Here is a 57,671-nt window from a genome sequence, read left to right on the forward strand (position 1 = left end):
TAGCATCGATGACAGGCGACTTTGTGCCAATAACACCATACTCAAGTGCAGGTGCATAGACTAGAAGAGGCTTCATAGTTGATCCATTTTGTCTAGTCGTTTGTGTGGCGTGGTTAATATTTTCAAGTTCAAAATCACGTCCACCAACAAAGCTCAAAATTTTACCTGTCTTATTTTCTATAAGGAGGGCACCGGTTTGAACAGGCTGTTGTACTTGAACTTCTTCACCTGTCTCTTCATCCGTTTTAGTTCTTGTATAAGTTTCTCCGTAATTTTCATATTCATCTTTTGCAACCTGCATAGCGTCATACATTTCCTTATGGATAGTTGAATGAATCTCATATCCACTTTGACGCATATCACGATCAGCTAATGTGTAATATTTAGAATAAAGTTCAGAGCTTGCTTCTAAATCCGCTTTTGTTATACCGTCTTTCTCCGCTAGCATATACATAATAATTTCTTTTGCTCTATTTTCAAGCTCTTGAGTTAAATAAGGATATTCATCTTTAGGATCTTCCTTACTTGAAATAAAGTCATCTTTAATATTGTAATTGATCGCAGAGTTAAATTCTTCTTCTGTTAAATAACCTTCTTCAAACATTCTTGTTAAGACGGTTTTCATTCGATTCATTCCATCTGCTAGACCTTCATCCGATTTGACTACACCTTGGTTCGTAAAAGGCGTGTAGGCAAATGGTGCTTGAGGAAGTCCAGCAATAAAGGCAGCTTGTGGGATAGATAGGTCTTTTGCGTCTACACCAAAAATCCCTTGTGCTGCTGCTTGAACACCAGCTACATTATTTCCCGAGGAATTTCGGCCGAAGGTGGCTACATTTAAGTACGCTTCTAAAATTTCTTCTTTCTCAAAAAAACGCTCTAAACGAAGAGCTAATATCATTTCTTTCGCTTTTCGCTCAAAAGAGACCTCATTCGTTAAGATTTGGTTTTTAATTAATTGCTGGGTAAGCGTACTACCACCAGATTGTACTGCTGAGTTCGTGAATTCTTGGAATACAGCACGAAGTACCGCCTTAGGCACGACACCATCATGTACTTCAAAGTATTCATCCTCTGTTGCAATTAAGGCTTGCTTTAAATGTTCTGAGACATCGTTAATTGAAATCTCTTCGCGAAGGATATCTGCTTGCATTTCACCAAGAAATACATTATTAGCAAAATAAAGCTCCGATGTTTCTTCATAATTATAGATATCCTTTTTCATACTCTCATAGGATCTTACTTTCTCGTCTTTAACAAGGGAAGCAAAATATCCTGCTCCAACACCGCCAGCAAATGCTGATACTAAAACAAGTGTAATAACGGTAATTAAAGTTAAATTCCAAAATACTCCCGCTGAAATTCTTAAAGACTTATGAAGTTTTCTATTGTTGAAAAAAGAAAGTACGGGTTGAAGAAATTCTTTTTAATTGGTTCCATTTTGTATTCATTCAATCAATCCCCCTAAAATCTACTATATTATAGCATAAATTCATGTCTGCAAATAAAATTTCATAAGATTTCCATATTGTATTTGACAAAACAAGCAGTAATATGTTAAAAATCATCTATACACTTACAATAACAAAAGCGACGAATGGAATAAGTAGCGAGCATGTCCCTATTAAAGAGAGCTAGTGGCTGGTGGGAACTAGTATAAACATGAACGTGAATTACCTCCATGAGCAATGATTCTGAACCTTTTACATTAGGAATCATCGGTTAATTCCGTTATCTTAGTAAAGATGAGAATAGATCACTATTCTTAAGCTTGGGTGGTACCGCGTCTTAAAAAACGTCCCTGCATATTGCAGGGGCGTTTTATTATGTAAAGGAGGAAAAGTAAATGGATATATTAAAGGAACTTGAATGGAGAGGGATACTTTATCAACAAACAGATGAAGAAGGTCTGAGCAATGTGTTGCATACAGAAAAAATTGCGTTGTACTGTGGAGTAGATCCAACAGGTGATAGCATGCACATTGGTCATCTTCTACCTTTCTTAACGTTAAGAAGGTTTCAAAATGCCGGACATACTCCTATCGTATTAGTTGGTGGGGCTACTGGATTAATTGGAGACCCTAGTGGAAAAAAGAAGAAAGACAGTTACAAACAATTGAACAGGTACAATACAATGTTTCAAGACTTAAAGCTCAGTTAGAAAGTATTTTTGCTTTCGAAGGAGAAAATCGTGCCAAGATGGTGAACAACTATGACTGGTTGGGAACAATGGATGTTGTTACGTTCTTACGTGATTTCGGTAAATACGTTGGTGTCAACTACATGCTAGCGAAAGACACAATTGCCTCACGCCTAGACTCAGGGATTTCATTTACAGAATTCACGTACACGATTTTACAAGCCTTAGACTTTAATCACCTTTATGAACATTACAATTGTAAGCTACAGATTGGTGGAAGTGACCAGTGGGGGAACATCACGACTGGACTTGAAGTGATTCGAAAGCATCAGGAGGAGGGAGCAAAAGCATTTGGGTTAACCATTCCTCTCGTCACTAAAGCAGACGGTACAAAATTTGGTAAAACAGAGAGTGGTGCCATCTGGTTAGATCCAGAAAAAACAACACCATATGAATTTTACCAGTTCTGGATCAACACGGCGGATGCGGATGTTGTAAAGTACTTAAAATTCTTCACGTTCTTAACACAAGAGGATATTGAAAGCCTAGCAGCTGCTGTTGAAACAGAGCCACATCTACGTAAAGCTCAAAAAGCGTTAGCAGAAGAAATGACCCGACTAATTCATGGGGAAGCGGCACTCGCTCAAGCACAAAAAATTACGCAAGCACTATTTAGCGGAGATGTGAAAGAATTAACGGCGTCTGAAATTGAGCAGGGCTTTAAAGATGTACCTTCTATCGAAGTGTCTAAAGCGGAAGATGTGCAGCTAATTGAATTACTAGTTGAAACCAAGCTATCTCCTTCAAAACGTCAAGCAAGAGAAGACATTTCAAATGGAGCTGTGTATGTAAATGGGGAGCGCCAAACAGATTTAGCCTATAGTTTATCAGAAGAAGATAAAGTAGGTGGGAAATTTACGATTTACGAAGAGGAAAGAAAAATATTTCTTAGTTCGATACAACTAATAGAAAGGCGTCTGGTTTTATCAGACGCCTTTTTACGTTATCAGAAGAATTTCAAGGATTTTAAAATGAAAATGAACGAATGATGGGCTTAGCGACTCATAGTAGAAAGAGGGGTGAAAAGATGTCCATAGAGAGGTTGGTAAAAAAAGACGAAAAAAGGTGATAAACTTGCTTTGCTTGAGTTAATCTCAAATGAACAAGATAGCTATTATCGACTTTCCTATTCCTATCTAGGAAATGAAAGCGATGCAATGGACGCGCTTGAAGATATGATTGTTATACTCTATGAAAAAATTAATTCTCTCAAGAAAGAGGAATCATTTTATAGTTGGAGCAAAACAATTCTAGTAAATAGGTGTAAAGCCAATTTACGGAACCAAAAGAAAGTCATTCCACTAGATGATATGGAGAGGAGAGTGGAGAACGGGTCAACCTCGTTCCACCAATTTTTACGTGTGGAGAGTTTAATTGATTTAAACAATGCTCTTAGCCAAATAAGCGAAGAGCAAAAAGAAGCCATTCTATTAAAATACATTCATGATTTTGATACTCATACAATTGCTCGAATGACCAATGTGCCAGAAGGAACCGTAAAATCGAGAGTTCATACTGGATTAGGGAAGATGAGAAACTACCTTGAAAGGAGAGAATGGAATGAATAAGGAACAGGTATGGTTAAAAGAGGCAAAAGCAAAGCTTGCTTCAGTTAAAGCACCCTCCGATTTCGATCAGAGACTTCAAACAAGATTACATTCAGTACCTATACGTAAAAGTAAGGTTCAACCATTGAAGTACACAAGTATAGCGATTATGGCAGTAGTCTTTTTACTAGTAGCTGGTTACAACTTTCCTGTGCTTGCTTTTTACGGGAAAAGTTTGTTTGAATTTGATTCCATTACATCAGAGAATATCCAGAAATTAAATGAGCAGGGAGAAGGGCAAGAAGTTGGAAAACAAGTCAACTTAGCGGATGGTACGATATTATCCATTCATGGTGTGATGTCAGATGCTAATCAGTTCGTAGTATTTTACTCTCTAGAAAATTCTAAGAGGGTAAAAGAAAATTTAGATTACTTCCATCCAAAATACGTTTCTGGATTTCTTACCAATTCAACGGTTTCAAGTGGGGTTGCAGAATGGAAGGAAGAAGGTAATCGGTTGATAGGTACGTATACATTCGATGGAGTGAATCCTTTCGCGAAAAAGTTAACGATTCATTATTCTTCTGAGTCAGATAAAGGAACGGAGTCAAAATCCGTCACGTTTCCATATAAAATGCAAGAAGCCATGAAAGAACAAGTGAACATTCGTATAGATCAAGAAGTAGAGGTTGATAAAGGTTCTTTAACGTTTAGCTCAATGAAAGCAACGCCTATGCAAACAATAATTAAGGGCTCATTAAACGTTGAAAATGGCGACCGAGTAGATTCATTATTTTCAGATACAATCTTGATAGCTAATGGGGAAGAAGTCTTGATGACAGGATCAAGTGTATCTTCAGGATTATTAGGCGATCAATTTGAGTTACGATTTGATGCGTTACCAGAGAACTTGAATTCTCTCGAGTTAGTCATACAAAAGTTTGTAGGGTATCACTCAATTAATGAGAGCTTTCCATTGTCCAATCAAACAACTATTGAGTTAGGAAAAAGGAAAACATTAGGGATCACCTCCATTCAAGATGACAATGAAGTTGTTGAAGTACGTGTCGAAACGGAGCCTAACGTTATGCTTGATGGGGTTTTTGTGTTAGATGAAGATGGTAAGCAAGCTGAAATTCAAACCACGGTTGGTCATGAACTTTCACAAAGTGAAAATGGAGAGCCGATACAAAGTCGGACATGGCTTTTTCCGTCCTTAGATACTATTTCCTCTATCTATATTGAGGGGATGCATTTTTTGGAAGAGGTACAAGAGAAAATTATCATAGTTGATGAATCAATAAAAAAAAAACCTAGACCAAAGGCAGGTTTTTTTACTATTAACGAGAGTAGAACTCAACGATAAGAGCTTCGTTAATTTCAGCAGGTAATTCAGAACGCTCTGGTAAACGGTTGAACGTACCTTCTAATTTGTCAGCATCGAAAGTAAGGTATTCAGGAACGAAGTTATTTACTTCGATTGCTTCTTTGATGATGTCAAGGTTGCGAGACTTTTCACGAACTCCGATTACTTGACCAGGTTGTACGCGGAAAGATGGGATATCTACGCGGCTACCATTCACAAGAACGTGACCGTGGTTAACAAGTTGGCGAGCTTGACGACGAGTACGAGCAAGACCTAAACGGTATACTACGTTATCAAGACGGCACTCTAGAAGAACCATGAAGTTCTCACCGTGTTTACCTTGAATTTTTGCAGCTTTATCAAAAAGATTACGGAATTGGCGCTCATTTACACCATACATGTGACGAAGCTTTTGCTTCTCCTGTAATTGTAAACCGTATTCAGAAAGTTTCTTACGTTGGTTAGGACCGTGTGGACCTGGAGCGTAAGGACGCTTTTCTAATTCTTTTCCTGTTCCGCTTAATGAAATGCCAAGACGACGAGATAATTTCCAAGATGGACCTGTATAACGAGCCATAGTGTGACTCCTCCTTCAAATGTTTTTATTTTGTTGTAAAATAAAAACAGATATATGAACTCATTCTGTGTATTTTATTTTCATGTACCTTCGCCCTAGCAGCAGAGGGTTACGAGATACACCTCAATTATAGAGGAATAAAATACGCTCACAATGCACATATAAAGGCTGCATTATTTTACACAACGACCATTATATGATGAATTTACTCAATAGTCAAGAGGAACTCCGCATTACTTATGATCAGATAGACTCTTCCCAATGGAAGAATTCATATCTTTAAGGAGAAGTAAACAAAACTTATATATGAAATGATTTGGTCCTATGCTATAATTTTTCATATGGAACGTGAATATAGGAATGCTAATAAGTAGATTAAGATTACAATGATTATAAATAACAAAAAAAGAGTGAATCTAGTGACGGAAACATTAAAGGAAAAACGACTTAGATATATTTTAATTCTTTTGTTTATTTCAATCACGGTGATTGGATTACTCTGGGACCGAGATGATAATGAACAAATAGCGACTCAAGAAACGAAAGCATTGGTACTAGTTCAAGGGGTGGAAGAAACCGGAAAACAGCCGCTCGTCATCCTTGCCAATTCAATAGATGAGATCAATCGGTTAACACTTTTTGAGGTTCAGACAGAAGATGATTATTACTTTAAATCTATACAATCTATGCGTTATACCGGTTTAGTGAAGGAATATTCATTGGATAAACAGGATCGGTTTTTTTGGACAAACATTGAAGATACTTGGAGGCTTTTCGATTATAATTTAACTGAAATACCTACTTCAGATCTTCATAGCATGGAAGAATCTTCGACGCTCTCTTTTACATTACATGATACATATGCTCTAGTAGAAAATGGAATACGTTTACCTTTAGATAAGAAGGTGCCCGTCGAAATACATTTACTTGAGAGCCCCAACACATACTTAGTTGTATACGAAAATGAAGTTGAAGTGGGAATTTTAAAGGGAAACTAATCCAGTAAGAGATATGAAGCTTGAATGAATGTAGGTGGTAATAGAATGGATAATCTGAATAATCTTTCTCTATATAAAGCGAAGTTATTCGATAGTATTTGTATGCTTGATAAAAAAAATCTCCCACTCTCAGAATGGATAAAAGAATGGATCTCCATTTTTACATCTGTGTATGAAGTATATGAATTTGCTCTATATGAACGAAATGACTATGGCTACAGTCAGATGATGACCTCGAATAATGAAGAGGGACGACTTGATCATTTACTAACTGTAGCTGAAGTGGAAGGAATATTTAATAATAATCCGTACTATTTTGTAGAGAACATCCAGCACTATTCTTCAGGATTTTGCTTCTCACTTGATTCAGAATACCCATCCTACATATTATTCTGCAATTTTACTAACCAATATAGTGAAGGAAATCCAAAGTCTACACTTGATATCTTACAGACAACTGAATATTTCCTCCAAAAATCAATGGCTGTCCAAAGAGCCTTATCAGAGGATGATCGGTACAGAGAACTCTATAAAGTAACAGAGGTATTTCACTCCTCTATGGATATGGATGTTCTGTTAAGTGAAGTGATTCAAACGCTCAGAAAAGTATTTCCAGATTATACCTACTTCCTGTATTTAGCGAATGATCCTCATGAGTATGTAGACTTACCAATTAAAAACTTTGATTATGACCAGGCAAGTCAAGCGGCGATGGAAACTTTTGTTAGCGGGGAGATTACCATTGAACAAGGGTGTAATGAAGTATTGAAAAATCTATATGCTCCTCTTAAAGGAAAGCAAGGTGTATATGGGATTTTAAGGGTAGCAACAAACGCTACTTTTCATTTTCCTGATGGTGATAAGGAATTTATTAAGTTATTAGCTTACACGGCCGGGAGCGCATTAGAGAATGCGAAACTCTACCAGCAATCCAAACGTTTAGTTTCAGACCTTCAATTAATTAACGAAACATCTCATAAGCTCAATTCTAATTTGAGACTGTCAGAGACCCTCACATTTTTGAACAGACAAATTCAAAAATCTATGGACGCGACAGAGATTGGATTTGTGTTTTTTACCGAAGGGTTACATCCATATAGCATCCTACCTGGTAGCTCTGAATTCTTTCATACACATTTAGGAAAGAGCTATATTGAATTTGCACTAACTAGAATCAACAATGAAAAAGACGCACTTTTCATTGGGGATATGGAAGGGAAAAGAGAGGATTTACATGAGTATCGTTCTCTCATGACCGTTCCTATGGTACAAAATAGTGATGTCATTGGCTTTTGCATTGTTTTGCAATCCTTACCGTATGCCTTTTCTTTTGATATGTATAAGTTACTACAATCTTTTATCCATCATTCTACCTTAGCACTAACCAATTCTATGTTACGTGAAAAGTTAGAGGAAATGGTCATCACAGATCATTTAACTAAACTATACTCTCGGAATCATTTAGATGAATTTATCTCAAGGTCCATGTTGGAAGATGAAAAGGGATGTTTAGTATTAGTCGATATTGATAACTTTAAACGAGTGAATGATACTTATGGACATCAGGTCGGGGATGAAGTGATAGTCCAAGTAGCCAACTTAATGAGTTCTACGTCCAAAGGAAAAGGATTAGCAGCTAGGTGGGGAGGCGAAGAATTAGCGATATATTTCCCTCATTTATCTATTGGTGAAGCAGAGCCATATGTGGAATCTATTATAAATGATTGTCCACTCGCTACAAATCCCAAAGTAACGCTCTCTGCAGGGGTCTCATCGTGGAAAAAAGGCTTTATGTATACGGAAGATAGTCTTTTCCATAAAGCGGATACAGCCCTTTACGAAGCGAAAAGGACAGGTAAAAATAAATATGTGAAGGATTCCTCGTTAGAATCCGTTCTCTAAACAAATATAAAGCTACCCTTAGTAATCCTCAGGGTAGCTTTTGACGTTTATAAGTACTCAACCAATGCTTTTGTGAATTGATTCAGCATGTTTTCATCCTCTTGATCAAATCTATTTTTAATCGGGCTATCAATATCTAAAACGCCAATCACTTGCCCTTTCTTAATAAGAGGAATGACAATCTCTGATTGAGAAGCTGCATCACAGGCAATATGGCCTGGAAATTCATGAACATCGGCAACCCTTAGCGTTCTTTCCTCTTTTGCAGAAGTTCCGCAAACACCTCTCCCATAAGGAATTCTTACGCAAGCAGGTAGACCCTGAAAAGGTCCTAGGACTAATTCCTGTCCTTCCGTTAAATAAAACCCTACCCAGTTAATTTCATCTAAGAATTGATTAAGAAGTGCAGACGCGTTACTAAGATTAGCGATTGTATTGGATTCGCCTTCCAATAATGCGCGAAGCTGTTTTATTAATAACTCGTACTTCTGTTCTTTAGAACCAGAATAGTTTTCGACATGAAACATGATAACTCCTCATTTCTGTATAAAATAGTGAAAAATCTACGGATTCTTTCTAGAAACTAGCAGAAAGAGTATAGAAAATGTCGACATTTAATTAAAGGTATTTTAGAAGCATCACTAGAAAATAGCAAGTGATACGAAAAAACATTATTCTAAATTTTTAGCATAAATAATGAAAGACTTCAACTAATTCGCTAAAGGAGGAAAGACGTATGAAAAAAGAATTACCTATGAAAGAGAGACTTATGGATGCAGCAATCACCCTTTTTCATACAAAAGGATATGACGGAACATCCGTACGTGATATAAGTAAGCTGGCAAATGTGAACCCGGCGAATATTTCGTATTATTTTAAAAATAAACAAGGATTGTTAGAAAAATGCCTAACACAATTTTTTGAAGGATACATTGCAATTTTAGAACAGCATTATTCACGGTTAGATACAGAATCCGCTCACATCGTTTTACAGTCAGCTATGAAGGAACTCTTAGAATTTCAAAGAGAGCATTATTTACTAGCAAGGTTTGTATGGAGAGAGGTTTCTGTCGATTCTCAAATTGTTCGTGAAATTTTTTCTTCCTACTTGATGAAGGAGCGATATATATTAACAGCTTGTTTAAAAACAGGAATGGACCAGCATGTATTCTCTTCTGTTCAGGTTTCCTATGCGGTTATTCAACTAAAATCTATGCTAACGATGCCATTTATTAATCAGCAGTATGTTAGTGAGGTTTGGAATGTCTATCCTCAAGAATCCTTCTTTATCGACCAATATTATAAGACACTTGAAACATGGGTAAATCGTTTACTCCATGTTCAAGAAAATATGGTGAAGTTAGCATCTATTGGGTAAGTAAAGGTGCAAACGTTTCATATCCTTGTCCAATTCCCTTCGAATGGTGAGCATCAGAGCCAAAAACTAGAGGAATGTCCATATCCTTTGCGATCTTGGCTAAAGGATAGGGAGGATACGTTTCTTTGCAATATTCTTTACTTAAGCCAGCACCATTTAAGTCTAATGAAAGCCCTCTGTCTCTTATGGCTCTGAGCACATGTAGTTGCTCATCTTCAAAGGATCGAGACGGAGGAAACAAAGTTTGAAACTTTTGAACTAAGGTCATGTGACCAATCCTATTGGGTTTATTAGGACCTAAATCAGCATTGATGGATTTCAGTAACGTCTCGTAATATAAAGAATAGACTAGATCCACATGGCCTGTCAGAGAGATCAATCGATTAAATTCATCCTCACTATAATCTAAACAAACATACTCTTCTCCAACCTTTAAAAAATGCACAGACAAAATAGCATCCTCTATGTGATCAGAGTAGTTAGTTAAGAAATTCTCAGTTTCTTCTTCGAACCCTTCAATATAATCTACTTCAAACCCCTTTAAAATAGTGATCTTATTTTGATACTTCTTTTTACATTGATCAAGTACTTTAAAGTAGTCTTCAATTAACTCTTTATCCATTCCGCTATCCTGTGTTGGCGTGGGATCGACAAAACCATGTGGTAAAGGAGCATGCTCAGTAAAGCTAATATGTGAATACTGCTGCTGTATGGCCCTCTCTATATAATTCAAAAAATAGTCATCTGTTCCATGGGGGCAATAAGGGGTATGAATATGTCCATCTTTTTTTATCATTTTGCATGGCCTCCATTTTATTTAGAAAATATTCGAGTTATAATAGCTTAATGTTACAATCTTTTTATATAATAGGATTATATTATAATTAAGCATAGGCAGATTTCACAGATTAGAAATAAAATTACCCATTAAAATTCCAATACATACGTCAAAAATTGTCGGATACATGGTATTATTATTTCTATCAATAAAAATATAGTTTTGCATCATACATGAGAGTAATCTAGTATTCTTACTTAATCTCTACCTACTAAGAGAATAAATATACAAGTATAGCTTATCATATAGCGCGAGTGGATTAGAACAGGAGGCTTTTTATGGAATTCCTCATAGGTATAATAATTGTCGGTATCATTTTGCTCCTTGTCAGCATGTTTTTCAAGAAAAAATATTACCGTAAGGTAGACCAGTTAGAAAGCTGGAAGGTAGACATGATGAATAATCAATCTATCCTCCATGAGCTTTCAAAAGTGAAAAGTTTAAAAATGACAGGGCAAACTGAACAGCTTTTTGAAAAATGGAGAAGGCAATGGGAGGATATTGTAGCTGTTGAGCTTCCTGAAGTAGAAGAAATGCTATTTGATGCTGAAAATAGAATTGATCGCTTCCTGTTTCATAAAGCGAATGCAATCTTCACTTCAATTGAAGAAATTTTAAATCAAGCAGAAGATAAAGTAGAAAAAATTAAAGAAGAATTAGATGAGTTAGTCGGTTCAGAAGAACAAAACAGGAGAGAAATGGAAGAATTAAGTGTAGGATTTCATGAATGCAAAAAGAAACTTCTTACGCAACGACACCAATTTGGACCTGCTGTAGTACTTCTAGAAGAACGTTTAGCCGATATTGAGACAAATTTTCAAGCGTACGATGAGAAAACAAATAATGGAGATTATTTAGAAGCACGTGAAATTGTTCTAAATTTAATGAAAGAATATGATGAAATCTCTTCGTTAATGGAGACCATTCCAAGCTTGCTTCAAATATGCAAACAGGAGCTTCCACAACAATTAAAAGAATTAAAAGATGGATATTACTCTATGTCAGACCAAGGATTTTTCCTAGAACACTTAGAGCTAGAGGGAAAAATTATATCACTTGAGAAGAACTTGATAGAATGGCAGGAGGAAGTTGGTCAACTTCAAATTGATGCAGTACATGAGCATGTTGAAAAGGCGAAAGATGAAATAAATGAACTATATGATCTTCTTGAGGAAGAGGTTCACGGACGCCATTATTTTATTCAAAACAAAGAAAAATTAAAAAGAAAGCTTTTATTCATTAAAGGGTGAGAACGAGTCTATTAAGGTAGAAGTGGACTTTGTCAAACAAGGGTATATGCTACAAGAAGAAGAACTTCAAATGGCCAACAGTTTTGAATTATCGTTAAAGAGCCATATTCATAAATTCGATAGCATTCAAGAAATGATTGATGGAAAAGAGATTCCTTTTTCTTTAGTTAGTAAAGAGCTACAAACATTGAGAGAAGAATTAGAAAAGCTTGAAGAAAATCAACGTCTGTATAATGAAAAACTCCAAGCATTACGTCAAGATGAATTAACAGCAAGAGATAAAATTGTGGAGCTGAAAAAGAGCCTACAAGAGACTAAGCGAAAGATAGCTCAAAGCAACCTACCAGGATTACCGTCACAGTTCCAAGACCTTATTCAGCAGGCTTCAGGTTATTTAGCTAATGTAGAAGAAAGTCTACAAGAGAAACCGTTAAATATTTCTGTGGTTAATCATTATTTAGAAAATGCGATTCGTTCTGTTGAACATTTTGTCACAAGTACGAATGAAATTATTGAGCAAGTTAGATTGGCAGAAAAGGTTATCCAATATGGGAATAGATATAGAAGTCGTTATCCGTCGGTGAAAGATGGTTTAAGTGCAGCTGAAGCTGCTTTTAGAAGCTATGAGTATCAGGCTGCATTAGAGCAAGCCGCTGCAGCGGTTGAAGCAGTAGAACCAGGAGCACTAAAGAAAATTGAACAGTGGATTTATGAAGGGGCATAGCATGGAAAAAATCATTATGATAATTGCTGGTGTTTTTTCTTTGATTGTGTGGGTAGGAGTCATTAGTTTAATTCTAGTCAACAACGACAGTCAATCTATTACGAAACCAACACCTGTTACAGCTACACAACAAGTAGATACATCTACAGAATCTGTGGAAGAAGAAGTTCAATCATATGAGGAGCCTGCTGCTCAAACAAATGAGGAAGTGGTCCCATCAACGGACTATACACAAGGTCTAAACTTTGAAGAAATTTCTCATTTATTTCAAGATGGTGTTGTCAGTGTTGATGATCTGCTGCAATATGTTCAATCAAACGAGAGCCAATAGTCTACTATTGGCTCTTTTCTGTGATCAACCAAAATAGTATGATAAAATAATCCGTTAGATTGTTTAGAAAGGAAGGAACCTAGTGATTTACTTCGATAATAGCGCAACAACTAGGCCGTTCAAAGAAGTGCTGGAAACATTCCAGAAAGTGAATCAGTCGTTTTTTGCAAACCCCTCATCCTTACATGGGTTAGGGTCAAAAGTTGATAAACTAATTGGACAAGCACGGGTGCAAATTGCCAATCTTCTTCAAGTAGGTGAAGAAGAGATTTACTTTACGTCTGGTGGAACTGAATCCAACAACTTAGCCATTAAAGGTACAGCTCTTCAGTTCTCAAATCGTGGGAAGCATATTATCACGACTAGCATTGAACATCCATCTGTGAAACAAGCATGTAAGCAATTAGAAGCGTATGGTTTTACGGTTACCTACTTACCTGTGACAAGAGAAGGTCATGTAAGAGTCGAAGACGTTCAAAATGCCATTACGGACAAGACCATTTTAGTTTCAATTATGCATGTCAATAATGAGATTGGGTCGATTCAACCGATTCAACAAATTGGGGAACTATTGAAAACGTATGATAAAATTGTTTTCCACGTAGATGCTGTTCAAAGTATTGGTAAGGTTAACCTTAATTTAATGAACTGGGGCATTGATTTATGCACGTTGTCTAGTCATAAATTTCATGGATTAAAAGGAACTGGAATTTTATATAAACGAAAAAAATTAATGCTTTCTCCCATTATTTCAGGGGGCGAGCAGGAAAATTATTTAAGAAGCGGGACAGAAAATACAGGCGGCATTGTTTCAACAGCTAAAGCACTTAGAATGCATATGGAAATGGTTCAAACTAATTTGCATAGCCTCTACGCGATTTCGAATTATTTAAAAAAAGAGCTGTCAAAGCACGAAGAAATAATCAATCATTCTCCGAGTGAAAACGGAGCTCCCCATATCCTCAACTTCTCGTTAAGGGGAATAAAAGGAGAAGTATTGGTGCACGCTTTTGAAGAATATGACATCTATATCTCAACAACAAGTGCGTGTTCTTCTAAACAAAAAGCTCCAAGTGAAACGTTATTGCAAATGGGAAAAACCTCAAGTCTTGCAGAAAGTGCAGTTCGTATTAGCTTAAGCTATGAAAACACCATGGAGGAAGCTGAACGATTTAGTAAGGTACTGACAAATGTGATTGCACAATTTAGAACAGTGATAAGGAGACAAGGATGAAATTTAATCGAATTTTAGTACGTTATGGAGAAATCTCTACAAAAGGTAGAAATAGAAGTCAGTTCACTTCACGACTGAGAAGAAATGTTCTTGGAGTTGTAAGTGATATGCCAAAAATTAAGGTGGAAGCCACAAGGGATCGAATGCATGTCTATTTAAACGATGAAGACGGCGAAGAAGTAATGAAAAGGCTAAAGACTGTTTTTGGAATTCAGTCTTTTTCACCAGTCGTAAAATGCAACAAAGAAAAGGATGAAATCCAAAAAACGGCACTTGATATGATGAAAAAAGTGGCAACGAATAAAACATTTAAGGTAACGGTTAAGCGTGCAGATAAGTCTTTTCCATATGATACAAACGAATTAAATCACATGATTGGTGGATTTGTTTTAAAACATACGGAGGGATTACATGTCGATGTAAAAAACCCCGATTACACACTTCAGATTGAAATACGTGAAGAAGGTGTGTATTTGTCCAATGAGAAAATAAATGGAGCAGGTGGCATGCCTGCTGGGGCAAGTGGGAAGGCCATGCTTATGCTCTCAGGAGGGTTAGATAGTCCTGTTGCGGGGTATTTAACGATGAAACGTGGAGTGGAGATTGAAGCTGTTCATTTCCATAGCCCTCCCTATACTTCAGAAAGATCAAAAGAAAAAGTGATTGAATTAGCTAGGATTTTGTCAGGGTTTAGTGGAACAATCAAGCTGCACATTGTTCCATTCACGGAGGTTCAACAAACTATTCATCAGCAAGTTCCGGAGAACTATACGATGACCTCTACTAGAAGAATGATGTTGAAGATAACGGACCTTATTCGTGCAAAGGAAAACGGTTTAGCGATCGTGACAGGGGAAAGTCTTGGGCAGGTGGCAAGCCAGACACTTCATAGTATGAGTGCAATTAATGCCGTAACATCTACTCCAGTCTTAAGACCTTTAATTTCCAATGATAAAACGGACATTATTGATAGTGCTAAAGAAATTGGTACGTACGATACATCCATATTACCCTTTGAGGATTGTTGTACGATCTTTACACCTCCCGCTCCAAAAACAAGGCCGAAATTAGAGAAAATTGAATACTACGAGAGCTTTGTAGACTTCAATGAACTTATAGAGAAGGCAGTAAACAACGTAGAAACTATAATGTTGAATCCACAATCCAAAGGAAATCATCAAGAATTTGAGGAGTTATTATAATAGGAACATTTACCAATTGATTTGAAGCATGAACCCATGTGATTTGGCACACTCTATACTCACAAGGAGGTGACAACACATGGCAAACAGATCTTCAAATCAATTAGTGGCTCCTGGAGCACAACAAGCAATTGACCAAATGAAATACGAAATCGCTTCTGAGTTTGGAGTACAATTAGGACCAGATGCGACAGCTCGTGCTAACGGTTCAGTTGGTGGTGAGATTACAAAGCGTCTTGTACAAATGGCTGAACAACAAATTGGTGGTTCTTACCAACAATAACAAAAAAATAAAAATGGCTACAGGGAGCAGACAGATGTCTGCTCTCTTTTTTCATACAATATAGTATGAGCTGTAGGTAATGGAATTATTCGACAAAAATAGAATATTTTCTACCAACCCTTACATTTAAATATTCTGAATCATTCAATTATAATAGATGTAAGGAGGGGATCAAGGATGGTAAGGTTAATAGCTCCAAGCACCTATAATATGCTTGAAGAGGTTGAAAAATTTAATGGAAGCAATCGAGTGGCTCTAATTATTGAAGAAGCAACAGGAGAACATGAACAAGTTACATATGAGCAATTAATATCTACTGTAAATAAAATTGGAAACGTTTTCTTGGGGAGGGGTCTTCGAAAAGGAGACAAAGCATTGGTTATCGTTCCTAGAGGTAGACAAGCGTATGAAATATATTTAGCTCTCCTAAAAATTGGAGTCGTCATAATCCCCTGTTCTGAAATGCTTCGTGCAAAAGACTTAATGTACCGCATTGATCATAGTGAAGCTAAAGCGGTTATTTGTGATAAACATTTAGTCTCGTGCTTTGATGAAGTAGATCTTTCCGAACTGTTTAGATTCATTGTTTCGGGAAATATACCGGGGTTTGTTTCTTTAGAAAGTGAGATCTCAACGGCAAACAATCAATTGTCTATAACCCCAACTAGTCGAGACGACTTAGCCTTTTTATCCTATACATCCGGGACAACTGGTAATCCAAAAGGTGTATCTCATACGCATGGTTGGGCATATGCACATATTAGAACCGCAGCAAAAGACTGGTTAAGCATTGTGGAAGGGGATACTGTGTGGGCAACCGCAGGACCAGGTTGGCAAAAATGGGTGTGGAGTCCATTCTTATCTGTACTAGGATCTGGGGCAACTGGGCTTGTGTATAAAGGGAAGTTTGAACCAAAGACATTTCTATCACTACTCGATAAACATAATGTTAATGTTCTATGCTGTACTCCAACAGAATACCGTTTAATGGCTAAAGTAGAGGATCTGTCGCATTATTCATTATCCTCTCTTCATAGTGCTGTCTCTGCTGGTGAACCGTTAAATCGAGAAGTGATTGATACGTTTCATCAACATTTTTCTGTAGAAGTTAGAGATGGATATGGACAAACAGAGAATACTCTTCTTGTAGGTACATTAAAAGGTATGAAAATTAAACCAGGTTCTATGGGAAAACCGACTCCAGGAAATCATGTAGAGATCATTAACGAAGAAGGAGTGCCATGTGAAGTTGAAGAAGTAGGTGATATTGCTGTGCATCGTGATACACCAGCATTATTTAAAGAATATTATAAAGACAGAGAAAGAACGCTGATGCAATTCAGAGGAGATTATTATATAACGGGTGACAAAGCAAAAAGAGATGAGGACGGGTATTTTTGGTTTGAGGGTAGGGGGGACGATATTATCATTAGTTCTGGCTATACAATTGGACCATTTGAAGTAGAAGATGCCCTCATAAAACATCCTCTTGTAAAAGAATGTGCAGTTGTGGCAAGTCCAGATGAAATACGTGGACATATTGTAAAAGCATTTGTTGTCCTAACCCATTTACAACAAAATGAAGAGGAGACAACAATAGAATTACAAAACCACGTTAAACGACTAACGGCTCCATATAAATACCCAAGGATAATAGAATATTTAGAAGAGCTTCCGAAAACAACTTCAGGTAAAATACGTCGAGTGGATCTCAGAAATAAAGAACTGGCAAATAAGAAGTAGTGTTTAATTCTGTAGGATACAGGCGGGATGCCTGTATTTTTTTATGGAAATAAAAATAGAGAGAATCTACTTTTTCCTATTTTAAACAATAAGATTGATTCTTGCTAATAAATCTTATATGGTGTTTTTAGGATAACAGTAAATGGATAGGAATAAGGTGAAATATATGCATACGATATGGTTTAATGGAACAATTTACACGATGCAGGAAGAACATCAAACGGTGGAAGCTGTAGTTACATACGAAGGAAGTATCGTAGATCTAGGAAATGAAGTCGACCTTCGTTCAAAATACTCACTGCTAGATGAAGTGAATTTAAAAGGGAATACATTGTTTCCGGGTTTTGTGGATAGTCATATGCATCTCATAGGTCACGGGGAGTCTTTAATGAGACTGGATTTAACGGGGTGTAAGAGCAAGGAGGAAGCACTTCTACTTTTACAAGAAAAACAGAAGTAATACCTGCCGGTCAGTGGATAGTAGGGGAAGGCTGGAATGAGAACGCTTGGTCAGTGCCAGAGCCTTTCCAAAAAGAAGAGTTAGACCTAATAGCACCTAATCATCCGGTTGTACTGAAGAGGACCTGCCGACATATGATTGCCGTAAATTCACTTGTTCTCTCTCAAGCAGGGATCGTTGAAACCATGGTAGATCCAGTTGGAGGCATTATTGACAAAAAAGATGGAATGATGACTGGCCTATTAATGGATCAAGCTCAAAACCTAGTATTTGATATCATGCCGACGGCTAGTGAAGCGTATTTACGACTTGCTCTTCAAACCGCTATTGAAGATTGCTGGAGTAAAGGGTTGGTTGGTGGACATACGGAAGACATGAGCTACTACGGCGGATTTACTAAAACATACGGTGCCTTTCAAAAGGTTATTGAAGATGAACAAAAGCATTTCCGTGCTCATTTACTTGTTCACCATGAGGTCATAGAAGACTGGGCAGCCATTCACACCATTTTTAAAGGGGGAAGTGAATGGCTTGAATGGGGCGCTATGAAGATATTCGCAGACGGTGCTTTAGGCGGCAGAACGGCTCTATTGAGTCACCTATATGAGGATGATCCTACAACTAGCGGAATTCCAATACATTCAAAGGAAAGCTTATTTACATTAGTAAAGAAAGCAAGATCATTAAACCTTCCTGTGGCTGTTCATACAATTGGTGATCTAGCCTTTGAATGGGTACTAGATGCAGTTAAGGCTTACCCAACCACTTCAGATAAAAGGGACAGATTTATTCATGGTCAAATATTGCGGAAAGAATTAATAGATGGATTCAAAGGCGTTTCTGCCATCATTGATATCCAGCCTACATTTGTACTTTCAGATTTTCCATGGGTCATAGATCGAATTGGGGAGAACAGAATGAACTACAACTATGCATGGAAGACGTTGCTTGAGGAAGGGATACATTGTGCGGGTGGTTCGGATGCTCCTATTGAAACCGTAGCCCCTCTCGTGGGGATTGAGGCGGCAGTATCTAGATCTGTCATGGTTGAAGGGAATCCAGTAGTGTTCGGAGAAGAAGAAAAGCTTTCTGTATTCGAAGCCATCTCCTTATTTACTAAAGGAAGCGCCTATGCTATCCACCATGAGCATGATCGAGGAATGCTGAAGGAAGGCTATGTAGCGGACTTTACCATTTTAAAAGACGACCCATTTAAAGTGAATGAAACAAGTATATCTACTATTCCAGTAGAGATGACAGTGGTAGGCGGAAGATTGGTGTATAAGGCTGAGAGGTAAGAATGGGGGAAGTAAAAATGAGAGGTTCAGATGAACAAGCAGGATTAATTTATACAGCAAGTGCCTATCTTCTATGGGGAATACTTCCTTTATATTGGAAACTATTAGAACATATACCAGCTGACGAAATATTAGCCAATCGAATTTTTTGGTCGTTTTGGTTTATGTTAGCCTACTTACTGGTTACGAAGCGATTTGTAAAATACAAACAAGCTCAACAAAAAATGTTTCAAAATAAACGACAATTCTTTGCGTTGCTCACCGCGTCTCTTCTTATAAGTGCCAATTGGTTTATTTATATATATGCTGTTAATACTGAGCAAATGGTGCAGGCAAGCCTAGGGTATTATATTAATCCATTAGTCAGTATTTTCTTAGGAATTGTGGTGTTGAAAGAAAAGCTAAAGAAAATCCATATTGCTTCCTTGCTTCTAGCCTGTACAGGAGTAATCATCCTGACTATTTCATATGGGCAAATTCCTTGGATTGCATTAGGATTAGCGGTATCCTTTGGTCTTTATGGTTTAGCAAAAAAGCTAATAAAAGTAGAAGCAGCCGTAGGTTTAACATTAGAAACTTTAACAATATCACCACTTGCATTCCTCTACTTTGTGTATTTGTGGTATTCGTCGGGGGCTATTGAGTTGATACATGGTTCCTTCTTCTCTATAGGATTATTAATTGGGGCAGGAGCCGTAACGGCCGTTCCTTTATTGTTATTTGGAAAAGGTGCGCAGGCCATCCCATTATTTTTAGTAGGATTTCTCCAATATATTGCACCAACCATTACTCTATTATTAGGGATCTTATTATATAATGAGTCATTTGGGCAAATTGATTTACTTGCTTTCTGCTTTATATGGGCAGCGTTAGTCATGGTGAGTGTGAACGGATTACGAGTTCATGCTACGCGACATAGGAAAATTAGTGCTTAATAAGGGAAAAGTCCAGACGGCAGTGTCTGGGCTTTTTTTGTGAGCGCTTTGTTAAGATGCTCTGGAGTGGCGCGGTGCAGGGATTGGGTTTGGAGAGGGGTGAGAGCACCGCGCGGGGGTGGCGCGGTGCAGAAAGTAGGTTTGGTTAGGTGTGAGAGCACCGCGCGGGGGTGGCGCGGTGCAGAAAGTAGGTTTGGGCAGGAGTGAGAGCACCGCGCGGGGGTGGCGCGGTGCAGAAAGTGGGTTTGGGCAGGGGTGAGAGCACCGCGCGGGAGCGGCGCGGTGCAGAAAGAATATTAATTATAAGTATATCCCCGCCTAGCCCTCCCCCGCAAAACAAGCACACGTTCAGAGAACAATCAACTCCGCCTCATCCCCTATCCATACTAAATCTTCCCCACCAAGTGCAACGAATTCCCTCACAAAAAGACCCGCCAACGAGAATCAGTTGGCAGGCATATGAAAACAATCTCTAAATAAGAAAAAACCTATCTCCATAACAAGTTAATCAACTTATAAAAACGTGCGCTGAACCTTGTGCCAGAATGAATTGTCCTTTAATTTCAAGGTTTTAATCATTTTCCCGCTTAGCCCAACCTCAACAGATTCAACGTGTTGAATACTTAATGCTTCATTGTCAATCCCCATAATAGGGTAATCATTTCCATCTTGAACAACGTTTAGCACGAGCTTTCGTTGGTCGCTTAAAATAAAGGAGGACCCTAACGTACGGAAGCGATTATTATTTAATGAAGCAAGTTCACTTACTTGTATACAAGGCAGCATAGGATCTACGACTGCTCCGTTAACGGATTTATTATAAGCAGTACTTCCAGTTGGGGTAGAAATAATCATTCCGTCGCCTCTGAACGTTTCAAAATGGAGGTTGTCAATATGTACATCGATGACAAACGTTTTAATCACACCCGAACGAATACTAAATTCATTTAAACAATAGAATGAGGTATTATCGTCCACTTTTACTTCAATGGTTGGATAACGTCTGACTTCAAGGTTCTCATTGGCTAGTACGTCAACCATTTTACTTGTGTCATCCATATGGAAATCACAGTACATGCTAAGGCCTCCAGTAGTGGAAACGCCTGCGTACAAACAGTCTTCTCTAAAGCCCGTCTGTCTAACGGCTTGCAGGAACGTGCCGTCACCACCTACGCTGACAATAATGTTTGCATCTTCATGCTTGTCCACTACATAAAAATCATAGCGATCGGCTGCCTCTTTTAAGAAGGCAGTTTTGCCTAATGAATCATCGTCTTTTCTTGAGTAAAAGAAAATATTCTTACGTTCTTCCATCGTAACTCCTCCTCATTCTTTTTTTTCGACCAACAATCGGAATGTCTGTTAAAATAGTGAGAGTAAGTTCCAAAGGTTGGAGAAAGATAGAATTTATGACAACTCTATTTTACCACGGTTGAAACAGATGGTGAAATGGTAGAGAATTGGAGGAATTAGAATGTCAGGTAAAAGGTGGACCGCATTGGTCATTGCGGTAGGCTTATTCTTTGTTTCAATTGTAGTCAATTTAGCTACTACGGCGCTATCAACCGATTTTACAAGCAGCTTAGAAAGTATGCTTGAAACCCCAGAGAACGGGGTAGTTGAAACTATCCTTGAAAAGGGAAGTGCGTCTAAGAGAATTGCTGTGTTAGAAGTAAATGGAGTGATTCAAGACACAGGAGATGTGGCATCATTTTTTGAAAGCCCTACATACAATCATCGTCAATTTATGGATCAATTAGAAGTCATTAAGGAAGACAAAACCATTCAGGGGGTTGTTCTGCGCGTAAACTCACCTGGAGGAGGGACGGCTGAAAGTGCCCAAATTCATCAGAAGCTTGTAGAACTTAAAGAAGAAGCTGAAATTCCAGTGTATGTAAGTATGGGGTCTATTGCTGCTTCTGGTGGATATTATATTTCAGCTCCAGCAGATAAAATTTTTGCAATGGGCGAAACGCTTACGGGTTCTTTAGGTGTGATTATGCAAAGTTTGAATTATTCAGGTTTAGCAGAAGAATATGGAGTGGAAATGGTCACCATCAAAAGTGGACCGTATAAAGATATTCTCAGTCCTACTCGCGAAGTGACCGAAGAAGAGAGAAATATTTTACAATCAATGATTGATAATTCGTATGAAGCGTTCGTCGATGTTATTGCAACTGGCCGAGATATGAGTGAAGCAGAAGTGAAAAGAATTGCAGATGGACGAATTTATGATGGGTATCAAGCGAAGGAAAATAATTTAATAGATGAATTTGGCTATTATGAAGATGCATTAGAAGCATTAAAAAAAGATCATGATTTAAATGGTGCACAGGTGTTTGAATATTCTACTGGTATGGGCTTCGAGTCCTTGTTCTCCTATTCAGCTCAGTCTGTTTTTGGGAAGGATATGGAAAGTAGAATGTTAATGGACTTTCTATCTAAATCAAGTGGACCTAGATTAATGTATTTATATGCGGAATAAGGAGGGGAAGTAACATGACAGAAGAGCTATATCAGTCAGATGAGCATCAAGAGTCTAGCGAGCAGGTATCAGGTAAAGACTCCGCTTCCCCCAACACCTCTGTTTCAATTTTTATGCATGCTGGATTTTGGGTTCGATTCTGGGCGTATCTGGTCGATCTTATTGTGGTTGGTAGCTTAAGTCGGCTCGTGCTATCACCTCTTTATGCTCTATTTGGGATGAATGTGTATGAAGCAGGAGTTTTTTCTCCCGTGCAATGGGCAGATACTGTGGTGTATTTCTTGTATTTTGTCTTGATGACAAAGTATTTTAACCAGACCTTAGGGAAATGGTGTTTGGAATAAAAGTAGTCAGCAGTAAAGAAGGTGCATTATCATGGGGGCAAGTTTTATTTAGAGAACTAGTAGTTCGCTATATTTACAAAGCCTTTTTCTTCCTAAATCTACTGTATTTATGGGTAGCATTTCATTCTGAGAAAAAGGGCATTCATGATCTTGTCGGTGATACCGAGGTTATTCTTCAAAGAGAAGGGATCATAAAAACAATCTAAGAGGAAAAAAGTGCTCAATTATTGAGTGCTTTTTTTGTTATATCCATATTTACTAGATTAATTTTATTATTTTCTGACCAAAATGTAAGGGGAGGTGGTAGAGAGATGAAATGGATAATCATAATACTATTTGTGCTATTTGCTCTTATCCTCATTATTTTTCTAACAAAGTTAACGATTCGCCTCTCTTTCTATCATGGAAACGATAATGATGAATTAACGATTAATTTCAAGGCGTGGGGTGGACTAGTTCGATATAAAATTGAAGTTCCCCTTATTCAAATAGACGAAGAATCAGCTTCAGTCATATTGGAAGAAAAGGTGAAGAAGCCGAAGGCCGGCAAGGAAGAAACAACGAAAGATGAAAAAAAGAAAATTACGCCAAAAGAGTTTCTTAATAGTCTATCTGATACAAAAGAGCTACTTATTCATGTATACGGTCTTCACCGCATTATCCGTTCGTTTTTAAAGAAAGTGACAGTCAAAGACCTCTTATGGAATACGAAAATGGGGACAGGTGATGCTGCATCTACAGGTATGGTGACCGGTGGAATTTGGACAGTCAAGAGCTCTATCGTTTCTTGGATTAGTCGTTCTATGAGATTGCAAGAGATGCCTTTAATTCACGTGGAACCATGCTTCCAGCAGAAAATTGTGGTGACCGAATTTCGTTGTATGATTCAGTTTCGAATAGGGAATGCTATTTTAGCAGGGGCAAAACTATTGAAGTATTGGCGCGGTGGCAAAGCGAAGTTTAAAACTAAACCACTATCAATGGTTTCAAGTGAAAACCATTCTACATAAGGAGGATTCGACATGTCTGATCACCCAATTGAAGGCTTAATGACAACAGCAATGGAAAATTTAAAAGAAATGATTGATGTAAATACGATTATTGGTGATCCCGTAGAAACACCTGACGGAAGCGTGATTTTAACTGTATCTAAAGTCGGATTTGGATTTGCGGCGGGTGGAAGTGAATTTACTTTAGATAAAAAAGGAGACAAAGAAGGCGGACAGCAGAAGCAGCCATTCGGTGGAGGTTCTGGCGGAGGCGTATCCATCACTCCAATTGCGTTTCTTATCGTAGGTTCTCACGGTGTTAAGATGCTTCACTTAGATGAGAATACTCATTTGCTAGATAGAATTTTAGATCTTGCTCCTGGAGTGGTAGAGAAAATCCAAGGGATGCTAAAGAAGGATGAACAATCATCATCACAAGGTTCAATGCATTCTAATTCATCAGGCAATCAACATAATTATAGTGGGCCAAAAGATGATCTTGATCTATAATGCTTCTAAAAGTGACGACGGAATAGTTGTCGCTTTTTCTTTTTTGATAATGAAGTACCTTTAGATAACAGTGTTGATGCTTTGACATCTACTCTATAATCGGTACAATTAGGGAATGGAGAGACTTGAGAGAAGAGGAGTTACATATGAAAGATTTTACAGTAGAAGGTTTTTTTAACGTTTTAGATGAAACGGCGACGATTATAAAAGAAGAATTAGACATTACGTATCTTGAAGCTTTAGCAGAAACCGGAGAGAATATGTTTCAAGGTGAGGTGTTACAGGACGATCTTCATGACCTTGTAAAGAGAAAGTTATCTAAGCAGTATGAGTCGGTCCAGCTTTCCCTTACAGCAAAAGAAACGATTCGTAAATCCTATCAACTAGTCATCTTAAAAGGTATGAAGGAGAATGTACAACCAAATCATCAAATGACCCCAGATTCAATAGGGTTATTGATGACCTTCTTACTAGAGAAGTTCCTTCATGAAAAGACAGAGTTAACCATATTAGATCCAACAGTGGGAACTGGAAATTTACTTGTGACCATTATGAACAGGTTGCATGAGACCTTCTCATTAGGGTACGGCGTAGATGTAGACGATGTATTGATACGTCTCGCATACGTTTCCGCAAACTTGCTTGAGCAGCCTATTCAGTTATACAACCAGGATTCGTTAGAACCACTATTTGTAGACCCAGTAGATGTTGTGGTTAGTGACTTACCTGTTGGCTATTATCCGAATGATGAGCGAGCAAAGTCGTTTGCGTTACAAGCGAATCAGGGACATTCCTATGCCCATCATTTATTAATTGAACAAAGTATAAATTATACAAAACCCGGCGGTTATTTATTCTTCCTCATTCCTAATGGGTTATTTGAAAGTGAGTACGCTGCGGACTTGCGGTCTTACTTAAAAGACGAAGCGTATATCCAAGGTATTTTACAGCTTCCAACTAGTTTATTTAAAAATGAGAGAAATGCTAAAAGTATTTTAATCATTCAAAAGAAATCAGCTGACGTCAGGGCTCCTAAAGAGGTATTACTCGCTTCTTTGCCTAAAATGTCCGATATGAGAGCAATGGAAACTATTTTAAATAAGATTAATGAATGGATTAAAGAAAATAAGATGTAAGAAGGACTATCCAACGTAAAGTTGGGTAGTTTTTTAATGAAAGAATAATGAAAAAATGACCGTTTTAATTGTCTATAAAATCTGAATACACTTTCTTTTCCTATGTAACCGGTGTCATTCATGCCTATCATTGAAATTGAAAGAATGTAATGATTAAATGAAAAAATAAGAGATTATTCTTTGGCGCTTTTAACCCGCTGAGGATAATGTTCACTCGACTGAACATACTAAATTTTGTTGAAGTGTACTTACATACATTTTCTATATAAGGGAGCGAATTTCATGTCAAAAGTTATTGCCATTAATGCAGGAAGTTCTTCTTTGAAATTTCAACTATTTGAAATGCCTGAAGAAACAGTCATTACAAAGGGAATTATTGAACGCATTGGTTTAAAAGACTCAATCTTTACGATTTCTATTAATGGAGAAAAACAAAAAGAAGTAACAGACATTCCAGATCACGAAGTTGCAGTAAAAATGTTATTAGATAAATTAACGTCAACTGGAATTATTGCATCTTTAGATGAAATCAACGGGGTAGGACACCGAGTTGTACATGGCGGGGAAATCTTTAGTGATTCTGCCATTATTACAGAAGATGTATTAGCAAAAATTGAAGAGCTATCTGATCTCGCTCCTCTACACAACCCAGCGAACATTACGGGAATTCGTGCATTCCAAGCAGCATTACCACATGTTGAAGCGGTAGCTGTATTTGACACGGCTTTCCATCAATCCATGCCTGAAAGCTCTTACTTATACAGCCTACCTTATGAATACTATGAGAAATTCGGTATTCGTAAGTATGGTTTCCACGGGACTTCTCATAAGTATGTGTCTGAGCGTGCTGCTGAGCTTTTAGGTCGTCCAATCGAGCAATTACGCCTACTTTCTTGTCACTTAGGAAATGGTGCTAGTATTGCTGCTATTGAAGGTGGAAAATCAATTGATACATCAATGGGCTTCACTCCACTCGCTGGTGTCACTATGGGAACTCGTTCGGGTAACATCGACCCTGCCTTAATTCCATTTATTATGGAGAAAACAGGGAAAACAGCGGATGAAGTATTAGATGTCTTGAATAAAGAATCTGGAATGCTAGGGGTTTCTGGTTTTTCAAGTGACCTTCGTGACATCGAGCAAGCAACAGAAGAAGGAAATGAGCGTGCGGAACTAGCACTAGAAGTATTCGCAAACCGTATTCATAAGTACATTGGTTCTTATGCAGCTCGTATGTGCGGAGTTGATGCTATTATCTTTACTGCTGGTATTGGTGAAAACAGTGATGTAATCCGTGCTCGTGTTCTACAAGGTCTTGAGTTCATGGGAGTATACTGGGATCCTGCTCGCAATAAAGTACGCGGTGAGGAAACGTTCGTTAACTATCCTCATTCCCCAGTCAAAGTTATTGTCATTCCAACAGATGAAGAAGTAATGATTGCACGTGACGTTGTTCGCTTAGCGAATGGCTAATTGCATTGAAAAGGACATTTCCCTGTGAAATGTCCTTTTTTTAATTTTGAGTAATGGCATTTGCATTCTTTATAGAAACGTTCAGTTTAAGTGTGATAACCATTGGGTTATTTACTGTTACGTGTGCTATACTGAGAGAAATTAGAGCATTTGGGGGGAGTAGGGTATGAACTGGTCCGATCGAGAGCAAGCGCTTTTTGAAGAAGTGAAGGAATGGGAAGAACAGCTACTACATTATGAAACCAATGACCTTGAAACAACATATGATCGATTACTTGAAGAGTTGATGAACTCAGTGCCACAAGAATGGCAAGATAAGATGTTCCAACATATTGATGGATGGCTGTTTCATCTACATTCACTTCTTCAAGGTTCACAAATGCAGCACGATGCACGAGAGAGTATTTTATCTACAGCAAGAGCCTTTGATCCGAATGTTAAAACCATTAATGATTTATCCTATTTACCAGTAGATCAACTAAGATACATAGCAGAACAACATGCAGGGAGACATCGCCTCTATTCCTTTATACAGGGCGGAATCACGGGGACAGGAGGGAAATTTGTTCTTGGAGCGGATATCCCTACCATGGTAGTCTTAAATTTACGTAGCATTCAACTCATTTCTATGTCTTATGGATATGATGTTCAAACTCCATTTGAAATGATGATTTCATTAAAAGTGTTCCATGCCGCTACACTGCCAGCAAGATTAAGGCAATATGCGTGGGAAGATTTGATAGAAGACTTAACGTATCAGGATAACCGTTATTTCTATCATGGAGAAGAATCCTTAACAGATTACACATGGGCTGAAGGCCCTTTAAAGCAGGTGTTAAAGGGTATTATTATATCCATGTTCCGCAAGAAAAAACTTGGAGGCGTTCCGGTCATTAGCGTAGCTATTGGGGCAGGAGTCAACTACCAATTATCAAGAAGAGTCACAGACTTTGCAGAAAAATTTTATCAATATCGTTATTTAAATGATAAACAAGTGTTTAAAGAGGAATAATGGACATCGCCAATGGCGATTGTTTTTTTTTACACTAAAAAATAATTTAAAAATCAATAAAATTTTATTGTAAAACAATAAATGCATAGGTAGAATAAACGTATATTCTATTAGCTGGTGAGGTGTATTTTTAATGAGAAAGGGATCAACGTTATTTTTAAGAGTGGTGATTTTTATTATTGGGGCTCCTATCCTAGCTCTATGTATTTGGCTTCCATGGCTATCACAAGAGGTTGTTGAGATTCATCCAGAATGGGCAAATTGGCAGGTTCTTGTACTATCAGGATTATACTTGACAGCTATCGCCTATTTTACTGCTTTGTACCAAGCGCTAAAGCTTTTATCCCATATTGACCAGGATCTTGCCTTTTCTCACTTTGCAGTGAAAGCGCTCCGTGTTATTAAACTTTGTGCCGCCTTAATTGGACTGGTTTACGTTCTAGAATTTCCTTTCTTTTATACGTGGGGAGAAAAAGATGACGCCCCGGGCATTATTCTATTAGGGTTAGTGATTGTGTTTGCTTCTTTTGTTGTATCCGTTTTCGCAGCGGTTCTCCAAAAACTTTTATACGAGGCAATTGAAATAAAGACTGAAAATGATTTAACTGTTTGAGGTGAGATAATGGCGATAATTATTCATATTGACGTGATGTTGGCCAAGCGAAAAATGAGTGTAACCGAATTATCGGAGAAAGTTGGGATCACTATGGCGAATCTTTCCATTTTGAAAAATGGAAAAGCAAAAGCTATCAGGTTATCCACTCTTGATGCCATATGTAAGGCGTTAGAGTGTCAGCCAGGTGATATTTTGGAATACAAAAAAGTTGATCCAGATGAATAAGCAAATGACGGTGATATCAGGTAGTTATCCTGTAATGAATCCACTGTTTCAACTCGTACGATTTGGTTATCAACAAGCTCTTAGCTGTTTGTTCCCAGTAGTGATCTTTGCCTCATTAGCATTAACACAAGTAATCCCGCTCCCGTTCTTCTATCGGTACGATTGGCTGCTGTTTATTTGTCTCCTCATGCAGTGGTGGATGGTGAAATCAGGACGTGAGTCTTATGATGAATTAAAAGTGATTTCCTTATTTCATATTATTGGGTTAGCGCTTGAACTATTTAAGGTTCATATGGGGTCATGGTCGTATCCGGAAGAGGGGTTTTTAAAATTTTGGGTGTTCCGTTGTATAGTGGCTTTATGTATGCAAGTGTTGCGAGTTACCTTTGTCAGGCATGGAGAAGGCTACAAGTTCAATTAGTAAAATGGCCTTCAAATTGGCTCGTGGTGCCCCTTGCAGCAGCCATCTATTTCAATTTTTTTACGCATCATTATTGGATCGATATTCGTTGGTGGCTTCCATTTTGGTAATCGTCGTGTTTTGTAAATCGTGGGTAACGTACAAAATTGGGGACTCCTTCTATCGTATGCCCATTGCACTATCATTTATATTGATCGGATTTTTTATATGGGTTGCTGAAAACATTGCGACATATCTTGGTGCATGGCAATACCCAAATCAGACAGATGCTTGGAGTCTCGTTCACTTAGGGAAAGTTAGCTCTTGGCTTTTACTCGTCATTGTGAGTTTTTTAATTGTGGCAACCTTAAAACAGGTGAAGGATGAAAGAGTTGGTTGATATCATAAAAAAACGTCCTTGGATAAATCTAAGGACGTCTCCTTATTTATTCTAATTTCATAAGGCTTCTTAATCAAAATCTTTCTCCGTTCTTACAACGAGTACATCACAAGTTGAAGAACGAACAATATGTTCTGACACACTACCAATAAAGAATCGTTCTACTGCGTTTAATCCAGTTGCCCCGCAAATGATCAAATCTGCCTCGACTTTTGATTTTGCATCTTTTGTAATTATTGCTTTGGGTGAACCGTAGTCAACCAGGACGTTCACACTTTTGACACCGGCAGCCTCAGCCTCTTTTTTGTACTGTTCTAGTAAATCTTTCGCATACTTTTCTGCTCGTTCACCAATTGTATAATCATACGCTTCAATAGTAGCAAAACTTCGAGTGTCGATCACATGGATGAGATTAAGTGTAGCATGATTACGTTTGGACACTTCAATACTTTTCTTGAACGCCCACTCTGCTTCTTTTGAACCATCTACAGCAACTAAGATATTGTTGTAAGTTAAATTCATTTTCATCTCCCCCTTACACTTATAGTTTACAATATTTTACCTGTTTTTTCTGTGTCTAAATGAAGAACAATAAAGGTGTACTTCATTTTTTCCCTTCAAAGGAGGGTGATAATCATGGAAAAGAAAAAGAATTCAAAGAAAATTCACGTATATCGATGCCGCAGTAGAACAAGTTGCAGGGCAAATACAGAGTGCTTATACAAGTGGTGTAGTAGGACAACCGAATGCCAACTACGAACAAGAAGAAGCAGAAAAATACGAATAAAAAAGGAAAGAACTGTCTTTTTACGAGACAGTTCTTTTAACTATTTCTTCATGGTATCCAGACTGAGATTTGCTTTTTAAGCTTAAAATTATATACATCGCCCCAGAAAACAGAAACACAGCAAATCCAGGTGATGTAGATTCAGGTAATAAAAAATAGAGAGGTGTTGCAACTAGTACAGTTACCAATGCATCTTTGTTCCAATGATAATGACCATTTGCAAGAATTTCTAAATCTTTTTCCGATAAATGAAGCTGTTTTTTCCATACATAGTCTGAAATAATGATAGCGGAAATTGGAATAATGAAGGCACCTAATCCACTAATAAACCATTTAGCTTCTTCAACGATTATTGGAAAAAGACTTAATGTAATACCTAAGATACCAAATACACTTGCACTCCCTATTCTTCCTAATGATGGAATAGCATTTAACAAACTATAGCCACCGGTATACGCATTGCTCAAATTAATCGAGATCATAGAGACAAGGGCACACATTGAAATAAAAAACAACGGTATGGATGAATTGGTTAATTGACTGGCAGAAATAAATGGATTATTGCTTTGGTACAATGTCGCAGAAAAAGCAGCTAATACAGACGTCATAGTTAGACCAACAAAGTTTCCTACAAAAAGTCCAAAGGCACCATGCTTAGGTGATCTGCTATACCTAGTGATATCACTAGATGCGCTTACTCCTGACACATATTGAACAAAACCCAAACTAGCAAAGAATAGAAATGATGCGACTTGAAAGGATCCATTATCACCCACCAATGATTGTGAGCTTCCTTCTTGAATAAATAAGGCAAGCATCATGATTTGACCAATTAAAAGAAACGGCATAAACCATTTAGTCGCTCGTTTAACTGCATCAAATCCAATGAGTGCTAACAATGCCATAATGACAGCAAGTGATACCGATACCATATAAAAGGGCAATCTTATTGAAAACGTCCTCTCCATTAGCATTAGAATGACATAGGTTCCTCCTATCGTTTGTACACTAAACCAATAGAGAGAAGTTAAAGAGCGAATTGGTGATGCAAAATATCGAGCAAATTTCGTTCCAATCATGGTCCGTACTAAATATTGAGCAGGTAAGCCATGTCTAGCACCTGGAAGTGACATAATCGATACAAATACAAAGGCGAGAGCTGTACCTAATAAAATGCTTAAAATGGCCCAATGAAAGGGTAATCCTCCCTCTAATACCGCTAAGGCCGGTACTAGAAAGTTTCCTGCATTCACTGAAAAGGCCATTTGAATAATAGCATATTCTAACCAATGCGTTTGTTTTTGTTCAGGAGGGACGGAATGAAGTCCAATCGTCTCAATCTTTAATCTTTCAACCATGTGTTCAGTCCTTCCAAAATAGTCTCTTTCTTATTGTAATGACTGTAGAAAAAAAATACGAATAAAATAAAGCTATTTTATATACTTTTTGTTACAATGAAAGAGCTTACATGAATTATTATTGAAAGTATGCAAAAGTATTCAATTATTAAGAGGAAGTTGGAGGTATTGCTATGAAAATTGGTGTGCCAAGAGAAATAAAAAACAATGAAAACCGAGTGGCGATGACACCGTCTGGAGTAATTCACTTAGTACAGTCAGGTCACGAAGTGTATATAGAAATGAATGCTGGTGAGGGATCAGGTTTTACTGACCAGGATTACATCGTAGCAGGTGCACACATTGTTTCTACGGCAGAAGAAGCATGGTCAATGGAAATGGTTATGAAGGTAAAAGAACCACTTCCAAGTGAATATAAATACTTCCGTGAAGGGCTCATTTTATTCACATACCTACATTTAGCTCCAGAGCCAGAATTAACGAAAGCTTTGATTGATAATAAAGTGGTTGGAATTGCTTATGAAACGGTTCAATTACCAAATCGATCTTTACCACTGTTAACACCGATGAGTGAAGTAGCGGGAAGAATGTCTACTCAACTTGGTGCACAGTTCTTAGAGAAAATACACGGTGGTAAAGGGGTATTATTATCAGGTGTACCAGGTGTTCAACGTAGTAAAGTGACCATTATTGGTGGTGGAGTAGCAGGAAAAAATGCTGCCAAAATGGCGATAGGACTAGGCGCAGAGGTTCGAATTATCGATCTAAATCCGGAGCGTTTACGTCAATTAGATGATATTTTTGGGAATGACGTCACTACGTTAATGTCCAACCCATACAATATTGAACGTGCTGTAGCAGAATCTGATTTAGTAATTGGCGCCGTATTAATTCCAGGTGCAAAAGCGCCAAAACTCGTGACAGAGGATATGATTAAAAAAATGACTCCAGGGTCTGTCGTAGTGGATATCGCAATCGACCAAGGTGGAATCTTTGAAACGACTGATCGTATTACTACTCATGACGACCCAACGTATGTAAAGCATGAAGTGGTTCATTATGCAGTAGCCAACATGCCAGGTGCCGTTCCAAGAACTTCTACCATTGCCCTAACAAATGTAACGGTTCCATATGCTGTTCAAATTGCTAACAAAGGCTATCGCAATGCATGCTTAGAAAACGAAGCTCTTTTAAAAGGAATCAATACATTAGGTGGATATGTGACATATCAAGCCGTTGCAGATGCTCATGGATTAGTTTATTCTGATGCGAATACACTATTAGAGCAAGTATAAGAGATGAAAGTGGTTAGGTGAAACCTTTTGGGTTTCACCTTTTGTTTTTTTTAGAGAGTATGAAAAAAATTGCAAGGGATTCTTTGGGAGTGAAGTATAAGTTTTAGGGCAGGATGTAAATTCTGATGGATATGCAATCGTGCCAAAGCTGGAAGCCGGACGTAAAAGTGGTAGGTGCACGCAAATGTGACGGGTGCACGCAAAGAGGAAAACCCGCACGCAAGAGGAGGAAAAGTGCACGCAACAGGTCAAAAAGTGCACGCAAAAGGGTGAGAGACGCACGCAAAGTTGGTGGGTGCACGCAAAGGAGAGAAACCCGCACGCAAGAGGAGGAAAAGTGCACGCAAATGGTCAAAAAGTGAACGCAAAAGGGTGAGAGCCGCACGCAAAGGGAAAACCCGCACGCAAGAGGAGAAAAAGTGCACGCAAATGGTCAAAAAGTGAACGCAAAAGGGAGAGAGCCGCACGCAAAAGTAGCAGTTGCACGCAAAGTGGAGAAACCCGCACGCAAGAGGAGAAAAAGTGAACGCAACAGGTCAAAAAGTGAACGCAAAAGGGAGAGAGCCGCACGCAAAGTTGGCAGGTGCACGCAAACCCCCGCACGAACATCCATCAATACCTGAGAACCGCATGCGAACCGGCCAAGGAGCCCATCTTCAACTAAGAAAAATCTCCCATATAAAACCTCCTCATAAAAAAAGACAAATACCTCAAAGCATTTGCCTTCCCAAATGACTTTTTTAATTCTCTCACGAAATAACCTGCAAGGTTTTAGGGAACTTTGTCAATGTTTCATACCCGTTTTCTGTTACGACTACATCATCTTCAATGCGCACTCCTGCAACATTTGGTACATAAATACCTGGTTCGATCGTAAATACCATTCCTTTTTCCATCAGCAGTGGGTTGGTTTCTGTAAGAGAAGGGTACTCATGAACACTTACTCCAAGTCCGTGACCTAGACGGTGAGGGAAGTAGTTTCCGTAGCCTGCTTCACTAATAATGTTCCTTGCTGTAAGGTCAAGCTCTTTGGCAGACACGCCTGGACGAACTTTTTCAAGAGCCGAGAGTTCTGCTTGAAGAACGGTGTCATAAATGTTTTTTTGTTCATCTGAAATGTCACCATATGCAACCGTTCTAGTGATGTCAGAGCAATAACCGTTGTGGACGACTCCTAAATCAAATAGTACGAGGTCTCCCTTTGAAATGGGAGTTAGACCTGGGGTTCCGTGTGGGCTCGCTCCATTCTTACCTGTAAGAACCATGGTTTGGAACGACATTTCACGTATTCCTTTTTTCTTTTAGTTCATATTCTATGGCTGCGATGATATCAAGCTCTGTTTTTCCTTCACTGATTTCGCTTACTCCAACCTCTATAGCAAAATCCGCCAGGTCTGCTGCTTCTTTTAAAATATGTAATTCTTTTTGATCTTTTATCATGCGTAGTACCTGAAGTTTTTCTTCTACGTTACTCGTTTCTTTAACATCTAAGTAATGGTGTAATGCTTCAAGTCGTTCTACATTTAAGTGAGTCTTTTCGATGGCCACTCTGTCTAACGGACCAGTTATGCGTTGAATCAATTCCCAAGGATTTTCAATATCCGTGTAACCGAGGATTTCATCACAGTAGCCGGAGTGCTTGGCATCCTCTACTTCCATTTTTGGCACAATCAATAAGGGAGCTTTGTCTGGAAAAATAAAATAAGCCCAAAAGTCGCTCATGTGGGAAGCTTCTAAAGCCTGATAAGTAAAATACGTTTTCTGTAGAAGTGACTAAACATGCATCCTGCCCATTTTCTTTTTAGCCAAGCTTGTAGTGAATCCATACGTTTATTCATTTGGATATCCCTCCTAGTCTTCATTAGACTATCAGTTCTCACATGAATCAACAACTTCTTCATTATAATTTTACTCTTTTATACAAGGCTCTTCGGATTCCGCAAAATGATTTCGCTTTTAGAGAAGGGGGAGAATTCAAATTTGTAGGGTTAAATTCGTGAAGGAAGTGGAAAAAAAGAGGAGGTCAGGATTTTTATAGAAGTGATACATATCAAATTAGAGGAGTGATAGTGTGAAGGTTTCGTATCATGGTCATTCAGTGGTAAAAGTACAAACAGACTCTCATTCGATTTTAATTGACCCATTTATTAATGGGAATAGTCAAACAGATTTGAACGTAGAGGACGAGCAACCGGATGTCATCCTCATTACACACGGTCATAATGATCATGTTGGGGATACAGTAGCATTAGCAAAAAAGAAGGATGCATTAATTATTGCTAATTTTGAAATAGCCTCCTTTTTAGCGAAATATGGGGTCCGCACACATGGGATGAGTATTGGAGGAGCCTATTCCTTTGATTTTGGACGAGTTAAATTAACTCAAGCTTTTCATAGTTCATCCTATACAACAGAAAACGAAGAAATCATCTATTTAGGCATGCCAGCAGGAATAGTACTATCTATTGAAGGAAAGACCATTTATCATGCAGGTGACACTGGATTATTTTCAGATATGAAGCTCTTAGGAGAATTTGAGTCCATTGATGTGGCTTTTTTACCAATAGGAGATAATTTTACAATGGGGCCAGAGGACGCAAAAATTGCAGCTAAGTGGACTGGAGCTAAGCGGGTCATTCCGATGCACTACAATACATTCCCAAAAATCGAGCAAAATCCTCAACAATTCGTTGAAAGTCTTGAAGAGGGTGTGGGTTGGTATATGAAACCTGGAGAGACGTTAACCTTATAACAAGTAAAAGAACATCTCTACGAAAAGAGGTGTTCTTTTTATATGAAGGATTCAGTATATATATTAGTACAAGCTGATAAAGGGGAGAGTCTGATGCAACGATATTTATTAGTGTTTCTATTAGCCTGTTTACTGTTATATTTTGCTGTTCCTAGGTTATCAATGACTTTAGATCACATAAGTGGGATCTATGCGCTTTGCTGGTTAATGCTCGCCATTTTTGTTATTGCAGGAAATCTTTCTGCCCTTTTATTTCCTAAGAATCGAAAACGGTACGACACGCGTGCTAAAAAAGCTGTGCGTCGGGTAAGAGGCTAGAAGAAAATTGAATAACTTCCACTTTCGCCTTATAATGAACGTATTGGATTGATCCGTTGGAAGGTGAAGTGATTTGACAACAAAACATGAATTAATTCTTCAATTTATAAATGAATTACCTGTTGGTGAAAAATTTCTGTTCGCCAAATAGCAAAGAGTTTACAAGTTAGTGAAGGAACGGCTTATCGTGCCATCAAAGAGGCGGAAACAAAGGGTTTCGTTAGTACGATTGAACGAGTTGGGACCATTCGAATTGAGCATAAGAAAAAGAGAATTTCGAACGACTTACGTATGCTGAAGTCATTAATATTGTTGATGGTCAAGTGCTTGGCGGAAAAGCAGGTCTGCATAAAACATTAAACAAGTTTGTGATTGGCGCGATGAAAATGGAAGCGATGATGCGCTATACAGGTGCCGGAAATTTACTTATCATTGGGAATCGTACCGGTGCCCACGAACAAGCCTTATTAGCTGGCGCTGCTGTTCTTATCACAGGGGGGTTTGATACGGATCCCCACGTGAAGCAGCTAGCAGATGAACTTGAACTACCGATTATCTCTACTAGTTATGATACATTTACAGTAGCGACAATGATCAACCGTGCTATATATGATCAGCTCATCAAAAAGGAAATTGTGTTAGTAGAAGATATACTAACTCCAATTGAAAAAACAGCATTTCTTACTACGGATGATACGGTGGGGAAATGGTATGAATTAAAAAGCTCTACTTCCCATAGTAGATATCCTGTTGTTGATCCAAATATGAAAGTAGTCGGAATCATTACATCAAAAGATGTATTAGACGTGGAACAAGACGTACTAATCGAAAAAGTGATGACGAAAAATCCGATTACAGTTCCATTAAAGTCAAGTGTTGCCTCTACGGCTCACATGATGATTTGGGAAAGTATCGAATTGTTGCCTGTCGTGTCGGAGCAGAGTAAATTACAGGGGCTTGTAAGTAGGCAAGACGTTTTAAAGGCTCTTCAGATGGTACAGAGACAGCCTCAAGTTGGTGAAACTCTTGATGATACTGTGACAAAAGGTTTATTAACAGTGGATAAGGAAGCAGGGAGATATTCATTTCCTGTAACTCCTCAGATGACGAATCGATTAGGTGCCATTTCGTACGGTGTATTTATGACAATCGTTACCGAGGCGGCCAATCGAGTGTTAAGGTCCCAAAAAAAAGGTGATATTGTAGTAGAGAATATCACCATATACTTTATTAAACCGATTCAATTAGAGAGTACAATTGAGATCGTTCCACGCATATTAGAAGCGGGAAGGAAATTTGGAAAGGTTGATATTGAAGTGTACCATGAGCAAGTCATGGTAGGAAAAGCTATGATGGTATGCCAGCTTTTAGATCGATAAATAAATAGAAAAAAAGGCCTTATTTGGCCTATTTCGCTTGAATCTTAGATTTCTCTTCAATAGCAAGTGGCAGGTAATATTGATAGAGCTTGATTCCACCCAGGATGCTGATGGCTCCTACGATCATAAACACTGCCGCTACAATGTACGTGACAGTCCCTTGATAGAGAAAAAGTTGATTTAATCCAAAGAAGAAGACAAAAATTCCTAATGATACACTAGACTTACCAGAAATAAATTTTTTCTCCATTGGAAGATTCGATCGAACGGTTTGAATCTTAAAATATACATAGAATGCTAGTGATAGCACAATCAAAATAACAAAGACTGGCATAAGACCCCTCCAGGTTAGTAAAAATTCACTTTTTATTGTACCCCTTTTTTCGTTGAATTTCTACATATTGTGCTAGTAAAGGAGAGCAAGATGAAGCAATTAATCTTAGATCAGATCAAACAATATGATACCATCATCATCCATCGTCATGTTCGTCCAGATCCAGATGCATATGGGTCTCAAGGTGGTTTGGCGGAAGTGATTCAAGCCTCTTTTCCAGAAAAGAACGTCTATACTGTAGGGGAAGAAGATCCTTCACTCTATTATTTAAGACGCTTAGATTCCATTTCAGAAGAACATTTTCATGGTGCGCTTATCATCATATGTGATACAGCTAATCAAGAAAGAATTTGTGATAGAAGATATGAATTAGGTGATAAAGTAATTAAAATCGACCATCATCCAAACGAAGATCCATACGGTGACCTTCTTTGGGTAGATACCTCTGCTAGTTCTTGCAGTGAAATGATTTATGAATTTTATCAGTTTGGAAAGGACCAAGGTCTTACCCTTTCAGATGAAGGAGCAAGATTATTGTTTGCCGGTATTGTCGGAGATACTGGACGATTTCTTTATCCGAGTACCACTCAAAAGACGTTTGACATAGCAGGTGACCTGATTAAATACAATTTCGATCGAAATGAATTGTTCGACAACATGTATGAAGTTGACGAAAAAGTCCTTAAGCTTCAAGGATATATTCTTCAAAATTATGTTCGTAAGGATAATGGTGCAGCCCATGTTTCGTTAACGAAGGAGCTTTTACAAGAGTTTGATGTGAATCCTTCTGAAGCATCACAGTTGGTTAGTATTCTTGGTGGGGTTAAGGGTGTGAAGGCATGGGTGTTCTTTATTGAAGAATCCGACCAAATTAGAGTGCGTCTTCGCTCTAAAGGACCTATCATAAATACCATCGCCAAAAGATATAACGGAGGAGGACACCCCCTTGCTGCTGGTGCCTCTCTCTATAAGTGGCAAGAAGTTGAAGCGGTCCTACTCGATTTAGATCATGCGTTAGAAAAAGAAGAAAAAAATCAATAAAATAAATAATGCTTGGACCATGGTCCAAGCATTATTTATTAGGCAAGCTTCATTTCTAACACGATTTGAAGTGATGTAAAAAAATACATCTCTTTCACTTGGAATGTGTAATTTTTCTTATTTATTTTCATTACTTTATTTTCAAGCAGCTTGATGATTAATTCTTTATTTGTAAATATGGTTTCTAAGTCTTTGTTTATCACTAGATTTAATTCTTTAACTAATAGCTCTTCTGCTTGCTTAATGGTATAACTGTCTTGTAGATCGTATTTCTTTGCATTCGCAATCTTTACTTCTACAGTCTGAATAGTTAGAAGTCTTTCGTTTTTTTCTATTAAGCTCCTTTGCATCCTCAAAGTAAATGTCTTTTTGTCTTTCGACTTCCTCTAGTTCACTTTTTAACTCAAGAATATCCATGCTAAGCTTCTCTTGTAATGAACCAAAAATAAAATAAAAAAATCATCCAACTAACGATGCCTCCAAGAACACAGCCAACAAAAAACCGCTGCCAGCTTGGGATTCTATAATAAGGAGGAATTCTCATGTGGACATACTTTCTTGGCAGAACCAGTTAATCATGTGAGCCCCAACGTATGCTCCACCCATAGAAGATAGAATAAGTAAAAATTGCTTAACTAAATCTTTTGTTTCACCGTCTAATAAGCCTTTTTCAAAACTATATAACGTGTCGAAGGTTCCACCAAGAGCAGCTATTATGGCCCATATTCGCAGAATTTTAGATAAGCGGTGGATCTCAGAAAGAGGAGGTTCTCCCATTAAAAAAGCTCCTAGCCCCCCTAAAAATGATCCACCTACAATTACGCCAAAAGACGGTAAAAAAACATTTAATAAATTGTGGCATAAAGGCTTCAGCCATGTACATCATCCTTTACGAAGTCATTAGTACACTATATGGGACAAGAAGGAAGAATATGAAATCCCAAGAGGAGAACATATTTTCTTTTTTTTAGAATAGACCCTATAATAAACAATAAGAAGTTTGCGAAAAAGGAGGGATACAGATGTCCTTCGTTCATTTACAAGTTTGGAGTGCGTATAGTTTATTAGAAAGCACGATCAGTATAGAAAAATTAGTTCAAAAAGCGAAATCAGATGGCTACACACACCTTGCATTAACGGATAAAAATGTTATGTACGGTGTCATTCCTTTTTATCAGGAGTGCAGGAAAGCTGGGATTCAACCTATCATAGGGGTAACGGCTGATATTTTGCATGATGACGATACCATTCATCCATTAGTACTACTCGCAGAAACCGAGAGAGGATACAGAAATTTAATGAAAATCTCTTCTGTCATTCAAACGAAGCCAGAAGGTGCTATCCCTTTTAAATGGCTAAAAGGGTACAAAGAGGGTCTAATTGCCATCACACCAGGGGAAGATGGGAAGATTGAAGATGAGCTAACAAACGGTGCCGTAGAAGCGGCAAAGAAGACCATCTATTCATACCTGAGTATCTTCTCCTCACACAATTTCTATTTAAGCATCCAGTGGCAGACTACCCACATTCAGAGTGAGCTAAAACAGCTGGGAAAAGAGACAAGTACACCCATACTTTGTAGTCATCCAGTTCGTTACTTAACAAAGGAGGAAGCTTTTGCGCAAGAATGTCTATTAGCTATACGAGACGGCAAAAAGCTATCTGAAGATGATCGTACTATTCTCCCTTCAAATGAATATGATTTTAAGTCACCGAGTGAGATGGTAGAACTATTTTCAACCGAGTGGGGATGTCTTCAGAATACGGTATCTGTTGCGAAGAGATGTCATATAGAAATTCCGCTGCAGCAATCCCTGTTACCGAAATATCCGTTGAAAGAAGGAACTAGTCCCATAGATGCTCTCTCCAGCCTATGCAAAAAAGGACTCAAAGAACGAGTGCCTTATCATCATCATACCTATGTAGAGCGATTACAATATGAACTCTCTATTATAGAAAATATGCAATTTGAAGATTACTTTCTCATTGTGTGGGATTTTATGAAGTATGCAAGAGAGCATGACATCGTAACAGGGCCAGGTCGTGGATCTGCTGCTGGGTCCCTTGTAGCATATGTTTTACATATTACAGATGTTGACCCCATAGAACATCACTTGTTATTTGAAAGGTTCCTAAACCCTGAGAGGGTATCCATGCCAGATATTGATATTGATTTTCCAGACCATCGAAGAGACGAAGTGATTCAATATGTTAAGGATAAATATGGAGAGCTCCATGTAGCTCAAATTGTTACGTTTGGAACTTACGGGGTGAAGGCAGCCTTAAGAGACGTGGCAAGATCATTTGGATTTAATACAAAAGAGATGGAACGATTATCTAGAATGGTACCAACTACGCCTGGAACAACCCTTGTGAAAGCCTATCGGGAGTCGAAGCAGCTTCAAGAATTTATTAAGGAATCAGACCTTCATCAGAAGTTATATAAAACCGCAGTGTTACTGGAAGGTCTACCGAGACATACAAGCACACATGCAGCTGGTGTAGTAATAAGTGAAAGGCCACTTGTGGACATTGTACCCATTCAAACTGGAAGTAATGGAATCTATTTAACCCAATATTCGATGACCGTACTTGAAGAAATTGGATTATTGAAAATGGACTTTCTTGGCTTACGGAACCTAACCATTTTGGAGCAGCTTGTTAAAACGATTAATCGTTACAGCAAGGAAGAGTTTAAACTTGATCAAATTGATCAAAATGATTCTAAAACGTTTGAACTATTATCAAAAGGGGATACCTCGGGGATTTTCCAATTAGAATCAGAGGGCATGAGAAAGGTTTTGCTTTCACTTAAGCCTTCGGGGTTTGAGGATATTGTGGCGGTAAACGCTTTATATCGACCTGGTCCAATGGAAAATATACCGGATTACGTTGAAAGAAAGCATGGCCGAAAGCCTATCCCTTCCATTCACCCAGATATTGACTCCATCCTAAATGTAACAAAGGGAGTGATTGTATACCAAGAGCAGATTATGCAAATTGCCTCTGTGATGGCTGGGTTTTCGTTAGGAGAAGCGGATCTACTTAGAAGAGCCGTTAGTAAAAAGAAAGCAGATGTCCTGCAAAAAGAACGGGAGCATTTTGTTCAGGGTGCCACTGCAAAAGGGTATCCTGTGAAGCTTGCTAACGAGGTATATGATTTAATTGTTAAATTCGCAAATTATGGATTTAACAGAAGCCATGCTGTCGCTTATAGTATGATTTCGTACCAATTAGCCTATATTAAAGCACACTTTCCGTCCTATTTTCTGGCTGCGTTGTTAACCTCTGTCATTGGGAATGAAGATAAAGTAGCCGCTTATATTCACGAGGCGAGAAAAAAGAATATTGATCTATTCTCTCCTTCCATCAATCGAAGCTACTATTCTTTTTTTGCAACTAAGAATGGGATTACGTACAGTTTAGGAGCTATAAGAGGGGTCGGAGTGAAGGCTTACCAAGAAATTCTTCGGGCAAGGAATGAAAAACCATTTGAAGACTTGATGGATTTCTGTTTGAGAGTAGATTCTAAGGTCGTAAATAGGAAGACCATTGAAAGTCTAATCTATGCAGGAGCGCTGGATGAATTTAAAAAGGATCGTGCTGTCTTATTAGCTAGTTTAGATGCGGCATTAGATCATTCAGATCTTTTAAAGCCGAAAGGTAGTGATTTTGCCCTATTTGATGAAGAGGACATGCTTCTACTTCGTCCAAAATATGTCGAGATTGAACCTATGCCAACCGATATAAAGTTGCAATATGAACGAGAAGTGCTAGGCATCTATTTAAGTGATCATCCATTACGGCAATTTGAAGGATTACAAAGAAGAATAGGGGCACTTCCACTATCCGACACTCCTATTGGAAAAAAGGAACATGATCATATCGTATATTTATCAGAGGTCAAACCCATCCGTACGAAAAAAGGCGATGTTATGGCATTTGTAAAGCTAACAGACCAAACTGGAGAAGTGGATGGTGTAGTTTTCCCTGAACAATACAGAAAATCAGCAGGGTTATTAAAGAATGGAGCAATCCTCTTAATAAAGGGCTATATGGAAATTAGAAATGACCAAAAGCAATTAGTTATTCAATCCATTCATACAATGGAGCAGGCGGAGGAATTATCTCTAGCTTATGCAAAAGCCCTGTATATCCGACTGACTAAAACGTCAACAGCGGAAGATGATTTGCTAGAAGAAATTAGAGAGCATTTGCTTCAATCTAGGGGAAAAACAAACGTGATATTACATTTCGAAAAGGACCAACATTCAATCCAGCTTGATCAAAAATACTCGGTAAAACCAACAAATCAATGGTTAATGGAATTGGCAGAATTAGTAGGGGAAGAGAATATCGTTTTACAATAATCCTTTACATATTCTCTTAATTTGATATACTTTTAAAAGACGAAAAGTGGTCAGACCACTTTAGGTTTTGCTGCTAGGAGGAATGGAAGAGTTGTCATTACGTGAAGAAGCGTTATTTATGCACCAAGAAAATCAAGGGAAACTAGAAACCGTTTCAAAGGTCCAAGTGAAAAATGAAAAAGACTTAAGTCTAGCCTACTCACCTGGAGTGGCAGAGCCTTGTAAAGAAATTTATGACAAACCTGAAACGGTCTATGATTATACAATTAAAGGAAACACCGTTGCCGTTGTTTCAGACGGAACGGCTGTATTAGGGTTAGGTAACATAGGACCAGAAGCTGCCTTACCGGTTATGGAAGGGAAAGCTGTATTGTTTAAAAGCTTTGCAGGAGTCGACGCATTTCCTATCTGTCTAAATACAACGGATGTGGATAAGATTGTGGAAACGGTAAAGCTATTAGAGCCAACCTTCGGAGGAATTAACTTAGAAGATATAGCGGCTCCCAATTGTTTTGAAATTGAGGAGAGATTAAAAAAGGAAACCAATATCCCAATTTTCCATGATGATCAACACGGAACAGCTATTGTTACGGTGGCTGGATTAATCAATGCACTAAAACTGATTGGAAAAAGCTTCTCTGAAATAAAGGTAGTGGCTAACGGAGCGGGTGCTGCTGGGATTGCGATCATTAAGCTTCTTTATCACTATGGAGTTAGAAATATAATTATGTGTGATAGTAAAGGAGCAATCTACGAAAATCGTCCACAAGGAATGAACAAAGTTAAGGACGAGATTGCAAGTTTTACCAATAGAGAAAAGATTACAGGTTCCCTTCAAGATGCAATGGTGGGTGCGGATGTATTTATCGGTGTATCCGTTGAAGGGGCCGTAACAGAAGAAATGGTTAGAAGCATGAATGATGATCCGATTATTTTTGCAATGGCCAACCCTGTTCCAGAAATCATGCCAGATATAGCGAAAAATGCTGGAGCAAAAGTAATTGGAACAGGGCGTTCTGATTTTCCTAATCAGGTGAATAATGTGTTAGCGTTTCCGGGTATTTTTAGAGGAGCTCTTGATGTAAGGGCAACACACATAAATGAAAAAATGAAACAGGCGGCAGCTGAAGCGATTGCTGAATTAATTACCCTTCAAGAAATTACGAGCGATTACGTTATTCCCAAACCATTTGATCCTCGTGTTGCACCAGCCGTAGCAAGAGCTGTTGCAAAAGTGGCAATGGAAACAGGAGTCGCAAGGAAACAGGTTGATCCTGAAGAAGTTTACAAAAGAGCCTTTACACTATCTGCAATCGATAAAGGTGAGTGAATAAATAAGTGGAGAGAAAAGTGTATTTAGATATCGTGAAGAAATTGCGTGATCTCATTACCACAGAAAAGCTTCAAGCAGGTGATAAAATTCCATCAGAACGAGAACTCTCAGAGCGACTACAAGCAGGTCGCTCTTCTGTTAGAGAAGCCTTACGAGCCTTAGAGCTACTTGGGTTAATTGAAACAAGAAGAGGAGAAGGAACGTTTCTAAGAGACTTTAGAGATCATCAATTAGTTCCCTTACTGGGTATGTTCATCTTAGAAAATGAACAGGCTCGTGGAGATGTATTGAAAACCAAAGTGATTATTGAAGAACATTTATTTCAACTCTTTCTAGCAGAATGTCTGCTAGAGAAAAAGAATATGAATGTAGTATTGGAAGCAAATACGATTGAATCCTTATTTCAAGAAATGTTTTCAATGGTATCAAATAAATTGCTTTACAAGATTTGGGTTATTTTAAAAGATTATGACCTTCGAGGAAAACAGGTAAATGAAGAGGATGTAAAACCATTCAAACAGGCTCTTAAAGGGTCAGATATTGCTTCAATCAGGAATGAGTTTGCAGTGTTACAAAAATTGTCGTAACACATGTGACAATTAGTAACAACTTTTTAGATGCAGGTCCTGTAAAGTGATAGGATACAAGTCCTTTTTCTAATGAAGCAGAACTAGGGGGTAAGGGATGTTGATTAGAGACTTATTTGCAAAAGGCAAGAAGAAGAAGTATGCGACCATTCCTTCTGAAGCAGCGAAGAAGGATGTGCCTGAAGGGCTTATGACGAAGTGTCCTAATTGTAGAAAAATTATGTATTCAAAAGAACTAACAAAAAAGTAATAAAGTTTGTGTTCATTGTCATTATCATCACCCTATGAGTGGGTATGAGCGTATTTATAGTTTACTAGACAAGGGAACATTTAAAGAAACTCATCAAGAGCTTCAATCTGGCAACCCTCTTAATTTTCCTGATTATGAGGACAAGCTAAAAAAAAGATCAAGAAAAAACGGGCTTAAAAGAAGCCATTGTAACAGGAACTGGAGAAATAGAGGGTAAGAAGGTTAGCTTGGCGGTAATGGATTCTAGATTTAGAATGGGAAGTATGGGATCTGTCGTTGGCGAAAAAATTACGAGAGAAATTCTTCATGCAAAAGAGATGAGAACACCATTTATCATTTTTACAGCAAGCGGGGGTGCCAGAATGCAAGAAGGCGTTTTATCTCTAATGCAAATGGCCAAAACGAGCGCTGCACTGAAATCTTTTAGTGATCATGGTGGACTATGTATTGTTGTCATGACTCATCCAACTACAGGGGGAGTTTCTGCTAGCTTTGCATCTTTAGGTGACTATAACTTTGCAGAGCCTGGTGCATTAATTGGATTTGCAGGTCGACGAATCATCGAGCAGACGATTCGAGAAGAACTTCCTGAGGATTTTCAAACGGCTGAATTCTTATTGAAGCATGGTCAGCTTGATGCTGTTATAGACCGACGAGAGCTAAAAGAAAAGCTAGCCTTGCTACTAGAACTTCATTCTAAGGAGGGATTGACTCATGAATGAACTTTCTTTTGAAAAGCCGATAATAGAACTTCGTAATAAGATTAAAGAATTAAGAGAGTTCACAGAGAGCTCGGATGTGGATTTGCACGATGAAATTCAAAAGCTTGAAGAACGGTTAGAAAAAGTAGAGAAGGAAGTCTATGAGAACATGTTACCATGGGATCGTGTTCAAATCGCTCGTCATCCCTCTAGACCGACTACACAGGACTATATAGATATCTTATTTCAATCCTTCTTCGAGGTTCACGGTGATCGTTTATTTGGAGATGACCAAGCAATTGTTGGGGGAGTAGCAAGCTTTGAGGGAACTCCTGTAACGGTGATTGGTCACCAACGAGGTAAGGATACGAAAGAGAACTTAAAACGAAACTTTGGGATGCCACATCCAGAAGGGTACAGAAAAGCTCTTCGAATGATGAAGCAAGCAGAGAAATTTAACCGTCCCATTATTTGCTTTATTGATACAAAAGGGGCATATCCTGGAAAAGCTGCCGAGGAACGGGGTCAAAGTGAAGCGATAGCGCGCAATATTTTTGAAATGGCAGGTTTAAAGGTGCCTATTATTTGTGTGGTCATAGGTGAAGGTGGTAGTGGTGGTGCTTTAGCTTTAGGAGTAGGCGATCGCCTCTATATGCTTGAAAATTCTACGTACTCGGTTATTTCTCCTGAGGGTGCTGCAGCACTGCTTTGGAAGGATGCTTCAAAGGCACAAGCAGCAGCCGAAACAATGAAAATCACAGCACCGGACCTGAAGGAATTAAAAGTTATTGATGAAATTATTCCAGAGGTGCGAGGCGGAGCCCATAAGAACGTTACGGAACAAGCAGAGTATATTCGACAAATGTTACGTTTGTCACTTGATGATCTAATTGGAATGTCAGCTGAACATTTGGTTGAGAAGAGATTAGAAAAATACCAACGAATTGGTGAAGTAGTCGTTTTAAATGAAATGACTGGGGTAAACTAAAATGTACACATCCGTGTACATTTTCTTTTTTGGTTATTTTATTAACAAAACACTATCACCATAGTGAAAATACATTTTAACCCATTAAACACCTAAATATAGGTAAATAAAACGCTTTCAGTTAACGGACAATTTCGTCTATTTTTAATACTCTCTGCTATGTATTGAGAAGGCTTTCGCTTCATGGTATTTTAGAAATAAACAATAGAGTGTCTGTCCATACTAGAAAAGGTGTAGCCATTCATTTTCCTACTTATAAGGATAGATAACTCATGTGAAATAATTAACAAGAATATAATCCTACATATTCTTTACCAACTAAAGAGGTGATGACCAATGAAAAGAATCGGTGTATTAACAAGTGGTGGCGATGCTCCAGGAATGAACGCAGCAGTACGAGCTGTTGTTCGTAAAGCCATCTATCACAATGTTGAAGTATACGGTGTATATCAAGGTTATAACGGATTAATTAATGGGAATATTGAAAAACTTGAGTTAGGTTCTGTAGGTGATATTATTCACCGTGGTGGAACAAAGCTTTACACAGCACGCTGTGAAGAGTTTAAAACTCGCGAAGGTCAACAAAAAGGGATTGAGCAATTAAAGGCTCATGGTATTGAAGGACTAGTTGTGATTGGCGGAGATGGCTCTTATCGTGGTGCGAAGGCATTAACAGAACAAGGTTACCCGTGTGTAGGTGTACCAGGTACGATTGATAATGATATACCAGGTACTGAATTAACGATTGGTTTTGATACGGCATTAAATACAGTTATTGACGCCATTGATAAAATTCGTGACACAGCTACTTCTCATGAGCGTACATTTATTATCGAAGTAATGGGTAGAAATGCTGGCGACATCGCATTATGGTCTGGTCTAGCTGGCGGTGCAGAGACCATTCTGATTCCTGAAGATAATTATGATATGGATGAAATTGTTAGTCGTCTGAAGAGTGGTCAAGAACGTGGTAAGAAACACAGTATCATTGTTGTGGCTGAAGGAGTTATGTCAGGAGACGAGTTTGCAAAATCACTTAAAGAAAAAGCGAACTTAGAAACGCGCGTATCTGTATTAGGTCATATTCAACGTGGTGGTAGTCCAACAGCAGCTGACCGAGTATTAGCAAGTCGCTTAGGTTCTCGTGCCGTTGAATTACTAATGGAAGGTAAAGGCGGTCGTGCTGTAGGAATTGAAAAAAATGAACTAGTCGATTATGACATCATTGAAGCACTTGCAATGCCACATGTAGTAGATCTAGATATGTACAAGTTATCTAAAGAATTATCAATTTGATTAGGTTTCATATGGAGGGAAAGATAATGAGAAAAACGAAAATTGTTTGTACCATTGGACCAGCTAGTGAAAGTATGGAACGTTAACGCAGCTAGTTGAAGCTGGATTAAACGTAACGCGACTTAACTTTTCACACGGTGATTATGAAGAGCATGGTGCTAGAATTAAAACGATTCGTGAAGTAGCAGAAAAAACAAGGAAAAACAATTGGAATTCTATTAGATACAAAGGGACCTGAGATTCGAACAAACCAAATGGAAAATGGAGCAATTGAACTTGTTGCTGGTAACGAAATCATTGTGTCAATGAACGAAGTGCTAGGTACAACTGAAATGTTCTCAATTACATATGAAGGTCTAGTGGAAGATGTAGAACCAGGCTCTAAGATCCTTTTAGATGATGGTTTAATCGGCTTAGAAGTGATCGAAGTCAACAAAGCTGCAGGTGAAATCCGAACGAAAATCATGAATTCGGGTACACTGAAAAACAAAAAAGGCGTAAACGTACCAGGTGTTTCTGTAAACCTACCTGGAATTACAGAAAAAGATGCAAGCGACATTCGCTTTGGTATCGAACAAGGTGTTGATTATATCGCGGCTTCATTTGTACGTCGTGCATCAGATGTTCTTGAAATCCGCCAACTTTTAGAGGAATCTAACGCAACACACATCCAAATCATCCCTAAAATTGAAAACCAAGAAGGTGTAGATAACATCGACGAAATTCTTGAAGTATCAGATGGTTTAATGGTTGCCCGTGGAGATCTTGGTGTTGAAATTCCTGCTGAAGAAGTACCTTTAGTTCAAAAAATGTTAATTAAGAAATGTAATGCACTAGGGAAGCCGGTTATTACTGCGACTCAAATGCTTGATTCTATGCAACGTAACCCTCGTCCAACTCGTGCTGAAGCAAGTGACGTAGCGAATGCTATCTTCGATGGTACGGATGCCATCATGCTTTCTGGTGAAACAGCTGCAGGTGATTACCCTGTAGAAGCAGTTCAAACGATGAACAATATCGCTTCTCGTGCAGAAACAGCGTTGAACTACAAAGAAATCTTAACGGCACGCAGCAAGAATGCTGATCGTAACTTAACTGATGCGATTGGACAATCGGTTGCCCATACAGCGTTAAACCTTGATGTCAATGCCATCATTGCTCCAACTGAAAGCGGACATACGGCAAAAATGATTTCTAAATATCGTCCAAAAGCTCCAATCATTGCCGTTACGGCTAACCAAGGTGTATCTCGTCGTTTAGCTCTTGTTTGGGGAGTATATCCTCAAGTTGGATCTAAAGTAGATACAACGGATGAAATGCTTGAAGGAGCAATTGAAACAGCGTTAAAAACGAACCATGTTAAATGTGGTGACTTAGTTGTTATCACAGCTGGCGTACCAATTGGTGAAAGTGGTAATACAAATCTTATGAAGATCCATATTATTGGAGACCAGCTTGGGAAGGCACAAGGAATTGGCCGAAAGTCTGCTTATGGTAAAGTAGTTGTCGCTAAAACAGCTGCTGAAGCAAACGAAAAAGTAACAGAAGGTGATATTCTAGTTACAATCGGTACGGACAAAGATATGATGCCTGCACTTGAAAAAGCATCTGCCATCATCACTGAAGAGGGCGGAATTACATGTCATGCAGCAGTGGTAGGAATTAACCTAGGAGTTCCTGTAATTGTTGGACTTGAAAATGCTACATCTTTATTAAAAGATGGCCAAGACGTAACAGTCGATGCTACTCACGGGATTATTTATAACGGACGTGCATCTGTATTATAATGAAGGAAAACCCTCTGCTAAATGAGTAGCAGTAGGGTTTTTTTGATAGGCTTATGGGCATGAATCCCTCTACTGAATGTAGTAAGTGGAACAACTAAAAGGGTAATGGCTGGAATAGCTAAGCGTGATATAGCTAGAAAAAATGAAGCAAAATCAAGAATAGCCCCTGCTGGATTAATATGTGATAGTACCGGTGGTACATTGCAGTCCATTATCATTTTAGGCTTTTCTATTTTTTTTTTTTTCTTAAACGGCTAAATGATATTTATCATCGAATCATTTCATTGTTTGAAAAGACAAGGTCCCTGTCCCCTTCTATCCCCTGCACTTATGGTATAATGGAGGTAGTATAAAGAGAGGAGTAAATGTCATGAGGTATTTGTTTTTACTACTCATTATTGTTCCAGCTACTGAAATTGGGATATTAATATTTTCTGGTCAAACTCTCGGTGTTATTCCTACCATCGTCTTAATTATCACGACAGGAATTCTTGGAGCTTATCTTGCTAAAAAGCAGGGGATTGAGACGTGGCAACGAGCACAGCGTCAATTGCAATATGGACAAGTTCCGGGTGAAGAAATTATAGATGGACTTTGTATTTTAGTCGGAGGAGTTGTTTTATTAACACCTGGATTTATTACTGATGCTTTAGGGTTTTTCTTACTTCTTCCTTTTACCCGTAAATGGGTGAAGCCCTGGTTACGTGCTCTGTTTAATAAATGGATAGTAAACAGAAATATTATTATCCATAAACCATAAGAAAAAGGCCAATCCACTAAGTTGTGGGTTGGCCTTTTATAAACTTCCAAATATCACGGAATACTCCTGCTTTTTGAAGAGCGGTTATGAGTACAAGAGTGACTGGCCCTAGAATGAGTCCTAAGAACCCTACCAATTTAAATCCAACAAACAAAGCGACTAGTGTAGCTAATGGATCTATTCCAATGGAAGAGGATAGAACTTTAGGCTCCATCAGCTGTCGTTGAATGGTAACGACGCCATACAGGATGGCGAGTCCGATGCCAAGTCGAATGTCCCCAGTTAAAAACTCATAAATCATCCAAGGAATAATAACAGCTGCAGTACCAAGATAAGGTAAGAGATCCACAAGTCCTGCGACAAGTGCAATCGTAATGGCGTATTCCACTCGGAGAATCAAAAGTCCAATTAAGACAATTAGTGTAGTAAAGGTAATAAGAGTTAATTGAGCTTGGATGAATCCGAATAAAGCTTTCTTTAAGTCCTGAACGATTGTTCGACTATGTGATTGTGCCTTTATTGGTAATATATGAATGGTTTTTTCGAGTAATCGTTCCCAGTCCTTGCTGATGAAAAAGGTTGCTAAAAAGATAAATACCAATACAGTGGCGGTATTTGGTATCCACAGTACGGCATTGGGCAATGCCTGGAAAAATCGTTGAATAAAATCTGTCATGGACGTAGCTATGGCAGTTCCTGTATTTTGAATACTGTCCATGATGGAATCCTGTTGACCCGTATCTAGGCTGTTAAACATAACGGAAAGTTGTTCATAAATGGGAATGATTTGCATAGCAACAAAATCCTCGATATAGGTGACAAAGGAATCGATATGTGTTGGCAATACATTCGATAAGTATTCTGCACCGTTGACAATCTCAGCAATTAATAGGGTGATAAGGCCAGCAAACGCACTAACGATTAAGATTAATGAAACAAAAACGGCTAGCCCACGGGGGAGTCGAGTTCTTTTCTCAAGAAAGTTTACTATGGGATTAAGAATATAAGCAAGTCCTATGGCGATAATAAATGGATATGTATATTTTCCTATGTAGTAAACAGCGATAACACTTAAGACAATGAGAACAGCGAGAAAAATCGCCCGGACTCCTCGAAATAACCACTCTTTATTCAATAAAAGTCCTCCAATCGCATTTTCTTCTATTTTACTTGTAAAAAGACAAAAAAAGAAATCTTCAAGAATAAAGATCTTAGTTAACGTTTTAGTAGAAAAACATTTTCTACGTTTTTTAAGTTGGTTTTCGTTCACAAAAGTCAGAAAGTTGTTTATAATAAAAAATGTAAGCGCATCCCAATCGTTATTTTAATGGCGAACCAATTTTTCTTGTTATGAAGGTAAATGAGGGGAGCCTTATTTAAGTATACTAGGATTGCTTAAGCAAAGGTAGTGGGAAATTATTTTGTAAAGGGGAGATTGTTTATGACAGCAACACGTGGACTAGAAGGTATTGTCGCAACAAGTTCATCTATCAGCTCAATCATTGATGATACTCTTACATATGTAGGCTATAGCATCGATGAATTAGCAGAGAATGCTAGTTTCGAAGAGGTAATCTATTTACTTTGGAATCTACGCTTGCCAACAGCTGAAGAGTTAAGAGAGTTTAAATTACAACTTGCTTCAGAGTATGCAGTACCTGAAGAAGTGTTACAGCATTTTAAAAACTATCCAATTGATAAGGTACACCCAATGGGAGCCTTACGTACGGCGGTATCCTTACTAGGGTTACATGATGAAGAAGCCGATGTAATGGAAGAGACAGCTAATTTCCGTAAAGCCATTAGGCTTCAGGCGAAGTTACCTACTCTTGTAACAGCGTTCGCTCGAATCAGAAATGGTCAAGAGCCAATTGCTCCAAATCCAGAATTAAGCTTCGCTGCAAACTTCTTATATATGTTAACAGGCAAAGAGCCAGAAGCGATTGCAGAAGAAGCAATAAATAAAGCGCTTGTCCTACATGCGGATCATGAGCTTAATGCGTCCACGTTTACTGCACGTGTATGTGTAGCGACTTTGTCTGATGTGTATTCAGGAGTGACAGCAGCAATCGGTGCTTTAAAAGGACCTCTTCATGGTGGTGCTAACGAGCAAGTGATGAAGATGTTAACTGAAATTGGTTCACTTGAGAACGTAGAACCGTATATCACAAAAAAACTAGAGAACAAAGAAAAAATTATGGGCTTTGGTCACCGTGTCTATCAAAAAGGTGATCCACGTGCTAAGCATTTACGTGAAATGTCGAAAAAATTAACAACTTTAGTAGGCGAGCCAAAATGGTATGAAATGTCTGTTCAAATCGAAGATTTATTTACTTCTCAAAAAATCTACCACCAAATGTAGATTTCTATTCAGCATCTGTTTACCATAGTCTTGGTATTGAGCATGACTTGTTTACACCAATCTTTGCTGTAAGCCGTGTTTCAGGATGGTTAGCACACATTTTAGAACAATATTCGAACAATCGCTTAATTAGACCTCGTGCAGAATATGTGGGACCAGGCATGCAGACGTACGTCCCAATCGAGCAAAGATAAGAGGAGTATAACTCAAATAATAAAACACGTAGTATAGAGAAAATAGAGACTTAAATGGTCTCTATCACAATGAATTTGGAGGGAATACCATGAGTCAAGGTGAAAAAATTTCAGTTCAAAACGGAGTATTAAACGTACCTAATCATCCAATCGTTCCATTTATTGAAGGAGACGGCACAGGTCCTGATATTTGGGCAGCTTCAAAGCGTGTGTTAGACGCAGCTGTAGAAAAAGCATATAAAGGCGAAAAGAAAATCGAGTGGAAAGAAGTATATGCTGGTGAAAAGGCTTTTAACAAAACAGGTGAGTGGCTACCAGCAGAAACGCTAGATATGATTCGCGAATACCTAATCGCGATTAAAGGACCTTTAACAACTCCAGTAGGTGGAGGAATACGATCTCTAAACGTGGCTCTTCGTCAGGAATTAGACTTGTTTGTGTGCTTACGTCCTGTGCGCTATTTCGAAGGTGTACCTTCTCCAGTTAAGCGCCCAGAAGATACGGATATGGTTATCTTCCGCGAAAACACTGAAGACATCTATGCAGGAATTGAATATGCTAAAGGCTCTGATGAAGTGAAGAAAGTGATTCAATTCCTTCAAGATGAAATGGGTGTAAATAAAATTCGTTTCCCTGAAACATCTGGAATTGGAATTAAGCCAGTATCAGAAGAAGGAACAAGCCGTCTAGTTCGTGCAGCGATTAACTACGCTATTAAAGAAGGCCGTAAATCTGTAACGCTTGTTCATAAAGGGAATATCATGAAGTTTACAGAAGGAGCTTTCAAAAACTGGGGCTATGAGCTTGCAGAAAAAGAGTTTGGTGATCAAGTGTTCACGTGGGCTCAGTATGACAAAATTAAAGACGAGCAAGGTGCTGATGCTGCGAATAAAGCACAAAATGATGCTGAAGCAGCAGGTAAAATTATTGTAAAAGATTCTATTGCAGATATCTTCTTACAACAAATTCTAACTCGTCCAAAAGAGTTCGATGTTGTTGCAACAATGAACCTAAACGGGGACTACATTTCAGATGCATTAGCAGCTCAAGTTGGTGGAATCGGAATTGCTCCTGGTGCGAACATTAACTATGAAACTGGACACGCAATCTTTGAAGCAACTCACGGTACAGCTCCTAAATATGCAGGCCTTGATAAAGTAAACCCATCCTCTGTTATTCTTTCAGGTGTACTGTTATTAGAACACCTTGGCTGGAATGAAGCAGCGGATCTAATTACAAAGTCTATGGAAAAAACCATCGCTTCTAAAGTGGTAACCTATGACTTTGCACGTCTAATGGATGGTGCTACAGAAGTAAAAGCTTCAGAATTTGGTGCAGCTTTAATCGAAAATATGGAATAATACTACGAAGAGAGAGTCTGAAATAGACTCTCTCTTATGTGTACATAAATAGAGTTAATTAAGGGAGGAAAATGAGATGACAATGAGACGTAAAAAGATTTCTGTTATTGGTGGAGGATTTACAGGAGCTACCACGGCCTTTCTTTTAGGGCAAAAGGAACTGGGAGATGTTGTTCTTGTCGACATTCCTCAAATGGAGAACCCAACAAAAGGGAAAGCATTAGACATGCTAGAAGCTAGCCCAGTCCAAGGATTTGATGCCTCTATTAAGGGTACGTCTAACTATGAGGATACAAAGGATTCTGATATTGTTGTGATTACAGCTGGAATTGCACGTAAGCCAGGGATGAGTCGTGATGACCTTGTACAAACGAATCAGAAAATCATGAAATCTGTTACGCAGGAAATCGTAAAATACTCACCAAGCTGTTATATTATCGTGTTAACAAATCCTGTTGATGCAATGACTTATACGGTATACAAAGAATCTGGATTCCCTAAAGAAAGAATTATTGGTCAATCAGGTGTATTAGATACTGCACGCTTCCGTACATTTGTGGCAGAAGAGCTAAATGTATCAGTTAAAGATGTAACAGGATTTGTATTAGGCGGACATGGTGATGATATGGTACCACTTGTTCGTTATTCATATGCTGGAGGAATTCCTCTAGAAACTTTAATTCCGAAGGATCGCTTAAATGCCATTGTAGAGCGTACACGTAAAGGCGGCGGAGAAATTGTGAGCTTGCTTGGGAATGGAAGTGCCTACTATGCCCCAGCAGCGGCACTTGTAGAAATGGTGGAAGCCATTATGAAAGATCAAAAGCGTATCTTACCATCCATTGCGTATCTTGAAGGAGAGTATGGATTTGACGGCATTTATTTAGGAGTTCCTACCATTTTAGGTGGTAGGGGTATTGAAAAAATACTAGAGCTAGATTTAACAGAAGAAGAAAAAGCAGCACTAGAAAAATCAGCAGATTCTGTTAAAAGCGTAATGGCAACATTAATATAAATGCTAATTCGCAAACAAAGAAAAACCTCACCCCAGAGGTTTTTCTTCGTTTGCTACATGGGAAAATAAATGGTACACTATGCATATCAATAATCTGAGTTTACAGACTATTTCACTACGATAAAATGTAAACGGTTACAATAAAGCAGAATGATTAAAGGGGTGCTCATTCATGATTGGAAAGAAAAGAAAAATTGGGAGAAAAATGAGTGAAATTTCAATAGGGGAGAAGCTGTCTATTACTGAAACAATAGAAGATAAGGATTTGTTAATTTACCTTGGATTGTTTAATGATAGTAATCCGCTTTATATTCAGCATGACTATGCATCTCAAACACCACTAAAAAAACCCATAGTACCATCAATTATGATTAACGGAATCATCCATTCCGCCATTTCAAAATATTTACCTGGATCTGGGTCAAGAATTCTAGAGCAGAATCTTACTTACCCCAATCCGGTTTACCATTATGCAACCATTGAAATTTTACTGACGATAATAGATAAAAATGAAGACAAGCATGATGTGACCATTCATGTTGAAGGACACGATGAAGACGACAGAACAGTTGTGGAAGGCTCAATTACGGTATGCCCTCCCCACGAAAAAGAAATGATGAATGGCCAGGCGTTAGAAAATTTTTAATCGTCCAAAATGAAAAAGAAATCCATAGGGGTTTCTTTTTTTTGGTAGTAATAGAATGAATCGAATCATTTTACACAATCTAAATAAAAGGATTCATTCATCAAGTATGTTAAGATAAATTGATCGATTTGATGCGATTTTTTACTATTTTTATACTTGTTAAATTTATTTTTTGAGACAAAGTACGACAATTTTATATTATAATGAAAATAGGATCGAAGGCTTTTCGTAAGTGGGGTACTAAATCTTTAGTGTTTGGAGGAGCTTATGAGTAAGAAAATTCTAGTAGTAGATGACGAGCAATCGATTGTAACGCTATTAAAATATAACCTGGAGCAAGCTGGATATACAGTGCTAACTGCGAATGATGGTGAAGAAGGCTATGAACTAGCTATGTCTGATAAGCCAGATTTTATTGTCCTTGACTTAATGTTGCCAAAAATGGATGGTATCGAGGTTTGTAAAAATTTACGTCAACAAAAAATGATGACACCCATTTTAATGTTAACGGCTAAAGACGATGAGTTTGACAAAGTATTGGGATTAGAACTAGGTGCAGATGATTATATGACGAAACCTTTTAGTCCTCGAGAAGTGGTTGCACGAATTAAGGCGATATTAAGAAGAACTCAAACGCTTATTCAAAGTGCGGTAGAAGAGCAGGACCCAAAGGATTACTTGAAAGTGGGAGAACTAAAAGTATATCCAGAGCATTATGAAGCGTTTATAGGGGAAGAGTTACTAGAGCTTACACCTAAGGAATTTGAATTACTCCTATACTTAACTGAAAATAAAGGGAGAGTATTAACCAGAGATCAGTTATTAAGCGCTGTTTGGAATTATGATTTTGCTGGTGATACACGAATTGTTGATGTCCATATTAGTCATTTGAGAGATAAAA

At 38.2% G+C, this 57,671-nt stretch carries 47 protein-coding genes, 9 pseudogenes and 1 other annotated feature (2 of these 57 cut by a window edge); of the genes and pseudogenes, 43 read left to right on the top strand and 13 right to left on the bottom strand.

The features are described 5' to 3' along the window. Window positions 1-1,225, bottom strand: partial view of a transglycosylase domain-containing protein gene (locus tag M44_RS23105; RefSeq protein WP_010174273.1) — the start only. The gene continues 1,466 nt to the left of window position 1, outside the view; only the first 1,225 of its 2,691 coding nucleotides appear in the window; it begins with the start codon at window positions 1,223-1,225; its stop codon lies beyond the left edge, outside the window. Between the two features lie 359 nt (window positions 1,226-1,584). Beyond that, window positions 1,585-1,806, top strand: a binding site (T-box leader). A gap of 40 nt (window positions 1,807-1,846) precedes the next feature. On the opposite strand from M44_RS23105, the pseudogene tyrS reads away from it, so the two are divergent. The 3 genes and pseudogenes from tyrS to M44_RS12980 all read left to right on the top strand — a co-directional run bounded on the left by tyrS (window position 1,847) and on the right by M44_RS12980 (window position 5,113). Beyond that, a pseudogene (tyrS, locus tag M44_RS23110) lies at window positions 1,847-3,106 on the top strand (tyrosine--tRNA ligase). Window positions 3,107-3,279: 173 nt separating this feature from the next. Continuing rightward, window positions 3,280-3,768, top strand: coding sequence for a sigma-70 family RNA polymerase sigma factor (locus M44_RS23115; protein ID WP_010174279.1), 489 nt, complete (start codon window positions 3,280-3,282; stop codon window positions 3,766-3,768). Further along, window positions 3,761-5,113, top strand: a complete 1,353-nt coding sequence (locus M44_RS12980) for a DUF4179 domain-containing protein (RefSeq protein ID WP_010174281.1) — start codon at window positions 3,761-3,763, stop codon at window positions 5,111-5,113. The genes M44_RS23115 and M44_RS12980 overlap by 8 nt, the downstream gene beginning before the upstream one ends. Here the strand turns inward: M44_RS12980 and rpsD are convergent. Then, window positions 5,088-5,690: a 30S ribosomal protein S4 gene (rpsD, locus tag M44_RS12985; protein ID WP_010174283.1), complete on the bottom strand. Its 603-nt coding sequence runs from the start codon at window positions 5,688-5,690 to the stop codon at window positions 5,088-5,090. The genes M44_RS12980 and rpsD overlap by 26 nt on opposite strands. A 419-nt stretch (window positions 5,691-6,109) precedes the next feature. Here rpsD and M44_RS12990 point away from each other — a divergent pair, with 419 nt between their 5' ends. Both M44_RS12990 and M44_RS12995 read left to right on the top strand, forming a co-directional pair. Next, window positions 6,110-6,688 (top strand): hypothetical protein, encoded by a 579-nt coding sequence (locus M44_RS12990; RefSeq protein WP_029326879.1) that lies wholly within the window; start codon window positions 6,110-6,112, stop codon window positions 6,686-6,688. Between the two features lie 45 nt (window positions 6,689-6,733). Then, window positions 6,734-8,590, top strand: coding sequence for a sensor domain-containing diguanylate cyclase (locus M44_RS12995; RefSeq protein WP_010174286.1), 1,857 nt, complete (start codon window positions 6,734-6,736; stop codon window positions 8,588-8,590). A gap of 47 nt (window positions 8,591-8,637) precedes the next feature. On the opposite strand, the gene M44_RS13000 is transcribed toward M44_RS12995, so the two are convergent. Then, a complete protein-coding gene (locus M44_RS13000; protein ID WP_010174287.1) occupies window positions 8,638-9,117 on the bottom strand; it encodes a GAF domain-containing protein in 480 nt (159 codons plus the stop codon). 209 nt (window positions 9,118-9,326) lie between these two features. Between M44_RS13000 and refZ the strand changes: the two genes are divergently transcribed. Next, window positions 9,327-9,968: a forespore capture DNA-binding protein RefZ gene (gene refZ / locus M44_RS13005; RefSeq protein WP_010174289.1), complete on the top strand. Its 642-nt coding sequence runs from the start codon at window positions 9,327-9,329 to the stop codon at window positions 9,966-9,968. Here refZ and hisJ read toward each other — a convergent pair. Beyond that, on the bottom strand, window positions 9,958-10,764 hold the full coding sequence (gene hisJ, locus M44_RS13010) for a histidinol-phosphatase HisJ (protein WP_010174291.1): 807 nt from the start codon (window positions 10,762-10,764) through the stop codon (window positions 9,958-9,960). The genes refZ and hisJ overlap by 11 nt on opposite strands. A gap of 320 nt (window positions 10,765-11,084) precedes the next feature. Here hisJ and M44_RS29035 point away from each other — a divergent pair, with 320 nt between their 5' ends. The 9 genes and pseudogenes from M44_RS29035 (at window position 11,085) to rarD (ending at window position 20,266) form a co-directional block, all read left to right on the top strand. Then, complete coding sequence (locus M44_RS29035; protein WP_050770987.1) at window positions 11,085-12,056, top strand: septation ring formation regulator EzrA; 972 nt, start codon at window positions 11,085-11,087, stop codon at window positions 12,054-12,056. 22 nt (window positions 12,057-12,078) lie between these two features. Then, window positions 12,079-12,780, top strand: a complete 702-nt coding sequence (locus M44_RS29040; protein WP_050770988.1) for a septation ring formation regulator EzrA — start codon at window positions 12,079-12,081, stop codon at window positions 12,778-12,780. Between the two features lies 1 nt (window position 12,781). Continuing rightward, window positions 12,782-13,111, top strand: a complete 330-nt coding sequence (locus tag M44_RS13020; RefSeq protein ID WP_010174293.1) for a hypothetical protein — start codon at window positions 12,782-12,784, stop codon at window positions 13,109-13,111. A gap of 82 nt (window positions 13,112-13,193) precedes the next feature. Next, complete coding sequence (locus M44_RS13025) at window positions 13,194-14,345, top strand: cysteine desulfurase family protein (RefSeq protein WP_010174294.1); 1,152 nt, start codon at window positions 13,194-13,196, stop codon at window positions 14,343-14,345. Next, window positions 14,342-15,547 carry a tRNA uracil 4-sulfurtransferase ThiI gene (thiI, locus tag M44_RS13030; protein ID WP_010174296.1) on the top strand — a complete coding sequence of 402 codons (1,206 nt, stop codon included), beginning with the start codon at window positions 14,342-14,344 and terminating at the stop codon, window positions 15,545-15,547. Before M44_RS13025 ends, thiI begins: the two co-directional genes overlap by 4 nt. 79 nt (window positions 15,548-15,626) lie before the next feature. Next, window positions 15,627-15,830, top strand: a complete 204-nt coding sequence (locus M44_RS13035; RefSeq protein ID WP_010174298.1) for an alpha/beta-type small acid-soluble spore protein — start codon at window positions 15,627-15,629, stop codon at window positions 15,828-15,830. Window positions 15,831-16,007: 177 nt separating this feature from the next. Continuing rightward, window positions 16,008-17,573: an acyl-CoA synthetase MbcS gene (gene mbcS / locus M44_RS13040; RefSeq protein WP_010174300.1), complete on the top strand. Its 1,566-nt coding sequence runs from the start codon at window positions 16,008-16,010 to the stop codon at window positions 17,571-17,573. A gap of 358 nt (window positions 17,574-17,931) precedes the next feature. Continuing rightward, a pseudogene (locus tag M44_RS23125) lies at window positions 17,932-19,331 on the top strand (amidohydrolase). A 17-nt stretch (window positions 19,332-19,348) separates the two neighbouring features. Then, entirely contained in the window at window positions 19,349-20,266 is a 918-nt protein-coding gene (gene rarD, locus M44_RS13050; RefSeq protein ID WP_029326881.1) for an EamA family transporter RarD, read from the top strand. Between the two features lie 513 nt (window positions 20,267-20,779). Here rarD and M44_RS13055 read toward each other — a convergent pair. Beyond that, on the bottom strand, window positions 20,780-21,580 hold the full coding sequence (locus M44_RS13055) for an NAD kinase (protein ID WP_010174304.1): 801 nt from the start codon (window positions 21,578-21,580) through the stop codon (window positions 20,780-20,782). Between the two features lie 160 nt (window positions 21,581-21,740). On the opposite strand from M44_RS13055, the gene sppA reads away from it, so the two are divergent. The 10 genes and pseudogenes from sppA (at window position 21,741) to M44_RS23135 (ending at window position 29,856) form a co-directional block, all read left to right on the top strand. Beyond that, window positions 21,741-22,751: a signal peptide peptidase SppA gene (gene sppA / locus M44_RS13060; protein WP_010174306.1), complete on the top strand. Its 1,011-nt coding sequence runs from the start codon at window positions 21,741-21,743 to the stop codon at window positions 22,749-22,751. Between the two features lie 113 nt (window positions 22,752-22,864). Then, window positions 22,865-23,301 (top strand): annotated as a pseudogene (locus M44_RS26340) (RDD family protein). 105 nt (window positions 23,302-23,406) lie between these two features. After that, window positions 23,407-24,105, top strand: a complete 699-nt coding sequence (locus tag M44_RS13070) for a DUF2953 domain-containing protein (protein ID WP_010174308.1) — start codon at window positions 23,407-23,409, stop codon at window positions 24,103-24,105. Window positions 24,106-24,117: 12 nt separating this feature from the next. Further along, the gene (gene ytfJ, locus M44_RS13075) at window positions 24,118-24,594 is read left to right on the top strand and encodes a GerW family sporulation protein (RefSeq protein WP_010174310.1); all 477 of its coding nucleotides are present in this window, start codon (window positions 24,118-24,120) and stop codon (window positions 24,592-24,594) included. A gap of 146 nt (window positions 24,595-24,740) precedes the next feature. Beyond that, entirely contained in the window at window positions 24,741-25,730 is a 990-nt protein-coding gene (locus M44_RS13080) for a class I SAM-dependent methyltransferase (protein WP_010174312.1), read from the top strand. 282 nt (window positions 25,731-26,012) lie between these two features. After that, a complete protein-coding gene (locus tag M44_RS13085) occupies window positions 26,013-27,203 on the top strand; it encodes an acetate kinase (protein ID WP_010174314.1) in 1,191 nt (396 codons plus the stop codon). Between the two features lie 166 nt (window positions 27,204-27,369). Further along, window positions 27,370-28,215 carry an EcsC family protein gene (locus M44_RS13090; protein WP_010174316.1) on the top strand — a complete coding sequence of 282 codons (846 nt, stop codon included), beginning with the start codon at window positions 27,370-27,372 and terminating at the stop codon, window positions 28,213-28,215. Window positions 28,216-28,348: 133 nt separating this feature from the next. Then, window positions 28,349-28,828 (top strand): DUF2975 domain-containing protein, encoded by a 480-nt coding sequence (locus M44_RS13095; RefSeq protein ID WP_010174317.1) that lies wholly within the window; start codon window positions 28,349-28,351, stop codon window positions 28,826-28,828. A gap of 9 nt (window positions 28,829-28,837) precedes the next feature. Then, window positions 28,838-29,056, top strand: coding sequence for a helix-turn-helix domain-containing protein (locus tag M44_RS13100; protein ID WP_010174319.1), 219 nt, complete (start codon window positions 28,838-28,840; stop codon window positions 29,054-29,056). A gap of 34 nt (window positions 29,057-29,090) precedes the next feature. Next, a pseudogene (locus tag M44_RS23135) lies at window positions 29,091-29,856 on the top strand (DUF817 domain-containing protein). Between the two features lie 69 nt (window positions 29,857-29,925). Here the strand turns inward: M44_RS23135 and M44_RS13110 are convergent. Together M44_RS13110 and M44_RS13115 are read right to left on the bottom strand one after the other, a co-directional pair. Next, window positions 29,926-30,378 (bottom strand): universal stress protein, encoded by a 453-nt coding sequence (locus M44_RS13110; RefSeq protein ID WP_010174321.1) that lies wholly within the window; start codon window positions 30,376-30,378, stop codon window positions 29,926-29,928. 285 nt (window positions 30,379-30,663) lie between these two features. After that, window positions 30,664-32,001, bottom strand: a complete 1,338-nt coding sequence (locus M44_RS13115) for a purine-cytosine permease family protein (RefSeq protein ID WP_010174323.1) — start codon at window positions 31,999-32,001, stop codon at window positions 30,664-30,666. Window positions 32,002-32,174: 173 nt separating this feature from the next. Between M44_RS13115 and ald the strand changes: the two genes are divergently transcribed. Continuing rightward, on the top strand, window positions 32,175-33,296 hold the full coding sequence (gene ald / locus M44_RS13120; protein WP_010174325.1) for an alanine dehydrogenase: 1,122 nt from the start codon (window positions 32,175-32,177) through the stop codon (window positions 33,294-33,296). 749 nt (window positions 33,297-34,045) lie between these two features. On the opposite strand, the pseudogene M44_RS23140 reads toward ald, so the two are convergent. Next, a pseudogene (locus M44_RS23140) lies at window positions 34,046-35,134 on the bottom strand (M24 family metallopeptidase). Window positions 35,135-35,367: 233 nt separating this feature from the next. On the opposite strand from M44_RS23140, the gene M44_RS13140 reads away from it, so the two are divergent. The 3 genes and pseudogenes from M44_RS13140 (at window position 35,368) to M44_RS23145 (ending at window position 37,745) form a co-directional block, all read left to right on the top strand. Continuing rightward, entirely contained in the window at window positions 35,368-36,048 is a 681-nt protein-coding gene (locus M44_RS13140; RefSeq protein WP_010174333.1) for a metal-dependent hydrolase, read from the top strand. Window positions 36,049-36,090: 42 nt separating this feature from the next. Further along, window positions 36,091-36,366 (top strand): hypothetical protein, encoded by a 276-nt coding sequence (locus M44_RS13145; RefSeq protein WP_010174334.1) that lies wholly within the window; start codon window positions 36,091-36,093, stop codon window positions 36,364-36,366. A 73-nt stretch (window positions 36,367-36,439) separates the two neighbouring features. Next, window positions 36,440-37,745: pseudogene (locus M44_RS23145) on the top strand (DRTGG domain-containing protein). Window positions 37,746-37,773: 28 nt separating this feature from the next. On the opposite strand, the gene M44_RS13155 reads toward M44_RS23145, so the two are convergent. Beyond that, window positions 37,774-38,079, bottom strand: coding sequence for a YtpI family protein (locus M44_RS13155; protein ID WP_010174336.1), 306 nt, complete (start codon window positions 38,077-38,079; stop codon window positions 37,774-37,776). Between the two features lie 90 nt (window positions 38,080-38,169). Here M44_RS13155 and M44_RS13160 point away from each other — a divergent pair, with 90 nt between their 5' ends. Next, on the top strand, window positions 38,170-39,120 hold the full coding sequence (locus M44_RS13160; RefSeq protein ID WP_010174337.1) for a DHH family phosphoesterase: 951 nt from the start codon (window positions 38,170-38,172) through the stop codon (window positions 39,118-39,120). A 38-nt stretch (window positions 39,121-39,158) separates the two neighbouring features. On the opposite strand, the gene M44_RS25450 is transcribed toward M44_RS13160, so the two are convergent. After that, a complete protein-coding gene (locus M44_RS25450) occupies window positions 39,159-39,470 on the bottom strand; it encodes a sporulation membrane protein YtrI (RefSeq protein ID WP_010174339.1) in 312 nt (103 codons plus the stop codon). A 190-nt stretch (window positions 39,471-39,660) separates the two neighbouring features. Further along, window positions 39,661-39,993 carry a sporulation membrane protein YtrH gene (gene ytrH, locus M44_RS13170; protein WP_029326882.1) on the bottom strand — a complete coding sequence of 111 codons (333 nt, stop codon included), beginning with the start codon at window positions 39,991-39,993 and terminating at the stop codon, window positions 39,661-39,663. A gap of 149 nt (window positions 39,994-40,142) precedes the next feature. Between ytrH and dnaE the strand changes: the two genes are divergently transcribed. The 7 genes and pseudogenes from dnaE (at window position 40,143) to pyk (ending at window position 50,432) form a co-directional block, all read left to right on the top strand. After that, window positions 40,143-43,490: a DNA polymerase III subunit alpha gene (gene dnaE, locus M44_RS13175; protein WP_010174342.1), complete on the top strand. Its 3,348-nt coding sequence runs from the start codon at window positions 40,143-40,145 to the stop codon at window positions 43,488-43,490. 91 nt (window positions 43,491-43,581) lie between these two features. After that, the gene (ystJ, locus tag M44_RS13180) at window positions 43,582-44,820 is read left to right on the top strand and encodes an NADP-dependent malic enzyme (protein ID WP_010174343.1); all 1,239 of its coding nucleotides are present in this window, start codon (window positions 43,582-43,584) and stop codon (window positions 44,818-44,820) included. Between the two features lie 20 nt (window positions 44,821-44,840). After that, the gene (locus M44_RS13185) at window positions 44,841-45,410 is read left to right on the top strand and encodes a FadR/GntR family transcriptional regulator (RefSeq protein WP_237705284.1); all 570 of its coding nucleotides are present in this window, start codon (window positions 44,841-44,843) and stop codon (window positions 45,408-45,410) included. A gap of 100 nt (window positions 45,411-45,510) precedes the next feature. Then, window positions 45,511-46,382, top strand: a pseudogene (gene accD, locus M44_RS23155) (acetyl-CoA carboxylase, carboxyltransferase subunit beta). Then, a complete protein-coding gene (gene accA, locus M44_RS13195; protein WP_010174345.1) occupies window positions 46,375-47,349 on the top strand; it encodes an acetyl-CoA carboxylase carboxyl transferase subunit alpha in 975 nt (324 codons plus the stop codon). Before accD ends, accA begins: the two are co-directional and overlap by 8 nt. Before the next feature lie 336 nt (window positions 47,350-47,685). Continuing rightward, entirely contained in the window at window positions 47,686-48,645 is a 960-nt protein-coding gene (gene pfkA / locus M44_RS13200) for a 6-phosphofructokinase (RefSeq protein ID WP_010174347.1), read from the top strand. Between the two features lie 26 nt (window positions 48,646-48,671). Then, window positions 48,672-50,432: pseudogene (gene pyk / locus M44_RS23160) on the top strand (pyruvate kinase). A 17-nt stretch (window positions 50,433-50,449) separates the two neighbouring features. Here the strand turns inward: pyk and M44_RS27070 are convergent. After that, on the bottom strand, window positions 50,450-50,644 hold the full coding sequence (locus M44_RS27070) for a hypothetical protein (protein WP_155814967.1): 195 nt from the start codon (window positions 50,642-50,644) through the stop codon (window positions 50,450-50,452). 158 nt (window positions 50,645-50,802) lie between these two features. Between M44_RS27070 and M44_RS13215 the strand changes: the two genes are divergently transcribed. Continuing rightward, complete coding sequence (locus M44_RS13215) at window positions 50,803-51,192, top strand: FxsA family protein (protein WP_010174355.1); 390 nt, start codon at window positions 50,803-50,805, stop codon at window positions 51,190-51,192. A gap of 16 nt (window positions 51,193-51,208) precedes the next feature. Here M44_RS13215 and ytvI read toward each other — a convergent pair whose 3' ends face one another. Continuing rightward, entirely contained in the window at window positions 51,209-52,327 is a 1,119-nt protein-coding gene (gene ytvI / locus M44_RS13220; RefSeq protein WP_010174356.1) for a sporulation integral membrane protein YtvI, read from the bottom strand. 306 nt (window positions 52,328-52,633) lie between these two features. Here ytvI and citZ point away from each other — a divergent pair. The 5 genes and pseudogenes from citZ to M44_RS13245 all read left to right on the top strand — a co-directional run. Further along, window positions 52,634-53,748: pseudogene (gene citZ, locus M44_RS23165) on the top strand (citrate synthase). A gap of 89 nt (window positions 53,749-53,837) precedes the next feature. Beyond that, window positions 53,838-55,109: an NADP-dependent isocitrate dehydrogenase gene (icd, locus tag M44_RS13230; RefSeq protein WP_010174360.1), complete on the top strand. Its 1,272-nt coding sequence runs from the start codon at window positions 53,838-53,840 to the stop codon at window positions 55,107-55,109. Between the two features lie 76 nt (window positions 55,110-55,185). Beyond that, a complete protein-coding gene (gene mdh / locus M44_RS13235) occupies window positions 55,186-56,124 on the top strand; it encodes a malate dehydrogenase (protein WP_010174362.1) in 939 nt (312 codons plus the stop codon). Window positions 56,125-56,296: 172 nt separating this feature from the next. Next, on the top strand, window positions 56,297-56,770 hold the full coding sequence (locus tag M44_RS13240; RefSeq protein WP_010174363.1) for a MaoC/PaaZ C-terminal domain-containing protein: 474 nt from the start codon (window positions 56,297-56,299) through the stop codon (window positions 56,768-56,770). Between the two features lie 267 nt (window positions 56,771-57,037). Then, window positions 57,038-57,671, top strand: the 5' portion of a protein-coding gene (locus M44_RS13245; RefSeq protein WP_010174365.1) for a response regulator transcription factor. The gene runs 83 nt beyond the window's last position; 634 of the gene's 717 nt are visible here — the first part of the coding sequence; it begins with the start codon at window positions 57,038-57,040; the stop codon falls past the right edge of the window.

Source organism: Bacillus coahuilensis m4-4, from assembly GCF_000171615.1.
Lineage (GTDB): Bacteria > Bacillota > Bacilli > Bacillales > Bacillaceae_K > Bacillus_T > Bacillus_T coahuilensis.

Coding starts and splice junctions, on each gene's coding strand:
- M44_RS12980 (WP_010174281.1), top strand. CDS start 3,761: ATGAATAAGGAACAGGTATGGTTAAAAGAGGCAAAAGCAAAGCTTGCT.
- rpsD (WP_010174283.1), bottom strand. CDS start 5,690: ATGGCTCGTTATACAGGTCCATCTTGGAAATTATCTCGTCGTCTTGGC.
- M44_RS12995 (WP_010174286.1), top strand. CDS start 6,734: ATGGATAATCTGAATAATCTTTCTCTATATAAAGCGAAGTTATTCGAT.
- M44_RS13000 (WP_010174287.1), bottom strand. CDS start 9,117: ATGTTTCATGTCGAAAACTATTCTGGTTCTAAAGAACAGAAGTACGAG.
- refZ (WP_010174289.1), top strand. CDS start 9,327: ATGAAAAAAGAATTACCTATGAAAGAGAGACTTATGGATGCAGCAATC.
- hisJ (WP_010174291.1), bottom strand. CDS start 10,764: ATGATAAAAAAAGATGGACATATTCATACCCCTTATTGCCCCCATGGA.
- M44_RS29035 (WP_050770987.1), top strand. CDS start 11,085: ATGGAATTCCTCATAGGTATAATAATTGTCGGTATCATTTTGCTCCTT.
- M44_RS13020 (WP_010174293.1), top strand. CDS start 12,782: ATGGAAAAAATCATTATGATAATTGCTGGTGTTTTTTCTTTGATTGTG.
- thiI (WP_010174296.1), top strand. CDS start 14,342: ATGAAATTTAATCGAATTTTAGTACGTTATGGAGAAATCTCTACAAAA.
- M44_RS13035 (WP_010174298.1), top strand. CDS start 15,627: ATGGCAAACAGATCTTCAAATCAATTAGTGGCTCCTGGAGCACAACAA.
- mbcS (WP_010174300.1), top strand. CDS start 16,008: ATGGTAAGGTTAATAGCTCCAAGCACCTATAATATGCTTGAAGAGGTT.
- rarD (WP_029326881.1), top strand. CDS start 19,349: ATGAGAGGTTCAGATGAACAAGCAGGATTAATTTATACAGCAAGTGCC.
- M44_RS13055 (WP_010174304.1), bottom strand. CDS start 21,580: ATGGAAGAACGTAAGAATATTTTCTTTTACTCAAGAAAAGACGATGAT.
- sppA (WP_010174306.1), top strand. CDS start 21,741: ATGTCAGGTAAAAGGTGGACCGCATTGGTCATTGCGGTAGGCTTATTC.
- M44_RS13070 (WP_010174308.1), top strand. CDS start 23,407: ATGAAATGGATAATCATAATACTATTTGTGCTATTTGCTCTTATCCTC.
- ytfJ (WP_010174310.1), top strand. CDS start 24,118: ATGTCTGATCACCCAATTGAAGGCTTAATGACAACAGCAATGGAAAAT.
- M44_RS13080 (WP_010174312.1), top strand. CDS start 24,741: ATGAAAGATTTTACAGTAGAAGGTTTTTTTAACGTTTTAGATGAAACG.
- M44_RS13085 (WP_010174314.1), top strand. CDS start 26,013: ATGTCAAAAGTTATTGCCATTAATGCAGGAAGTTCTTCTTTGAAATTT.
- M44_RS13090 (WP_010174316.1), top strand. CDS start 27,370: ATGAACTGGTCCGATCGAGAGCAAGCGCTTTTTGAAGAAGTGAAGGAA.
- M44_RS13095 (WP_010174317.1), top strand. CDS start 28,349: ATGAGAAAGGGATCAACGTTATTTTTAAGAGTGGTGATTTTTATTATT.
- M44_RS13100 (WP_010174319.1), top strand. CDS start 28,838: ATGGCGATAATTATTCATATTGACGTGATGTTGGCCAAGCGAAAAATG.
- M44_RS13110 (WP_010174321.1), bottom strand. CDS start 30,378: ATGAATTTAACTTACAACAATATCTTAGTTGCTGTAGATGGTTCAAAA.
- M44_RS13115 (WP_010174323.1), bottom strand. CDS start 32,001: ATGGTTGAAAGATTAAAGATTGAGACGATTGGACTTCATTCCGTCCCT.
- ald (WP_010174325.1), top strand. CDS start 32,175: ATGAAAATTGGTGTGCCAAGAGAAATAAAAAACAATGAAAACCGAGTG.
- M44_RS13145 (WP_010174334.1), top strand. CDS start 36,091: ATGAAGGATTCAGTATATATATTAGTACAAGCTGATAAAGGGGAGAGT.
- M44_RS13155 (WP_010174336.1), bottom strand. CDS start 38,079: ATGCCAGTCTTTGTTATTTTGATTGTGCTATCACTAGCATTCTATGTA.
- M44_RS13160 (WP_010174337.1), top strand. CDS start 38,170: ATGAAGCAATTAATCTTAGATCAGATCAAACAATATGATACCATCATC.
- M44_RS25450 (WP_010174339.1), bottom strand. CDS start 39,470: ATGCAAAGGAGCTTAATAGAAAAAAACGAAAGACTTCTAACTATTCAG.
- dnaE (WP_010174342.1), top strand. CDS start 40,143: ATGTCCTTCGTTCATTTACAAGTTTGGAGTGCGTATAGTTTATTAGAA.
- accA (WP_010174345.1), top strand. CDS start 46,375: ATGAATGAACTTTCTTTTGAAAAGCCGATAATAGAACTTCGTAATAAG.
- pfkA (WP_010174347.1), top strand. CDS start 47,686: ATGAAAAGAATCGGTGTATTAACAAGTGGTGGCGATGCTCCAGGAATG.
- M44_RS27070 (WP_155814967.1), bottom strand. CDS start 50,644: ATGGACTGCAATGTACCACCGGTACTATCACATATTAATCCAGCAGGG.
- M44_RS13215 (WP_010174355.1), top strand. CDS start 50,803: ATGAGGTATTTGTTTTTACTACTCATTATTGTTCCAGCTACTGAAATT.
- icd (WP_010174360.1), top strand. CDS start 53,838: ATGAGTCAAGGTGAAAAAATTTCAGTTCAAAACGGAGTATTAAACGTA.
- mdh (WP_010174362.1), top strand. CDS start 55,186: ATGACAATGAGACGTAAAAAGATTTCTGTTATTGGTGGAGGATTTACA.
- M44_RS13240 (WP_010174363.1), top strand. CDS start 56,297: ATGATTGGAAAGAAAAGAAAAATTGGGAGAAAAATGAGTGAAATTTCA.